We start from the raw sequence: 57671 nt of genomic DNA on the forward strand, positions 1-57671 counted from the left end.
GTTTCTGCGTAAAAGCCCAATGGTACCAGCGCTAAATATCCGGGTGCCTTCGCTGGTTTTCTGATGTATTTCGCCAGATATGATGTACCCGAAAGCATGTTCGGGTACAAATGATTCGTTAGCACGTTGTTTTTTATCAACGCAGGAGTAGAGCAGGTTGTTGAACAATATGTGGCTTTTGTCTTCCATCGTCAATTTAAATATACAATTACTTCAGCTGGCTCAACAGCATTTTATCAAAAGTACGGTCAGACAGTATTTTTCGCATGAATAATGCGGGGCCAGCCATATAGCCACCGTGATAGCGTGTTTTAGGTTGTTTGGCCGCTATGGCTTTTCTCACCAGATCAACAATAACTATCGGCTCAGCATTCTTTTCATTAGCTTTTACTGCTATAGCAGCAAATTGTTCGGCTAAAGTACGATAAGCTGTATCTCCCGAAATTTTACGCAGATTATCCATCGCTATACTGCTCCATTCAGATTTTACACCACCGGGTTCAATCACTACCACATCAATACCAAATTGCTTTACTTCATTGCGCAGGCTATCGCTCAGGGCCTCTAAAGCAAACTTGCTGGCGTGGTACCAGCCGCCAAGGGCCGCCGCGAACTTGCCGCCAATAGATGATATGTTTATGATTGTGCCCGAATGCTGCCTGCGCATGTGTGGTAATACCAGCTGTGTTAAATGAGCCGCGCCAAAAACATTTACTTCCATTTGATAACGCGCATCGGCAATGGGTACATCCTCAATAGCTCCGTACGAACCAAATCCGGCATTATTGATTAGTACATCAATACCGCCTTCGGCTTTTACTATAGTTTCAATACCAGCAATCATGGAAGCCTCGTCAGTTACATCCATAGCTAATATCCTTACGCCTAATTGTTTAAGGTCGGCCATTTTCTCCACACGACGTGCCGCACCATAAACTATATGCCCATCCTGTGCCAGGTGCCTGGCCATTTCTTTACCCATACCGGCAGATGCGCCGGTTATTAATATGATCTTTTTCATTTTTCTTTGCTCTGTTAATTACAAAACAAAGATGGGTGTAAAAGCAGGGGCTCAGGTTTGCTGTGCAGCTCAACTTTACTTTGGTGAGAAGCTCAAAGACAATTGCCCATGATATGACAGAGGAAAGAATCAAATGCGCGCTATCGACTCACCCCGACATCGCTGCGCTCGTCACCCCTCTATGCGCGAAGCGGAGAGAGGGGATTTGCATTTCTTTTTTTTCAACCCTCTTTCCGCCACAGGCGAAGAGAGGGTGGTCCAGCGAAGCGTAGACCGGGTGAGTCGGCTCTGCATTATGATATTTCTGAACAAAGCTTGTTCTGCCAATCATGGGCTATTACTCTCAAAAAAAGGCTCGCTTTGTCGTAAAACAGAATGCAGGAATTATAAAAAAAGACGTTTATATTTAAATCATACAATAACCACAAATCAAATAATGTATAAAGGCGTGTATAAATTGACATTGAAAAGCCTGCTAATTATAATACTAATCGGATTCTTTTGTGGAACAAGCTATGCTCAAGTGAAGTTTGGCGGGCAAGTATTTGAGAACAATACCAAAATACCTCTTTCGGGAATAAGCATAGAAAACTTAAACGCTCACCTAAAACAAATTTCAGCTTCGGACGGAAGCTTTGCCATTAGCGCCAAGATGGGTGACCTGCTGTCTTTTTCGTCGCCTTATTATCAGCCAGATACTGTTTATATTACAAATTTAAGTTATCTGAAGATCTACCTTAGTTTAAAGACTAAGGTACTCAAAGAAGTTCAAGTAACTTCATCTGAACTAAAGACAGGGTCGCTAAAGGCGGCTCCATCAAAAGGCCCATTTAACAGTGAAACAGTGCTGTACCAAACCGATGCTGCTGGTCGTCCCATAGGTGGCATCAAAATTATGGTACATGATTGGAACAAAGATGAAAACAGAAAAATAAGGGAGCAGCAATTTCTTCTTGATGAGGAGAAAAAGGCACAGATTTCAAAAGTTTTCAGTCCCGAAAACCTTCAGGGCTATTTGCCTATAAAAGATCAAGAGTTAAAAAATTTCATTACACTTTATATTCCCGATATTAAGACATATAGCAGCCATGAATTTAATCTGGCGGCTTATTTAAACTCTTGCTATCAGGAGTTTCTCAAAATTCCGGCTGGGCAACGACAGTCGGAAGAGTTCTTAAAAATCAACAAATAGCATAGCTTTTTCACAATACAAATTGATTAATCGTCTGTAAAAGTCGATCAGTAAATGTATATGGCAGGGATCTTAAAGTAGCAGGAACGGGATCGGCTAGAAATCGCAATCGGCATGTTCTACGTCATTGCCGGCTTTGAGGAAACAAGTTTTGATGGTATCCGTTATATCGGAAAGATTAAAAGGTTTGGCTATAAAGGCATCGGAACCATAATTACCCAGGGACTCGAGTACCCGGGGATAGGCCGATACCATGATCACGGGAATATGGCAGGTCTCGGGTGTGGTTTTGAGCATGTGGCAAAGCTCGCCACCGTTTATCCCGAATAGTATATAGTCCAGGATAACCATGTCGGCATTGAAACTGATAGTCGCCTTACATATATCATCGGTAAAGTTGATTCCCTGAACTTCGTAGCCCTCCATCTCGAGCGCTTCTTTCATCACGTCAAGTACATCCTCGCTATCATCAAGGATTAAGATTTTTTTAGGCATATTGTTAAATTGGTACTCTTTATAACGTTGAGTTAACAACTTTTGTTTTTAGCCCCCCAATTATTATTGCTGTAATAATTAGGTTACACGCTTGTTTTAAGCTGCGTGATGATAGCATCTACTGTTTTTAATACCTTATCCAGGCTGGCCGGGGTGTTGGTTACCTTGGCTATCATGATACCCCCCTCGATCAGGGCGATAATGGACAGGGCAGTTTGGGCAATGTCGATACCTGATTTAAATTCTCCCGCTGCTATGCCTCCCTGTATCAGGTCTTCAATTCTTTTCTTCCAGTTAATAACCACCTGGGCGGCTTTTTCCTTTAAAACCGGGTTGGTATCATCGGCATCAACAGCCGTATTCAAGATGGGGCAGCCGCCTTCCGGAAAACTGATGGCGTTAAATCTATGGTAAACCTGGGCATATACCATCAACTTATCATGATAGGTAGATGCCTGATCAATAAGCTGCCTGGTTTGCTTGCGTACTTTTGCGGTGTTGTACTCAAATGCAGCTACGGCAACTTCTTCTTTGTTTTTAAAATTACCGTATATACTACCCTTGGTAAGCCCCGTTGCTTCGGTAAGGTCCGATAACGAAGTACCCGCATATCCTTTTTTATTAAAGATACCCGCAGTTTTTTCTACAATGAACTGGCGTGTTCTTGCAGCTTTTGATAATTCCGTTTCCATTACACAAATGTACCAATTGGTATTTTAATATTATAATTTGATGAATGATGATCAGGTAAAGGGCTTTATTAGGGTTTTAAAAGAGGAACGAAGCAGAAGATCCGCCTCGTTCCCCGTAAAAATGACTCGCGTTTTAGTTTTATAAATTAACTGGCGCGACCATGTAATACTTTTAACGCTTCGGCAGGTGATGACAGATATAGTTGGTAAAATTGCTCGGTGCCGGCTACCCTGATCTCATAGTTGTCGGTTTCCAGCCCGGCTAAAAACTCATCAGCAACCTGCGATGGTTTGATGCCCAGATGACCGTTAATTTCTGTAGAAAATTCCGTATCAACTAATGGCGGCATCAATTCAAACACCTTAACGCTTGTGTCTTCTAATGCAACCCTTAAGGCCTGGGTATAAGAGTGCAACGCGGCTTTACTGGCAGAATAAGTAGCGGTTACCTTACCTGGTAAAAAAGCTACTATTGATGATACGTTTACGATAGCTGCCTCTGTTTGTTTTTTAAGCAATGGCAATAATTTTTCGTTAAGCCTGATAATAGACAGGTAGTTGGTATGCATTTCAATACTTGCTCTTTCAAAAGTATCAGTGTTGTTAAGCAGATCACTTAATCCTGCCGCGGCACCCGCATTATTGATCACGATATTAAGTTTAGGAAAGTCGCTGATTAATTTGGTAACAAGCGATTCCACATCTGCAGCGTTTGATATATCAGCGCTAATAGCGGTAACATTTTGTAATTGAGCTGCGGCTTTTTGCAAACGCTCGGAGTTACGGCCAATAATAATAACGTGATTGTTTTTGGCTGATAGTTGTTTGGCTATTTCAAATCCTATGCCAGCGCTTCCGCCGGTTATGAGTACAGTGTTCTGTGAGGTTTTGATTTTGTTTTAATGTTGATGATTAATTTCAACAAGACAAAAATATACCAATTGGTATATTTTTACAATAGGCAAAACTCATCCTTGTGTCATCATTGTAATGACATCCATTTTTAAGGTGGTGACAACAAAAATAAGGCCTGTTATTTACTCATAACAGGCCGGTATATAATGTATTAAGAAGGGGCTATGTAAGGATGAACACCGACAAACTCCGGGGCCCATGTGCACCAATAACCAACGATTGTTCAATATCCGCAGTTTTTGATGGGCCCGAGATGAAGGCTCCATAACCATAATCGGCGTTGCCTATCTGGGCATAAGCCTGAGCCATGGTTGGCACAAGGGTGTCTTTGCCAATTACAACAGCCAAATGTTGACTAATGAATGGAAGCACCCGTATATTCATCTGGCTTTCTGTAAGCCATAAGGCTCCGTTTTCGGCAACGCCGAGATCTGAGCGCAATATGGTCAATTCTACATCGGCAAAGCTGTGTGATGGTTCGCCGCTCACATCGCCCGCATAGGTATAATTGCCCAATTCCGGAATGCCCGATATGATCTTTACGCCGGGCTTAAACTCCTTTTGCAAGATAGTTTTTATAGCTTCAAGATCAGCCACTTCATAAACAAAACTCCCACCGGCGCTGGCTATACTGGTATACTGCTGTGTTAAATAACCTTCGGTTACGGTTAAGGTATTCAATATTTCCAGATCAGGCAGCGGGGCATGGGTAAACTGATTTTTTTTAACCGCTGCTAATATTTTTTCCCTGCTCATTTCTTTTCTTCCTTTCTTTTGCTGTACCATTCGCCAAATGATTCTTCCGGGGCTTTGGGCATTTCACGGTGTTTGTACCAGGGATTTAATCCATTGTTAACTGCAAACGGAGCATATTTAAATACCAGGCGACCTACCTTGCCGCCCGACCTGTACAACGCAGGTGAGGATAGGGTAAAGGCCATCGCTTTCATGGCCATGGTTTTTGCTTTAGGGCTGTAGCCTTCTTTTACAATAACCTGTCGCCATTTATAAAGCTGGTCATGGATGTCAATTTTAACCGGGCATACGTTACTGCAGGAGCCGCAAAGGGTGGAGGCAAAGGGCAGGTCGGCATATTTTTTCATGTCGAGATTCGGCGCCAGTATAGAGCCTATAGGACCTGCAACGGCAGTATGATAACTATGCCCGCCACTTTTACGATATACCGGGCAGGTGTTCATACAGGCCCCGCAACGGATACATTTTAATGAATTGCGAAAATCCTCGCGACCCAATTGTATGCTCCGGCCATTATCTACTATAACAATATGAATTTCGGTACCCTGTTGTGGTTTTTTGAAGTGACTGGAATAGGTGGTAATAGGCTGACCAGTGGCGCTGCGGGTGAGCAACCTTAAAAAAACGCCCAAATGTTTTCTTTCGGGAATGATCTTCTCTATACCCATCGAGGCAATATGGATCTCGGCCAGGTGGGCGCCCATATCGGCATTGCCCTCGTTGGTACATATTACAAATTCTCCGGTTTCGGCAATAGCGAAGTTAACGCCGGTAAGCGCCGCGCGGCGTGTCAGAAATACTTCGCGCAAATGTTGCCGGGCGGTTTCGGTCAGGATCTTAGGGTCTGATTCACCTTTAGCCGAGCCTAAATGCTCATGAAAAATATCGCCTATCTCTTCTTTCTTTTTATGGATACAAGGGAGTACGATGTGACTTGGTGGCTCACCGGCCAGCTGTACAATGCGTTCGCCCAGATCGGAGTCGATTACATCAATACCTTGTTCTTTGAGATATTCATTCAAATGGCACTCTTCGGTCAACATGGATTTGCTTTTGACCATGCGGTTGATGCCACGTTCCTGTAATAAGCGGTGTACGATTTGATTATGTTCTTTGGCATCAGCGGCCCAATGCACTATGATGCCGTTGTTGATCGCGTTAGCCTCAAACTGCTCCAAGTATTCACTCAGATTTGATAATACATTATTCTTGATCTGTGATGCGGTTTCCCTTAATAATTCCCACTCGGGTAGTTTATGAGCCTGTATATCGCGCTTTTGGCGTACCCACCATAAGGTTTCGTCGTGCCAGTCAACGCGTGGTTCATCCTGGTTAAAGATGCTGGCTAACTCGGAGTGGCTTTTTGCTGTAACATTACTCATGGCTGTAGTGATTTAAGATTTCGGCCACATGAATTACTTTAACATCGCTTTTTTGCCGGCGTAAAATGCCTTCCATATGCATGAGGCATGAAAGATCGGCCGAGGTAATGTATTGGGCGCCGTGTTCGATATGGTCGTCTACACGGTCTTTCCCCATTTTGGAGGATACCGCTTCTTCGGCAACACAAAAAGTTCCGCCAAAACCGCAGCAATCATCCTGTCGGGTTAAAGGTACCAGCTCCAGACCCTGTACCATATCCAGCAGTTGTGCCGGTTTGCTAAAAGCAGGAGCAACCAGCTCGCTCATTTGCGATATCCGCAGACCGCGCAAACCGTGACAGCTTTGGTGTAAACCTACTTTATAAGGGAAACGGGCTTTTAGTTCCGTAACGTTTAATACATCAACTAAAAACTCGGTAAGCTCATACACCCTTTTGCGGATATCAATAGCCTGTTCTTCTTTCTCGGGTGAATGTAAATGCTCTTTGATGTGCAGGGTACAACTGCCCGATGGGCATACGATATAATCATATCCCGAAAAGTTATCAATAAACAAATTATTGCAGCCGGTAGTGAGATGTTCATATCCGGAATTGGCCATGGGCTGCCCGCAACAGGTCTGATTTTTAGGATAGTGTACCTCAACGCCTAATTTTTCGAGCAATTCCAGCGTGGCAATAGCTGCTTTAGGATAAAATTGATCAACATAGCAGGGCACAAATAAAGCTACCTTCATTTTATAGTGTTTACTTTAATTGGTTAAAGCAATATTAGCGGTAATAAATTATAAAACTGTCATCAGGCATCTGAAAGTACCACGGTAACAGCATAGACAATTACAGCTAAGCAACGAAATTACGCTTATAGCAGGCAACTGTTATCAGCTTTTTTTGCAAATGATTAATGGTAATTAGCGTAATGGAGATAGAATGCCGCTATGCCGTTTCAATAACCCGTATGATCAATCGGTAATATAAGGCAGCTTGATATTTTTATAGGTAGGTTTCTGCAATTGTATCTTAAGCTTTTTGAAGCTTTCTGTGGGACCCTGCGTAATAAACATATTAAGCAACCAGGCAGGTACGCTACCGCCGGCATCCAAATGCAGGGTGTATTCAATTTTTACATGATCGCTGTCTATCGGGGTAATTATCCATTTACCTACTGAATGTTCAATACGAACTATACCATCTTTACGTGGCACCATATCTGCCAAACAGGGGGCATCAACCGTAACCACTTTGGTTTTAGGGTCCTGGGTAACTTTTATATGGGCAATAAAATCGCGGTTATGCAAAGGCCAGGGTATAGATACTTCGGAATAGTAATATAGTTCTGAAGGTGATACCTGTTTGATCATGTTAACAGATTTGGTATGATAAACCCAGTCTATACTGCCTTTGATGTCCAGTAATACGGCAACCAATTGAGCGGCCGAGGCATTAAATTCACATTCCACCTTAATGGCTTTTATTTTGGAATCAGGCACATGCCTGGTGTAAACCTTAACACCTTCTTTGTTAGTACTTAAGGCCCAGGGCTCCTCGGCATGGGCTATGTTGATCAACGAAAATGCAAGCAGCAGTAGTAGTAAAGTGACTTTTTTGTACATGATATAGAGCCGATATAATGTAACAAAAGTATATACAAAACAAGCCGGTTAGTGAACCGGCTTGTCAGTAAAAGGTCATTTGGTGTTAAGCGAATGTAAATATGAAATATCTATGGCAATTGAAGTGACAATTATTTCACCTCAAAAACATAACTTCCTGCAACGGCCTGGTAAGGTCCTGAACCATTGAGCAGTTTGCCGCCCAGGTAAGTTTTACCTGCGGGTAAGGTAATGGTAGCTGTTGAATTGGCCGGTACAGTAACCCTGTAAGTTATACCATGATCTGTACGTTGCCACGAGGATACTATTTTGCCGTAAGGGCCATCATGAGTGGCCGTAAATTCATTAAGTCCGGTTACAAAGTGCGGCTGCAGCAGGATATGTTTAAAACCAGGATGATCCTGATCGGTATGGATCCCCGCTATACCTTTGTACAACCAGGCGCCTATCTCCCCAAACATGATATGATTTAGCGAGATATCAGATTTAGCATCGATCTTCCAGTTTTCATACAGCGTAGTGGCACCATTCACCATCCACCAACCCCAGGAAGGAAAAGTTTCCTGCGATGCTATTTTATAAGCCACATCCGGGTAGCCATTATCACTCAATGCACTCAAAATGGCTTTGGCTCCTAAAATTCCCACATCCAGGTGGTAATTATCGGCAGCCACACGCTGCGCCAGGTTGGCCGCCACTTTGCTTTTTAGACTTTGCGGTACCACATCCCAGTAAAGAGGTACGCTCAACTCGGTTTGCAGGCCTTTGCCATACATACCGGTTTCGGTGTTCAGGTATTTGGCGTTGATGGCATTTTTAATCTTATTGGCCAGTGCCGAGTATTTTACAAAATCGGCTTGTTTACCCAATATTTTTGCGGCCTTAGCCAGGATGCTGGCATCGGTATAATAATAAACTGAGGAAGTAAGCTCAACCGGCGATACGGACTTTACCGGTACCCAATCGCCCAGGCCCCAGGTGGTTAGTCCCGTTGGATAGAGTTCATCAATATGATTTACGTACTTTTCGATGCTGGTATAACTATCCGCCAGTAGTTTGCTATCGCCATAAAACAAATAAATGTTCCAGGGGATAATGGCGATGGTGCTTGTCCAGTCGGGTCCGTTGCCCCATTCGTAGCCCCAGCCGCCAGTCGGGATAATGGATGGGAGCACACCATTGGGTTGCTGTTCGTCGCGATGGTCGGCCAGCCATTTTTCATAAATGGTGATGGCGTCAAAATTATATAAGCCTGTTTCACTGGCTATGTGAGCATCGCCCGTCCAACCGTTTTTTTCGCGTTGCGGGCAATCGGTAGGGTAACCAAACAGGTTGCTGAGGTAGGAGTTATTGGTAGCGCTCCAGATTTGGTTGATGGTTTTGTTTGATGATGTTACAGTACCGATAGGAGCCACATCGCTATGCATAAAATAAGCTTTCAGGCTTTCCTTTTTTAATTCCACGGGTTTGCTGCTGCTTACCTCTATGTACTGAAAACCCTTATAGTTAAATTTAGGCATAAAGGTTTCTTCGCCTTTGCCGCTCAAAATAAAAATGTCGGTTTGAAAAGGGTCTTTATCATCAGTAGGGCGGTAGTGCAGGTCGATGTTGGATTGATCTACATGACCATTCTTATTCAGCCGCTCGGCATGTTTTAAACGGATTACAGTGCCCGAATCTCCTTTAACGGTGATCTTGCTCACGCCGGATATATTTCGCCCAATATCAAACACCCAAAGGTTATTATCAATTTTGGTGATGCTTTTAGCAGGTATCTCTTCTACATTGCGGATAGGTTGTAGACTTTGAGCCACGATGTTTTGCGACGGCGCCGAACGGTTAATAACCTGTTTCCAGGCAGTATCTATAAAATTGGGCGTATTCCAACCAGCTTGTTCTTTGCGGGCATCGTAGTGTTCGGCAGTGTAAATGCTGTTAAAAACGATAGGACTTAGTGACGTTTTCCATTGTGTGTTGGAGCTTACGGTTTCCTCAGAACCATCGGTATAAGTAATCCGCAGATCCATACAAAACGTGGGGCGACCGCGCCATGGCGCCTGGTGAAAATACCACACCGCCGTACTCTGATGGTTATACCATCCATTGCCCAGCAATACTCCAATAGCGTTTTTGCCGCTTTGCAGCTGCGCGGTAACATCGTAGGCTACATACAGGGTGCGCCTGTCAAACCGGGTATACATGGGGTCGAGGCGATGATTGCCGATCTTTTGCCCGTTAATATACAATTCATAAAGACCTGCTACGGCGATATAAGCTCTTGCCGAGCGGATCTGCCGGGCTACCTTAAAGGTATGCCTAAAGTAGGGGGCGGGATTTACAGCGATACCTTTATTGTCACTTATCCAGGAGCCTTTCCAGTTACGCATATCCATCATCCCGGTTTCAAAACTGGCTATGGCAGATGGTACGAGTTTTTTACCTGCCTGACCCCATAGCTGCACGCGCCAATAGTATTTGGTAAATGGCTGTAATGGCTTACCCTGGTAACTGACCAGGTTTGATGAGGACACCACCTTGCTGGTTTGCCAGCTATCGCTTTTACCATTGCTTACGCCTGTAGAATCGGTACCAACAATAAGTTGATAAGCAGTTTGGGTCGCGCCTTGTCTTTCATCGGCCATTAACCAACTTAAACGAGGGTGCCGGGAATCGATACCAATAGGATTAACGAGGTGTTCGGATTGTAAGCCCACTGCTTTACCGGGTGTATCGGCAAAGCCTGTGTTGATGATGAAAAAATTAAATAATAAAGCGATGTAAAGCGTAGGCTCACATAAGAGTCGTTTCATATAATGCAATAAAGCGGTTTATAAAGGTAAGCAAGATAATTCAAGGGGCTTAAGCAATGTTAAGCTGATATTTTTGCTTACGCAACCCTAACTGTCCTGAGGGGTTGGGTGGGTATAGCGAAGCTGCCCCTCAGCCCGTCTGCGCTTCGCTGGAAAGAGGGGAGTATAAAAAATAACGTCTTTGCGAGCGTAGCGTGGACTCCCTCCGGTCGGTTGTCCACGTCGTTCCTCCTCGCAATGACGCGCGGAGGAGGTGCATTATTCCCTTCTTTCCATATAGGCCATAACCTGCCGTAAGGCTATCGCCAAAAAAAAGAATATTCTGCATAATAATGCAACGGCTATTTTAGAACCTGTTGTTATCTCTGAAGTTTTGAGCGCGAACAGCTATTTGATCTAAAGTGAGTTCGCCGTATCTTTTTGCACGATCCATCCATTCAGGCCCGTTTTCGGTCAGGTCGTCAATGATCGACTTGCCATTTGGCCCCTTTTTGGTCACATAGTTTATGCCGTAAGCAACTGCTGCACCAACGACAAGAAGTTTTAGTAAGCCCATAATTTTATTTTTATTGTTTGTATGACAATGATGATGCCAGTTTGTTACATATACGGGTTAAGAGTCAGGATGTTAGATTCAGAAATTAAGAAATAGTTTAATTATCCGATCAGGGAAAATACCTCTGAATTTATTTGGGGCGCTTTTGCCCACTCAGGGTCTCTCGCAGAGGACCCTGAGTTATAGACTGGTCTTAGGCAACCTCCGGGTCTCCTGAAAGGGACCCGGAGGGGACAAAATGCTTTATTTATGGTTTACACTGTAAACCCACTTTATGATGAGTTTTTTATTTAATTATTTGATTATGAATTAATTATATATGTGTAAACCATAAAAAGTGTAAACCATGTAAACCCACTTTTTATGTACTAATTTAAACAAATGCTCCCCTGTTTTTTCTTGACCCCCGATTCTACTATCTTGACTGTAAATTTTAATTACTTTTACGGCTAAAGTATACCGGTATATGTTTTTTATCCTGTCGAAAGTATTAGCGTTTTTGCTTTTTCCGCTGCTGTATGTATTTGTTTTACTGCTGATAGCGCTTTTTGCAAAAAACGTAAAACGTAAACGCAGATACCTGCTTTGGGGCATTGGTGTGCTTTATTTTTTTTCCAACTCATTTCTGATCAACAGGGTGGCTGCGGCCTGGGATGTAGCGCCTGCTCAACTGGAAAAAAACAAAACATATAGTGCGGCTATTGTATTAGGAGGCTTCGCTTCGGACAATAAGGAAGGCCAGGGCATGTTCGGTCCTGCGGCCGATAGGTTTATACAAGGTGTTCTTTTACAAAAGACCGGCAAGGTAAAATATGTTTTAATTTCGGGCGGTAACGGCAATTTAAATCCATCTGCTTTCAGGGAAGGTGCCTGGGTCAAATATCAATTGCAAGCCGCGCAGGTGCCGGATAGCTGCATCCTGATAGAAGATCAATCGCGCAATACTTTGGAAAATGCATCCTTAACAAAAGCTTTGCTGCAAAAACACGGGCAGCGCGGGCCATACTTATTGGTCACCTCCGCGTTCCATATGCGCCGGTCGGTACGGATCTTTAAAAAAATGGGTGTTGATGTAATTCCATATCCTTGTAATTATATTGCCGGAACCGGAAATATTGGCATAGGCGAGCTGGTACCTAATGCCGAATCAATGACCAAATGGAACGTTTATATAAAAGAAATGATCGGCCTTGCCGTTAACTATGTTTCGGGGCGCGGTTAATGGGTTATAGCGCTCGTAATTAAAAATTATACAAGTAATACTATGGGGATATTGTTGGTTGAGGATGAACCTAACGTGGTATCGGTAATAAAACGCGGACTTGCAGAATTTGGCTACGAAGTGAGTGTAGCGGCTAACGGAGCAACTGGTCTGCAAATGGCGCTTGATCATGATTTTGACCTGGTGATACTGGATGTAATGCTACCCGTAATGGATGGTATACAAGTATGTAAACTCATCAGGCAGCACAAACAAACCATGCCTGTTATTATGCTTACCGCGCTTGATTCAACCGAAAATATCGTGAACGGTTTGGATAGCGGCGCTGACGATTACCTGGTAAAACCCTTTAAAATTGCCGAACTGGCTGCCCGCCTGCGTACTCTGCTGCGCCGTAAAAGCGGGGAGCAACAGCCTAAAAATAATACATTTACCATTAACGACCTGGAACTTAATGTCGAATCAAAAATAGCTTACCGTAATCAGGAGCCCTTAAAACTTACGGCTACAGAGTACAGGTTGCTGGAATATTTTGTTAAGAATCAGAAAAAAGTACTGTCACGGATCCAAATACTGGAAAGTGTGTGGGATATTGATTTTAACATGGGGACTAACGTGGTTGATGTATACGTAAACTATCTGCGCAAAAAACTGGAAAAGGGTGGTGGTTCCAAACTCATCCACACGGTTTTTGGTATGGGATATATCATGAAAGAGGAAGCGCCCGATGAAAATACAAAGTAAAATAACCCTGCTGTTCCTGTTACTGTCTGGTGTAATATTGTTATTGCTCAATATCACCATCTTTTACCTGGTATACCGGTTTGGCTTCGACGATTTTTTTAAACGGCTGGAAGCCCGTGTCAATATATCTGCGCAGGTGCACCTGTTCCCCGGGGCCAAAAGTCGGGCTTATCAGGAAGTAAGGAACCGCTATCTGGAGAAGCTGGAATCGGAAAAAGAATATTTTTTTAATACAGATACGGTTAACAAGATTAATATAAGAGGCGGAATAAATGCGAAGGGCAGCTTTATTAAAAGCATCTTAAAAGATAGTACAGCACGCTATAAGGTGGATAATATCTTTTATGCAGGCAAGGTATTTACCAAGGACAACAGTAAATATATTGTTATCGTTTCAGCGTCAGATCCATCTGGTTTCCAGGAGTTAAAGGATCTGCAGAGAATATTGATCTATGGCTTCCTGGCAGCCATGATACTGGTTTATTTTGTAGGTAAAATATTCTCCTTTTATACCTTTCAACCTATACGTCGTATCATTAATAATGTTAAAAATATAACAGCCAATAACCTGCATTTCAGGCTGGATGAGCTCAGTGGCAAGGATGAGGTAGCCGAACTATCCTATACTTTCAATGATATGCTTAACCGCCTGGAAACAGCTTTTGAAACACAGAATAACTTTGTAAGCAATGCCTCGCACGAGCTGCGTACACCCCTAACCATTATTAGTACCGAAGCCGAGCTGGCCCTGAGCAAAACCGATGCAAGCCCCGGGCAGCGCGAGGTATTTGGCACCATTTATTCGGAAGCTGAAAAGTTGGGCCAGATACTGAATAGCTTATTAACCTTGGCTCAATCGGGTTTTGATGGTAAAAAACAGCGATGGGAAAGCATCCGGATAGATGAGCTCCTGATGACAGCTTCGGAATCCATTAAAAAGATCAATACCGAGAGCAATATCCAAATCGATCTGGAAGATATGCCGACCGACGAACGCCTGCTTTACGTAAGCGGTAACAGCAATTTACTGCGTCTGGCCATTACCAACATCATCAGCAATGCCTGTAAATATTCAGACAACCGTTTGGTAAAAATAAGGCTGCTGGCCGAAAACAATAAAGTGATCATCTCCATTGCCGATCAGGGCATCGGCATACCCGAAACCGAACTACAGCACATTTTTGAACCTTTTTTCAGGGCCTCCAATACGCATAGCTACGAGGGGCATGGGGTAGGTCTACCTTTAACACTCAATATTATACGCCTGCACAGGGGCAGCATAGGTATCCGCTCAGATGTTGGTAAAGGCACCGAGATCAAGGTTTTTTTGCCTGTGGATGCATCGGCGTAAAACTCTAATCAAATTCTAATAACTTTCTTAGATCATCCTAATTATTGGGGGCTACACTTGTATCAAACAAAATTATACAAGTTAAACCATTAATAATTACGACTATGAAAACGCTGTTCATCCCCACCGATTTTACCTACCAATCACTTCAAAGCATCCCCAATATAGCCCAGCAATACTATCCGCAAAAAGTGGATATCAGGCTGGTGCACATGCTGAAAATTACTGACAATATAGGCGAACTGCTGATGCTTTCGCGCCGTTCGACAGAGTTCAGGCAAATCCCGGATAATTTTTATATCCGCTGCCGCGACATGGAGAAAGATTTCAGCCACCTGATCAATCGTATCCATATCGATATTTTTTACGGCAGTACAGTAGCAGTTTTTAATAACTACCTGGATGCCCATGAGGTGGATGCCATTGTGCCACCGCATGATAATTACAAATTGCTTTTTAAAAACAGTATCGACCCTGAAGTGCTGATCGAAAAATGCGGGAAACGGGTACTAGCCCTGACCGAAACACCCGGCGCTATGGCTGATATGATTACCGAGGAACCGGAATTAATTGAACAACAGTAATTAACCCCTTAATTATTAAAACATCATGCTGCTAAAAGAAAACATCCCGGTTACTTACGTATTCGGTAAAATAAAAAAAGAACTCATCCTGGTGGCCATTTATTCGTCGGCTATTTATTTGATGCACCAGTACTATAATTTTAAGGAGGTGTCTATCCCCTTAACGGTGCCTACTATATTAGGTACTATTATATCCTTGTTGCTGGCTTTCCGGTCAAACCAGGCATATGACCGCTGGTGGGAGGCCCGTATTTTATGGGGAGCCATAGTCAACGATTGCCGCACTTTTACCCGCCAGGTACTCACCTTTGTCGATAGTAGTTACGATGGCGAAGAAAAATGGGCCCTCAAAGAACGGATAGTAAAACGGCAGATAGCCTGGTGCTACAGCTTGAGCCGCCACTTGCGTAAACAGGACGCTAAACAGCACCTGGAAGCTTTTTTGAGCGATGACGATATCAGGAACATTCGCGATATGGATCATGTGCCGCTGGCGCTGAATGAGTTACAGGGACATGATCTGCGCACCCTGTACAAATTAGGCTGGATCAACGAGTACCAGCAGGTAGCTATGGACGGCACCCTCACTGGTTTTACCAACTCTATGGGCGGTTGCGAGCGTATCAAAAATACGGTGTTCCCGGCTACGTACAGTGTGTATATACATTGGCTGGTACTGTTTTTTGTACTGCTGCTGCCATTTAGCCTGATCGAGTTTTTTGGCATACTGCAGGTACCCCTGGTGATCGCTATTTCGTCGGCATTTTTCCTGATCGAGAAAATGGCCATCCATTTGCAGGACCCATTTGAGAACATGCCAACCGATACACCAACCACCGCCATCAGCCGGAAAATTGAGCAGGACCTGAAGCAAATGCTGAAAGACGAAATGCCCCAGGTGACCGACATGGTAACCAACAACCAGCAACAAAAACAGGCAGTGTTCTATATTTTATAAACTCGGTTTAAAAACTTTTTAAACCTTAAATTTTAACACTTTTCGGCCCGAAAATGGGGCAAAAACGACTCAAAAACCGTCGAAAAAACCTGATTTTAACAAATTTTAACACGGTTTTGATGAGTTTTGAAAGGTTTAAAAAGTATTAAATTATTGATATATAGTTGATTGTATATTTAACGGGTGGTTTTTGGCTCTCCTGTTGCCTTAACCAAACAGCCCGGCACCCTTGAGAAAGGGGCCGGGCTGTCGTTTGATATAAATATACGAAAAATTACGGAGAGGGTCAATATTTACCCTTGTTTCCTTTTGCTTGTCAGATATCTGCGTACCGGGATATCATAGATCACCATTACCAGGTAAGCTATTCCAATCAGCAGGATCGCCGATATCGAAATAATAAGCCCCAATTGGCCTGGGCCAGGTTTGTGGGCAGCGTAGTAGTTGCCAAACATCCACATGACCGCGTAATGGGTCATGTACAGCGGGTATGATATTTTTCCGGAGAATACGCAAAGTTTCTTTATGCCTTGCGTTAGCACGGCTCCGGCACCTAAGGCTATCAGTAGCGGGAAGTAAAAGATCACGACCAGCGTTTCGGTAAGCCAGTTCCATTTATTGGAGAAAGGCATCAGGAAAGCTAAAGCCAGCAATACCGCCAGACCTAAAAAGCCCAGTTTGTTTTTGATGATCCAGTTAAAGCGGTATACCAGCAAACCGGCTAAAAATGAATAACTGATGCGGGCGCCGCCATCCCAAAAGTTGCCCTTACCCCAGCCACCCATCAGGTTGCCGGAGTGCTGCGCCACAAAACAAATGCCCAGTGCCGCCAATATAGTGAGCGCAAGAAGCACACGCTTATGAACACGGCAAAGCACAAGAGCATAAACAATATTGGCTATATACTCCCAAAACAGCGACCATGCGGGTGCGTTAAAACCGAACTGATTAAAATAGCGGTCACTCATAACCGGGAAGGGAATAAGCAGTACAGACATTAAAAATAACAGTATCAGCCTGCCTGTGCTGTACAGTTCCGGGTGGCCGCCAAAGGGATCGAAAAGAAAGGCTAACAAACCCAGCACCGAACCGAAAATAACCAGGGGATGCAGTCTGATGATCCTGGATTTAAAAAACTCCATGATCCCCATTTTGCCAATACGGTCGTCATAAGCATATCCGATCACAAAACCCGACAGGCAAAAGAAAAAATCGACCGCCAGGAAACCATGCCCGATAAAGTTTTGACTGTAATCGGAATAAGCTATTTCCATAAAATGGAAGGTCACCACGGCGAAAGCTGCTACTCCCCGCAGTCCGTCCAGAATTTCAAAGTGTTGTTTGGTTTTTAGTACCTCAGGATTAAGTTTGTGTTCGGTCATTGATGTTTGTTTTATTCAGGTAAAGCAGGTGCGCTGGGGTTATGCGCAAAAGTTCAAGAATACCGAATAATAACGATTTAGCCAACAAAAATTTAAATTGAATAGGATCGCATGCAGAATGCTCTGCGGAGAATTTAGGCTAAAGCCATTTTGTGTACTTGAATTTAAACCGTTGGCTGAAGCTGAAAGAAGAATTTAAAAAGCGGACGTCATGCCGAATTTATTTCGGCATCCCACTCGCAGGTAAGCACAGGATAAGTCTGCAACAGGCAAATCCCAGATCTGGCAAGAGTGAATATCCTGTGGGATGCCGAAATAAATTCGGCATGACAAGATGCATTTTTTTAAACGCGATTTCCAAAACCAATTTGCTCATTCTACACATAATCTCCCTTTATTTAAGTACTTTGGTGGTTTCGGAATTTTTAACGCGTTACGTTTTTTTAAGATGACCTATTGTCTGGGAATTAAAGTTAAAGAAGGGTTGCTGGCTATTGCCGATACCCGCATTACTACAGGAACCGATACTACTGTAAAAAAGAAGATCACGATAGCACAAAAAGATCATTTTTCGCTTTTTATCATGACCAGCGGTTTGCGCTCGGTACGGGATAAGGCCATTACTTACTTTACCGAACAGCTGGAAACCAGGGAGTTTAATAAGCTGTACAAAGCCGTAAATGCCTTTGGTGAGAAGGTAAAGCTGGCGGCCGTGGAAGACAAGGTGGCGTTGGAGCAGGCCGGTTTTAAGTTTGATCTGAATACTATTATTGGCGGGCAGCTTCAGGATGATGATGAACACAAGTTGTTTTTGCTTTATCCCGAAGGTAACTGGGTAGAGTTAGGCGAGGGTTCGCCCTATGTGGTTATCGGGAACGCCGCGCATGGCAAGGCTATTTTAAACCGTACCCTTACCGAAAATTCGAGCCTGAAACTGGCCCTTAAAACCGGTTTTCTGTCCTTTGATTCGACCCGGGTAAGCGCCAATAACGTGGATTTTCCGATTGATGTGGTATTGTATAAAAAGGACAGCTTTGAGGTGGTGGAGCAGCGGTATGAGAAAAAGGACCTTGAGTTTATATCGGCACAATGGGCAGAAGAGCTGAAGAACGCCCTTAACCACGTTTCGGAAGCCTGGATGGATCCGGCATTTGAAAAACTAAACGAAATTACAACCAAGAATGGATGAAAAGATTTTTGGAGTAAGGATTTCTGAAGTAATATCATTAACTTAAGCAAACACCGTAGGTGTTAAAGGTCGGTAGTAGAAGATTGAAAGAGGGTATCCCGCGTACCGTTAGGTCCGCTACATCTTCCTCTGATATATAACGCGGTGGTATCGTACCTAAGGGCACGAGACTTTTGTTCCATTGTTTGCTACCGACCTTTGACCCCGATGGAGCCAGCTTCTTAAGTTAATGGCACCGGAGCAAGAAAAAAGTCACTAACTCAATAAATCAATAATTATGAAGTTCAATGTGTTTACCCAAATGGAGTATGTGGTACAGTCGCCCGGCACATTGATATTAAATATACATGCCCTGCGCACGCCCCATCAGGCCGTGCTGAACGAGGAGTTTACGGTTGAACCTTATATTAAGGTAGAAGAGCTGGTATCAGCACAGGCCGAAAACCGGCTGATCCGTTTTGAAGTGGCGGAACCAGGAACCATTAAAGTTACCTATAATGCCCTGGTTGATAATTACTACGAGGTAATTGATTACAGCCGGCAGGAAGAAACCCTGGTTGCCCAGCTGGATGTAAGAGTGCTGCCTTATCTGAACCCGAGCCGCTATTGCCAGTCGGACAAGTTATACCGCCTGGCGCATAACCTGTTTGGGCATATCGATAATCCGTTTGAGCAGGTGGTTACCCTTACCGACTGGATCCATAACAATGTGCAATACTTGAGCGGTTATAGCAATGCGCAAACATCGGCCTTTGATACTGTGACCGAGCAGGTAGGGGTATGCCGTGATTTTGCCCACCTGGGTATAGCCCTGTGCCGGGCGCTCACTATACCGGCGCGCTATTTTACCGGCTATGCTTATCATCTGAAACCTGCCGATTTTCATGCCTGCTTTGAGGCCTACCTGGGTGGCAACTGGGTGCTTTTTGATGCTACTAAACTGGTACCGCTCAACGGCCTGATCAAAATAGCCACCGGCCGGGATGCTGCCGATACCGCCATAGCCAATATTTTTGGCGATGTAACTTTTACCACCATGCAGGTAAGCTGCGAACTGGCTGAGGCCGAAAACTTTGCCCCATTTTATTATGAAACGGGTGGGTTTAAAGGGCTGATGTATTTGTAAGCATAGCTATTTCAATCCCATTTTTTAGGCCAGGCCAACGCATCCGCTTAATAGTTTGCCTGCCTGTTAATCCAAAGTTAAATTTTAGTAAATTTAATTAAGGTAGATCAAAAACAATTGTCCCGCTTATTTTCTTCTGAGTTATAGTTTATACAACTCTTTGACATCAACAAGATGCTGATATATCAGTCCTGATAACGATTTGTGGGTACGGCCGGAGGGATACATCGTCGTCATAACCTGTTTTTAGATGATGCATACCCATACCTGTTTCACTCAATTAAGGCGGCTGCTACTGCTTTTTATCTTCATTATAAATACCGGAGGGCTTTTGGCACAGGTGCCTTTTCACAGGCTTCCCGTTGTCCGGCATTCGGCTCAGGATAACTTTAGGGATACACTGATCAAGAAAAAATTTGGCCGTGCTGTAGGCGAACTCCTGATAGCTGAACTGACACCCTGGATCTTTGACCGCTACGTGGCCCAAAAAGACTACGCCCGGATCTCCTGGAAAACGGTTGGTCATAACCTGAATCCCGGCAGCTGGACCTGGGATAATGATCCTTTCCAAACCAATCAGTTTGGTCACCCTTACCACGGCAGTTTGTTTTACAGCGCGTTTCGCAGCAATGGATATACGTTTTGGCAATCGGCCCCGGCAGCTGTGGCGGGCAGCTACCTATGGGAAACCTTTGCCGAAAACCAGGCCCCGGCACCAAATGATCTTATCAATACCAGCTTCGGGGGTATTGTATTGGGCGAAATGACCTACCGCTTCTCCAACAAGATCGTGAACAACAGGCAACGCGGTTTTAAAAGACAGGCGAGAGAGGTGCTTGGGTTTATAGTAAATCCCATGAACGGGCTTAATCGCCTGTTGGATGGTAAATGGGGTAAGGTGTACGGAAGCCCAAAGGATCGCGACTCAACCCGCATCAGCGCAGAGCTGGATTTGGGGCTGCGTAATGTAAATGAAAGCGGCAAAGGTTTACGCGCGGGCGGGCATTTTGGCTGGTACGGCCGGGCACGGATGTTGTATGGCGACCCTTCCGAAGATTTAAAAACGCCTTTCAGCAATATAGCTGTTACCGCCGAATTTGGGCAGGATGACAGTACCAATGTTAATGTGATCAGTGTGTACGGATCACTTGCCGGCTGGGATATTTCCATTAAGGATAATATCAGGAACCTGCTGATCCTATCGGCCAATTACGATTATATCCATAACCGGGCATTTTTTTATGGCGGGCAAAGTGTTAAGTTTAATATGTTGTCGGAGTACAGGTTTAATAAAAACCTCAAGATCAATACCTCATTTGGTGCAGGCCCCATATTGCTGGCCGCTATACCTGATCCTTATCTTTTTAAAGGTCGTAATTATGACTACGGGCCAGGCTTTGCCATTAATGCTGGGGGAACCATCAGCATTTTTAATAAAATATTTTACGGAATTAATTACCGGGGTGGATGGATGATAACGGTTAACGGCAACAATTCGCATTACTTTTTACATGCGGTTTCGAGCGAGCTGAGCTATATGTTCATTAAGGGGTTTTCTATTTGCGCGGAGTCGGGCTATTTCAGGTTGGAGGGTAATTACAAGGATCATCCGGATGTAGACAAAACCTATCCCTATCTCAGGGTTTCGACCAGGTATAGTGTAAACTTTTAAGGAATACCAGCGTAAAGTATGGCAGATTACTAATCCTGAGAGATCCTGAAACAAGTTCAGGATGACAAACAGTAGAAGGAAAATTTGACGTCGCGGGCAGATTCGAACTGCCGTAGAAGGTTTTGCAGACCTTAACCTATCCTCTCGGTCACGCGACTTTTTAAAAAAAACTATAAATCACTTATGGAAGATGGAAGGGTAAGATCTTTGTTTATCTTTCTCCTATACGGAGCAGGAATTAGCACCTTTTACATTATGCGGATGTACAGGTTGCTAAGACGTCTTTGGGCCTTTCCCTCAGTCTTTCTTGATAAGCGTCATAAAGAACTATTTGTCGTTGTTGACCCTGCAAATATAAAAACTATTTATATAATTCCTATAGATTTAGTAGAATATTTTAAATAAATTAATTTAACCTCAATATAGGTCATCCCGAACTTGTTTCGGGATCCCACAGGACAGGTAACCTTGCATAGTACACATTGCTGGTGAGATGCCGAAACAAGTTCGGCATGACGTAGCAAAGTAGCTTTGCTAATTCCAACAAACCAAATAGTAATTACACAATAATTCACATATTTGCACCATGAGTAAGTTATGGCAAAAAACTACCAACGTAAATGAACTGGTAGAGAGCTTTACTGTTGGCCGCGACAGGGAATTTGACGAGCAAATGGCAGCCTTTGATGTGTTAGGATCATTGGCCCACACCCGTATGCTGCAAAGCATAGGATTGATGGATATTGCCGATCTTGACCTGGTGCAGCGCGAGTTAAAAGCCATATACGCCGATATTGAAAAAGGCGGTTTTACCATTGAGGATGGGGTAGAGGATGTACACTCGCAGGTAGAGATGCTGCTTACCCAACGTATAGGTGATGCCGGCAAAAAAATTCACAGCGGCCGCTCCCGTAACGACCAGGTGCTGGTTGACCTGAAACTGTTTTTCCGCTACCAGCTACAGCAGGTGGTTGAAGAAACAGAAACGCTGTTTCGCCAGTTAATTACCCTCAGCGAAAAGCATAAGGATGTTTTACTGCCTGGCTATACGCATTTGCAGGTAGCCATGCCATCGTCATTTGGCTTGTGGTTTGGCGCTTATGCCGAAAGCCTGGCCGATGACCTGGAGCTAGTTTTGGCGGCCTATCGTATCACTAATAAGAACCCATTGGGTTCGGCTGCAGGTTATGGTTCGTCGTTTCCGTTAAACCGTACTTTAACCACCCAGTTGCTGGGTTTTGATAGTTTAAATTATAACGTAGTATATGCGCAGATGGGGCGCGGTAAAACTGAGCGGATCATCGCACAGGCTTTGTCGTCCATCGCGGCTACGCTGGCTAAAATGGCGATGGATCAGGCTTTATACCTGAGTCAGAACTTTGCCTTTGTAAGTTATCCGGATACACTGACCACGGGCAGCAGCATTATGCCGCATAAAAAGAATCCCGATGTTTGGGAAATTATGCGTGGCAAATGTAACCGCCTGCAGGCATTGCCGACCGATGTAGCCATGATGACCACCAACCTGCCATCGGGTTATCACCGTGAGCTTCAATTACTGAAAGAATTACTGTTCCCGGCTTTTGCCGACCTGAAAAGCTGCCTGCATATGGCTACCTTTATGCTGCAAAACATCAGCGTAAACGCCGATATTTTAAAAGACCCCAAATACGCTTACCTCTTCAGCGTGGAAGAAGTGAACCGCATGGTATTAAACGGCACACCTTTCCGTGATGCCTACAAACAAATAGGACTGGCCATTGAACAGGGCGATTTTAACCCCGACAAAACCGTGAACCATACCCACGAAGGCAGCATAGGCAACCTCGGCAACGAGCAAATTACAGCTGCTTTTGATAAATTACTGACCAATTTTGATTTTGAAAAGGTTGATAAGGCGATAAAAGAACTGGTGAAATAATTTAACCCATATGAACGGACAAAACAGAAGCGATATATACCCAGGCCTGGAGGTTGACATAATCCTGAAAAAAGATCAGCGTACGGGTACCCTTACACGTGGTTTTGTAAAAAGACTGTTGACCAGCTCCGCTTATCATTCCCGGGGTATCAAAGTTCAGTTAGATGATGGGCAGGTTGGCCGTGTTGCCTGGATAGTGGAGGAAGAGGATTAAAGCTTAAAGCCGAAGGCCTAAAGCTAAAAGCTACTTTTGTCTTTGATCCCTAAATCTTTGATCTTTAATCCAATTAATTCATTAATTCTACACAATTGATCACCATATTTACGGTATAAACTTTCTTATGCCTGCAAATAAAATAAAATCAAAGGTTTGGTTTCGGTTGGATGCTCATTACCGGGTGCTTATTTCATTAGTAATAAGTGGCATCGTTTTGCTTTTGTCCCTAGGGCACTGTAGTACGCCTGCGGTAATACTGGTCACCTGGATTGCCTTTGCCTTTGCTATTATCATTATGGATTGGGTGATCATCCTGTCTTCGCACCCATTAGAAGTGCGTAAGATAGCCCGGATCCAGGATTCCAGCCGTACGTTGATATTCCTGTTTGTGATCGTAGCTTCCATAGTGAGCACACTGGCCATATTTTTTCTGCTTAAATCATCCAAACACCTATCGCCAGAAGCGGTAACCGAGCATGTTTTGCTGGGGATGGCATCAGTTATTGTTTCCTGGATTTTGGTGCATACTATATTTACACTACGCTATGCGCATATGTATTATACCACTGATGTGGATGACGACGGTAAAAAGAAAACACTGGGTGGTCTTGAATTTCCGGGTGATGAAAAACAGCCTGATTACCTCGACTTTGTTTATTTCTCCTTTGTTATCGGCATGACCTTCCAGGTATCGGACGTGGAGATCTCTTCCCGGCAGATCCGTCGCCTGGCCTGGATCCATGGAATGATCTCATTTGCTTTTAATACTGCTATAGTAGCCTTAAGTATCAACGTGATATCGGGCCTGGTATCTAACTAAAACAAGGTACTTTGTGCTTCGATGAATTTAGGACGAAGCAGTTGCGTGCCTAATGCTTTGTTCAATTCGTCAGTTACATAGTCGGCCAGGATAGGCGAATAGCGTTCATCATGCTGGTGCATAAAAAACCATACCGATCTTAAGCCCTGTTGCTGCCATTGTTTAATACGGGCAACCCACTCATCTAAACGGGCCTTGTCCGAATCAAAATTATCCCCCACCAGTCCATTACCCACAAAACGGATAAAAGCATGTGGTGTAGGCAGGTTCATGTGTACCACATCGCGCCTGCCGGTAGCATCGGTGATGACCGCGCCGATGTTGAGGTCATGAAATAGCTTGAAAACCTTTTCACTATTCTCGGGCACAGCAAACCATTCCTTATGCCTTAGCTCTACAAAAACAGGTACATCTTTGGGCAATTGCTCCAGGTACGCTTTTAGTTCCGGGAAGCTTTTTGGGGTGTAATTATCGCTCAGTTGCAAAAACATGGGTCCCAGTTTATCGCCAAAAGCCATAACCCCTTCATAATAGCTGGTAGTGATATCTTCGGCATTTTTTAGTCTGCGGATATGACTGATGCTTTGCGAAAATTTTGGGCAAAACTTAAAATCGGGATTGCTGTCGGCTTTGGCTTTCCATTTGGTAATGGTATCGGGCCCGTAAACATTGTAGAATGTAGCATTGAGCTCAATACAGTCGAAGTGTTTTACGTATTCATCCAAAAAATTAGCTTCTTTGGTTTTAAGCGGATAGATCTGGCCCACCCATTCTTTACGGCCCCATTTTGCGCAACCCACACGAACCTGTAATGGTTCACTACTTTTTGCAGCCTCCAGGGTGCTTAAAGTAAGCGCTGTATCGGGCGGCAGGGTAAAATCTACAGTAGCTAATTCTTGCGGGGTAACACGGCCAAATTCCATATCATCAGGTTGATTAAGTTTTATAAAAGTATGATTTATTTAAAAAGCCCGACGGATTATTTAATGTCAGCCCCCCGATTTCTATTAAATAAATAGCGTAAAAGTACTACCGCTAAACAGTAAAACTACTGGGTTTATTCCTTTTTTATGTCTTTAGATTTACTAATAACAATTTGAAAAAGAGTTATTTATAAATAAAGCATCATCAATTAAAAGGAATAAAGCCGAAAATCCTGATAAAAGAGTAAGCGCCCGGTAAGCCGAAAACGGGATAAAAAGAATAGGCAAAAAATATACATCAATGAAAAAGGTGATTATAATGATGTCTGCAATTGTAATGATCGCAGCTTACAATTCAAAAGGGGCTGATAGAATGGAAGGCGGGTACGCCGGAACCAAAGATCAGGGCCATGATGAAGTAGTGTACAATTTTTTAAAGCACTTCAGTTATGAACAATATTACTGGGCCTATGATTTTCAATTTACCAGTAGTAACAACAGCCGGGTTGATGCTATGGACTTTGCCATATTTGCCGGACATGGCAATCAATGGTTTGTCAGCACAACTTCGGGCGGTGTAAACCTGGCAACTGCCGGCAATACCTCTAATAAAGGTTATGGCGACTGGAATTGTGAGTTTATTGCTTTTGAATCATGCGATGTGGTACCAAGTCCCTTGGAAAAAGCCGACTGGTGGAGCAATTGGGTTAAGGATGGGGCCGTATTTGACGGTCTGCACCAGGCCTGCGGTTTCAGGACCCTGTCATGGCAATCAACTGATCAGGATATTACGGATTATTATGGAAGTGCCATACATTCTGGTTACGGAGTTTGGCAATCGTGGTTTGATGCCATTAACAACGAAGGCAGGGGCGATGAGTTGGGTGCATGCGTCATGAACCCAACATGTCAGTTTGATACCCATGCTTCATTCGTTGTAGATCCGGCACCCGGCGATCAAAGATTGCATATCTGGTATCAGTACTAATAGTTAAATATTAAATTTTATGGAACTATCATGAGCCTTTATCACATGATTGCCCGGAATAGTTTCATCACCTTAAAACAAATCAGATCGATGAAAAAGTCAAATACTTCAAAAATGCTCCTGTTGGCTATACTTATTATAGCAGCAACAGCCTGCCACAGAAAAGACAGGCCGGGCACCGAAAAAAACAAGATCACTTATGATCAGGCTGCCGTTTTTCCGGATTATGAAAAAGTAACTTTAAATACCTATCAAATTAGTGAAACAAAGTTGGACCTGGAGGCCGCGCAAAAAATTATAACACAATCACTTGCTTATGCAGGCGCTGCCGACAAGTTTAATTTGAAAGAACCGGTAAGAGAAAATGGCATGCTTTGGTACAAGAGCCCCACCGATCCATCAGCAGTGCTGAATATTAATTTAGAAAATGGCGACATCAGCTTAAATACTGGCATGAAAGCTTATGCGGGAAATGAATCTACCCGGGATCTTTTAACTAAAGATTCAGCCTCAACCATGGCATTAACCCATATAAGAAAGCTGGGGCTTTTGGGCAGTAGTCCTAATGACTACGTGGTATCGCACGTTGGCGGATTAAACGTAGGTGTTCATGATGAAAAGGGTAATACCAGCGTTTATAAAAAATTCACCACCGTAAGGCTTGATCGCAAATTTGGTGACATCCCGGTTGAAGGACATTCACGCATTGTGATTCAAATGGCCGAAAAAGGCAGGCTCACCGGGCTTACCAAACACTGGGCCTCGTTTAAGGGTGAACCGGTATCCGCCACCGCTATCGTAGCAACAGACGCCTTGAAAGCAGCCATTGAACAGCATATTTTAAGCGAAAACACAGGCGCTACCAGTATCCTGGTTAAAAAGATCACCCTGGTTTATTATGAGCAGGGACATGGCTTAATAGAGCCGGCTATCCGTGCGGAATGCGAAACACGTTACCCCACAAGTAAAACAGATAGCACCGAAAGAGTTTATCCTTATGATATTATTGAGCCTCTGCTTAAAGAGCCACGCCAAACTTACTCATTTATGCACGACAGATTTAAAGGGCCCAAAACCCGCAATGATGATAGCAAAGATCAGAAAGCGATACCAAGAGGACAGGACGAACAAAGAAGAGATACCTCCCGGAAACTTTAAAAAAGATTCGGAAACAGGATAAGATAAAAAAGGAGCCGTTTGGTTTATCATAAACCAAATGGCTCCTTTTTGTAATGTCTTTATTAATTACAAGAACATACCGCCCGAAGCTTCAATACGCTGCGCGTTGATCCAGCGGGCTTCTTCGGTACATAAAAAGGCCACAATACCGCCAATATCATCCGGCATGCCCGGGCGACCTAAAGCAGTGATGCTGGATATCCTATCATGCATGCCTTCATGCGAAAAGGCCTCTTTGGTAAAGTCGGTTTCAATAATGCCCGGTGCAACCACATTAGCCGCGATGCCACGTGGCCCCAGCTCTTTGGCCAGGTATTTGGTCAGTACCTCAATAGCGCCCTTCATAGAAGCATAAGCCGCGTAACCCGGGGTAGAAAAGCGGGCTAAACCGGTTGAGAAATTGATGATACGGCCACCATCGGCAATAACCGGCAGGCTTTTTTGGGTTAAAAAGTAAACGCCTTTAAAATGAATGTTCACGAGATTATCAAAATCCTCTTCGGTGGTTTCGGCAAACTTCGAAGGTGCGTCGATACCTGCATTATTGATCAGGAAATCAAAAGTATTACGGCCCCATTTTTCCTGCAGCACCGCGGTAAGCTGACCGATAAAACCATCAAATGATTTAACAATGCTGGTATCCAATTGCAGTGCGGCCGCTTTTTGACCCAGTTTTCCAATGGAGGCAACAACTTCTTCTGCTTCCTCTTTTTTACTGCGATAGGTAAGTATTACATCAATTCCTTTTTTGGCCAGGTGCTGGGCCGCGTTTTTGCCTAAGCCGCGGCTGCCGCCGGTAACAAGAGCTATTTTATTTGTACTCATTTTATTTTTGTTTATTATTTATGATACAAAGTTGCAGCTAAATAGTGTTGTAATTATGGTGACTACTTCAGTTTAAATGGTAACTGTTTCAGATTAAATGGTACTTATTTCGTGGTTTAGCTGTGTTGTCATACTAAGGTATAAAGAATATATAAAAAAGGCCTGTCAGTCTGAGCTTGTCGAAGACTCGCGGGTAGAGGCCTGCCCACCATGGTTCGACGGGCTCACCATGACACCCTGTTTTGTCTTTAAGAAAGATATTTCTCCTTCAGATTGCGGCGAAACCGTACTACTCAGGATGACGCATTGATGTTTTCAATTTACCTGCTCATATTGTTTGATCAAAACGCCCTCACGGTATTGTTTTGGTGTAACTCCCTCAAAGCGCTTAAAAAACTTAGTAAAGTTAGAAGGATCAAAGGTAAGCTGGGCAGCGATTTCTGCAACGGATACAGCGCTGTTTCGGAGCATTTCTTTAGCTATCCGCATAATCTTTTCTTCAAAAAAGTAGCAGGGGGCATGGCCTGTGGTTAACTTGATGGTATTACTTAAATGTGTAGGGTGGATGTGCAGTTGATCGGCAAAATCGCGGATTTCCATCATATCCATAACCTTGTGTTGCAACAGGTCGTCCAGGTGCTGATCAACGGCTTTCAAAAAGTCGCCGGTTATTTCATGCTGCCTGGCCAGTATCTTTTTAGGTATAGGGGTTGTTGCCATAATAACAAAGCTACGCAAACAGGTCTGGCTTAAAAACAGGCTCGGCCCTTTTTTTCGAGGCCTGTTCGTAGGCATAGGCCAGGGTGATGATGTCGGCTTCTTTATAAGCGGTGCTAAAAAACGAAAGGCCCACCGGCAACTCATGTACTTTACCCATAGGTACGGTGATATGCGGATAGCCGGCCTTAGCCGCCGGTCCTGAAAATGAAAAACCATTGTCATAATCGCCGTTGACCAGGTCGATACAGATAGCTGGTCCGTTGGTTGGGCCGATGATGGCATCCAGTTTATTGTCGGTCAGTATTTTATCAATGGCTTTGCGGGTGCCTTCGCTGGTTTGTTTCAGGGCTTCCAGATATTCTTTGCTGTTGAGGTCGCCTTTGCTTTGAGCCAGTTCCAGCGTTTCCTGTTTAAAAAAGGGCATTGCTTTAGCTTCGTTCTGCTTGTTAAAAGCTATCACATCGGCCAGGGTTTTTACTTTGCTGTTGGCCGTGCTCAGGTATTTATTGACACCATCTTTGAACTCATAGAGCAGTACGGTAAACTCACCCCTGCTAATGTCTTTCAGTGCTTTGTTCAGTTCTACTTCCACAATGGTTGCACCTTTGGCTTTCAGCGTGTTGATGGCATCCTTCAACAAAGCAACCATCGCCGGATTTCCCTCCAGTGCCGATTTCTCCACTCCAAGGCGTTTGCCTTTCAACCCATTCGCATCTAAAAATTTAGTATAATCTGCAGCAGCTTTTCCTTTACTGGTAAGGGTATAACTGTCCTGCGCGTCGATACCGGCCAGTACACCTAAAACAATGGCAGCATCCTGAACGGTGCGGGCCATGGGGCCGGCGGTATCCTGTGTTTTAGATATGGGGATGATGCCTGTACGGCTCCACAAGCCTACGGTAGGTTTAATGCCCACCAAGCCATTTACTGATGATGGGGATACGATAGATCCATCCGTCTCGGTGCCGATAGCTACGGCGCACAAATTAGCCGCTGCTGCCGATCCTGAACCGGCGCTTGAACCACTCGGGTTACGATCCAATATATAAGGGCATTTGGTTTGCCCGCCACGGCTGCTCCAGGCACTGGTGGAGTGTGTTGAGCGGAAATTGGCCCATTCGCTTAAATTAGTTTTGCCCAGGATTACCGCGCCGGCTTCACGCAGTTTGTGTACAATGAAAGCGTCCTGTTTGGCAAAGTTATCAGCCAGTGCCAGCGCGCCGGCGGTAGTGTGCATATTGTCGGCGGTATTGATATTGTCTTTGATCAGTACAGGTATGCCATGCAAAGGGCCGCGGACCTTGCCTTGTGCACGTTCTTTATCCATGGCGTCGGCCATGTTGAGGGCATCCTTATTGAGTTCGATGACGGAGTTAAGCTTTGGCCCGTTCTTGTCTATTTTGTCAATACGCTTCAGGTAAAGTTCGGTGATCAGGCGCGAGGTATACTCTTTAGCCTGCATTTTTTGTTGCAGATAAGAGATGGTAACTTCCGATAGTTCAAACAGGTCGTCTTTGTTGTCGGCAGCATCATCGGTCTTTTTTTCTGCCGATGGCTGGCTGCATGACGCGGCCACTAAAGTTGATAAAGTTAAACCTGCTAATGAGCCTGTTTTCAGGAAGTTTCTTCTGTGCATAACCGGTGGGATTTTTAAAGCTATTACAAATAACAAAATATTTGGCTAATTAAAAATAGCAAGCCCCATTATTACCCATATGTATGTACAACGTTACATCCACCCGAAAATGCAGGGCGGCGTCGACTCACCCTGTCATCGCTATGCTCGGCGGGGTGAGTCGATACCACGTTAGCCCGTCCATACACCTTATCTTTTATAATATACCACTAATGATGCTTTGCCTATCACATTTTGATTAAGCATAAAACCAGTTAATGCTGCCGAAACTTTATTATCAACCCCAAGTTTTGCTGCTTTTAAGGCATAAACCGTGATCACATAGCCATGAGGCGCGTCATTTTCTGGCGGGCATGGGCCGCCATAGCCGGTAACGCCAAAATCGGTAATTCCCTGTATACTGCCTGCCGGCGCTATTCCTGCTGATGGATTGCCCGCACCCTGGTTTAACTCATGTACATTGGTGGGGATATCAAAAATAACCCAGTGCCACCAGCCGCTGCCGGTAGGTGCCTGCGGATCATAAATAGTAACCGCGAAGCTTTGTGTGCCTGCCGGCGCATTCTGCCATTCCAGCTGGGGAGATTTGTTGCTGCCGCTACAGCCAAAAGTATTAGCGATAAATTCATTGGTGAATTGGCCGCCCAGATCTTTGCTTTTAAGGGTAAAGGTTTGCGCATTTACGATGGAGCCAAGGCTTATGGCCAGCACAAATAAGAAGAATGTTTTCATGATCTTTTGGATAATATTTATTTATCCAAAATTGCGCCCGTTTAATACTTTGAAGCTATTGTTGCAGGCTCAAAAACTATTGAAAACGGCTCATATCAATACCCCCCTGGTCATGCTGAACTTGTTTCAGCATCTCACACGTAGGATAGGTGCTCTGCATATCGACTAACACAGTATGTGGAATCCCGAAATAAATTCGGATGACGTATTGGGGTGGAGTATTTATTGTGCGCCGAGCTGGTATTGCTTAGGACTTACCCCGAATTTCTTTTTAAAGGCCGATGAAAAGTTCGAGAGGTTATCATAACCCAGATCAAGGTATAACGACGTAGCGTTTTTTCCCTGCGATAACTCCTGCCGGGCTATTTCCAGTTTGCGTTCGCGGATGTATTTGCCGGGAGCAATGTGGTAAGCCTTTTCAAAATCGCGCTTAAATGATGCCAGGCTTTTATGGGCCAGGAAAGCCAGTTCTTCGAGGGTAAGGTTATTGAAAAGATTGTTCTCCACTACATTTTTTAATAGCAGGGCAGGTGAGGGGGCGTTACTTTGCAACAAAGCAATCAATTGCGACCGGTGACTTTGCAGTAAAACCAGCAACAGCTCTTCCACCTTATTCACCGCCAGTTCATAAGGTAAATTTTGCCCTTCGTGTATCAAAGTCTGCAAGCTTTTAATATAGCCGGCCAGGTAATTGGTCTGTCTGAACTTGATATAATCCGGAGTGGCCGCGGTTTTGGTGTTCAGCCGGTGTTTATTTAAAAAAGCAATAGCCACACTTGCCGGGAAAAACACCAGGATGCTGCTGTACTGATGGTCGTTAAAGGTATGCTCGGCCATAATGGAGTTACCTTCGGGTAACACAATGCCTTCGCCAGTATGTACCACCGTATTATCAGCCGGACGATAGACAGCCTTTTCGCCGTTGATCACAAAGCTGATGGCATAACAGTTAAATACCACCCGGATATTTTTAAAGCTATCCTGTTCCTGGTAATGCACAAACGAAATATTACCCGCAGTGATCTTGCTTTGGTTTTCGGTAGCTTCGGGTATATAAATATTGGTCATGCCTAACAGGTGATATTTTTACTTCTTTTTAATCAGGATGGTATGTGCCAGCTTATCTGTACCATCAACCTTGCCGGTATATTTTAGTCCTAATATACTTTTTACCAGGTTAAAAACCGCTACGTTCTCGAACGATGGGATAGTTATATGCTTTTTAAAGGCAGGGCCCCAGGCCAGGAAGGTAGCGTGCATATCCTTAACCAGAGTTGGATCATATCCATGCCAGCCTTTGTTTATTTTCTTGTTATATAAGTTAAACACTTTAGGATAATGGGGTATCAGTAGTATGTCGCCAATGCGGTTATGCCAGTCATCGGTTTGGCCATAATGTAACCTGGCCGGGATATTGGTTTTAAGATACACATCGTAATCAGCCGCTTCCTGTTTTAATTGCTTATAAGCGGCGTCGATATCTATTTTGTTTTTCGCGTAAAGCTCTACCAGGATGCCATCGCCGGAAACAATAAATTTAGAGGTATCAATAGCCGCAGGAATACCTATGGGATGTTCTTTGTCGACATTGGTCATGCCGTGGTCTGATACAAAAATGAAGTTTGCTTTAATTCCGGTGGTTTTTACAGCTTTGTTCAGCTCATTAACCGCTGAATCTACAAAATGCACTGCATGGGCCGTTTCGGGCGCATCGGGGCCAAAAGTATGCCCGGCATGATCAACCTGCGGAAAGTAGAAGGTGATCAAATGCGGACGTTCGGCCGGGGGTAGTTTTAACCATTTAACCACCGCATCGATGCGATCATGGATGTCTATCTTTTCGTTATAGGTATAATAGTAAGTAGGGCGAACGTTTTGTATAGCCGCTTCTGATGCCACCCAGTAAAAACTGGCCGAAAGCATACGCTGCTGCTCGGCCAATACCCATAGTGGTGAACCATAATACCAGGAACCATCAGCTACTTTGGCTTTCGCGCCCATATAATAGGAATCATGCCGGTCACGATCATAAAAAGCATTATTGACCAGGCCTGAATGCGAGGGATATAAACCGCTAACCAAAGCATAATGGTTAGGGAAAGTGACCGAAGGGTATGAAGGAACCATAGAGGCCGCGCTAATGCCTCCTTTGCTTAAAGCAAGCAGGTGTGTGGCCTGGTATTTTTTAGCGTAATCATATCTAAAACCATCGGCAGAAATAAGGATGACGTAAGGCTTATTTTGTTGTTTTATGCTGTTTTTGCGGTCAGGTGTAATTTTTTGAACCGTGTCTGTCTGGCCAAATGCAATTATAGCTTGCGAAAAGACTGCAATAAAAAGAATGAATTTTTTCATAGGTAACGATATGCGCAAATTTATATAAATAGCATTATCGTTTTGATATGATTGGGTTAATTTACCTCCCTCATAGTCAGGAGGGAGGTAGATTAATTCCTCTTATTTGCGTTTTAAAGCCTCGGCAATCGCTTTTTCGGCCAGTGGTTCCATGGCTTTGTAACCGGCCAGGTTGGGGTGTACGCCATCTCCCGATAATGATTTGGGCAAACCCTTACGTTCATCAGCCATAGCCGAGAAGTAATCGAGATATACGATATGGTTTTTGTCGGCAAAGTCTTTGATCATGGCATTCAGGCGCACTACTTTTTCGGCAGGCTGCATTCCCGGGCGCCATGGGAAATCAAATGCTGGCAATACCGACGATAAGACTACTTTAATACCAGCTGCTTTAGCCAACAGGGCCATGGATTGTATATTACCAAAAACATCTTCCAGCTTGATAGGGCCATTGTTTTCGGCAATATCATTAATGCCTGCCAGTATCACTACCACCCCAGGTTTTAGGTTGATCACATCATCACGGAAACGTACCAGCATCTGGGTAGTAGTTTGTCCGCTGATACCACGGTCATACCAAGACTTACCTGCAAAAAATGTCGGGTCGTTATTGATCCAGAAATCAGTAATCGAATCGCCCATGTAAACCACACTTTTAGGGTTAGCTTCTTGTGCCTTTACTTTGTCGTTATCGGCGGCATAGCGTTTAATGTTGGCCCAGTCTTTATGCAACTGGTCATCATATTTTTTATGATTGGCCTCTGCCTGTTCTTGTTTTTCCTGTAGTGATTTGGCTTTTGGATCTATCGGTTTTAAAAAGCCTTTCAAACCCAGCCAGTCGTTAAAACGTTCTATCCAGGTATCTGTGGGGATATTTTGCTTACGCATACCAAAGCCATGGCTACCCTTGGCATACAAATGGATCTCGGCGCTATGTTTGGAGACAAGCCATTTGGAATACAGATCAACACTATGCGGGGCGAGGTTCAGATCATCGTCGGTAGCCGCGGTTAGGAACAGGGGTGGTGCATCTTCCGGAATGGCGGATTGCAATGCCGGAGGAAAATAAGGATAGATCGGCGCTACAAAATCAGGCCGGTTGGCCGGTGTATATTTATATGCTGTTGCCGCGGCCAAAGTGCCTCCCGCCGAGAAACCCATAATGCCAATATGTGATGTCGATAAGCCATATTCGGCAGCATGTTCACGTACATAGCTTATGGCTTGCCTGGCATCAGCAATACATAAAGGGATTATTTTACTTATTTTTTGTTCAAAATCTTTTTTAGCCATGTTTGTGGCGAGCTCTTTCATCGGGTCGTCAGTGAGGCTTTGTGTCAATCTGTATTTTAATACAAAGGCGGCTACGCCATGCTGGTTAAGCCATTTGGCTACCTCATTACCCTCGCTGTTGATAGAGAGTACCTCGAAACCACCACCGGGACAGATAACAACGGCCGTGCCTGTGGCAATTGCCGGATCGGGTAAAAATACTTCCATCGATGGATGCACTACATTATACACTAACTTTACGTTAAACAGCTTATTTTCGGCTACACCTTCGGTCCAGTTCCATTTTTCGGAACCCGGAGCCGCACCCGGGTACAATTGGATAATTTTTTGCTGCGCCTTTGCTGCTGTCACAAAAAGCAACAGGCCCATAAACATTAATTTCAGTTTCATATAATTGGTATGATTGATAGCTAAATGTAGCGCTTAATTATAATATTATAAAAGCATTTAGCACAGATTGTCCATATCCCCATCAAATCATATTTATTGTGTAATAATCAGGCTACTTAGCAGATATTGCTACTATACTGAAGATCTTTTCGTTATATTCATAAAACTGATTTTTTTTGATGTTATGGTATCCGGTAAAATAAGCAAGTTGTTCTTTCCTGCCATAATTCCGTTATTGTTATTGTCATGCAGCAAACAGCCCAAGGTTTTTGAAAGTAATTGTAATGATGGGATAGCTTTTAAAAAAATTGAATTTACAGAATTGGTAAATCACCTTAAGAGTTACAATGGTCAGTATGTGGAGGTTACCGGAAAGTATGTAGAAGGGGTTGAGCAATCGGCTTTGTTGAATGATAGTCTTTTTGCCGATCATTCAACAAAAAAAGCCTTATGGGTTGATTTTAGCCAGGAGTGCCCACTGTATTTAACCGGGACCCGGGTAGGGCTGTTTCAATATAACAATGGCACATTTACCCAGATCAATAAGAGATTTATTACTATAAAAGGTAAAATTAATGTTCGTAATACCGGGCATTTAAATAAATATAAAGGCGCAATTGAAAAGGTGAGCTTTATTAAATTATGATTTCGCAGTAAATTTTATTAATTCTTGATAAATTAAATAACTAATTATAAATTTGCATGCAGAGTTTGTTAAATTATAATTAAAATAAAACACCAATTTAATAAAACATTAGCTAATAGTTATTGTTTTATCACTTGTAGTACATCATAAAGGGGGCTTTATGTATATATAAAAGTGGAGGTTAAAAGGAAATATATAATTTATGGCTATCAACAAAGGTTTTAAGCATATTCACAGTGATATGTTCAGAATTGCGGGTTAAGTTTAAATCGGGAGAACTGAGAAATCCTTCAATTTCCTGCAGGGTTTCTGAATTTACAGAGGCAAAACCCATTGACCAGTCCGGAAAGTTTCTCTTTTCAATAGTTCCGGAAGCCAGTTTAATGATGTTTTTGTGCCTGGTATCCAATTCAATAGCTTTGTAAATTAGTTCAACAGAACTTTTTTCGCCTTCCAGAACCTGCATAAATGTACCCTGGCAATATAGCAGCATGCCTGTAACGCTATGCTTTTTATTTTTGGTGCGCGCAGTAGTCAATAAATCTAAAAGCTCGTCTTCAGTCAACAGCCTTTTGGCCGTGCTTACGTAAACAATATATTCCATCTAATAGGGGCTTGCTATCCGAATAAGTACATATTATGTACCCAAACGGATGCCTACAAATATTGTTTTTTTTTGTGCGAAAATTATCTTATTTTCTACTTATTTTATTGCAAAATGTTAAACACCAGTGTTGTTGTTAGCCTGGGTCAAATGATGAGTTTCAGACCGTCATAAGCCAGTTCAATATTTACTGGTAATTCTTTTGATACCTCAAAGTGAGTACCTAAACGATGGCTGATATGGGTAAGATAGGTTTTCTCGGCGCCTACTTCATTCGCAAAATCAATAGCTTCATCAAGGGTAAAATGCGATATGTGACTTTGTTTTTGTAGCGCATTGATCACCAAAGTTTTTGTTCCTTTTATCTTTTCTTTTTCCGTTTTCGGTATTGTTTTAGCATCGGTGATATAAGTAAAATCCTTTATCCTAAAACCTAATATGGGTAGTTTATAATGTAAAACCTCGATCGGAGTAAAAATGGTATCGCCAATTGGAAAAGGGTGCAAGTCAATAGGATGTATCATCACCTGCGGAATGCCGGGATATCCCGTCCCGTCAAAAACATACGGAAATTCACGTACCAGGGCTTTTTGTACTCTTAGATCCGCGTAAATATCAATAGGGCTGTTTTGCTTATAGTTAAACGCCCTGATATCATCCATCCCGGCAATATGGTCTTTATGTTCGTGGGTAAATACAATGGCATCCAGGTGTTTTACGCCGGCGCGCAGCATTTGATACCTGAAATCGGGTCCGGAATCAACCACTATAGTTTTATCTTCGGCCTCTATTAAAATGGAGGTACGCAATCGGTTATCACGGGCATCGGTTGATGTACATACCTCGCAGCCGCAGGCAATAACAGGCACACCCTGTGAAGTTCCGGTTCCTAAAAATGTTATGGTCACAGCTGCAGTTTAGTTTGTTTGATCTCCTGCAAAAACGCAACCTGTTTTTCGTCAAGCAGTTTGTAATCTACCTCAAGCTCTCGCAACAATTCAACAATGGCCAATATTTTGCTTTCCAGGTTCGAGAAGCGGTTAACAATCACCATACGACTGTTGAGCAATAAACAGGATCCTGTTTTAAAATTACCTTTTTCATACCGCACCCTGTATCCGGCCGATTTAAGCAGCAGTTCCAGTTTTTCAAGCGTATGATTGGTAGCGGGTAGCATTAATTCCAAAATTAACAAAAGTAAGTGTAAATGCACTTTGAATTTAGGGAATTTTGAAAAGCTGACTTTAGGATTGCCGTGGATCGACGCGGTGTATTTCAGTACTTTTGCACAGAAGGTTATGTAATGCAGGATAAAAGCCGGTAATACCGAATAAATCAACATTGCTATTCAATAATCTGCACATCTGTAATTTGCACATCCGCACATTGATCTAATCGTGGCTGGTTGAAGGTTGCTGCACCATGCGGTACTTACCCGATTTGATAAGCCTTTGTTGCTCTGGAGAAAATGACTCGCGCCCTCCAAAATCCTGTACCCAGTAATTTCGGTACATAGCAACACCTACTTCTTTAAAATCAGGGTTCATCAGGTTTTTGCAATGGCCCTCGCTTTTAAACCAGCCGTCCATTACTTCGGCAATACTCTGCTGCCCGGCTGCTATATTTTCGCCAATGGCAAAGCTTTTATAGCCTTTAAATTTGTAGCCGGCAGAAATGATGCGGTCTTGCATACTGCGGCCGTCTTTGCTGGTATGGTCAAAATAATTTTGTCGGGCCATATCTTTTGCGTGCTCTTCGGCAGCATCCTGCAGCTTATCATTCCAGGTTAAAGGTGGGGCAGGGGCGTAATATTTTATACCACAATTACAGCCTTTTTGCCTGGTTAAGTTTATCCGGTATAAAAACTCATTTTTAAATTGCCTGCTTTGCCCATAAACTGTGCAAAACGAAAGTAGAGCGGCAACAGTAAAAATGGTTTTAACGATCAATTTCCTCATATCTTACAGTATGACAATTTTCCCGGCAAAGGTTTAATTAAAGTAGCCGGGCGATATAAGCAACGTTTATGATCGTGGTTTTCTTATGCGTAACCGCCATTTACCGTGCCTGCGACACCTGTAATAAATGATCACAGCTATGGAGATCAGCGCAAGCGATACAATAAGTACTACAATGAGGCTATGCGTTTGACTGAGCTTGTTTTGGAGGGCTTTTTCTTGTTGGAGGTAGGTGCTTTTTTTTTGACGATGACTAAATCCCGTTTTTTGATCTGGACAGAGTCCTGGGTATTGATACGTGCTAAACGGTCAATTTCGGTCTGATGGAGGCTGTCATCAATCTCCTCGTGCCGTTTTATGGCCAGCGAGGCTTTATCAAAATCCTTCATTTGCCGGTATAAGCCAGCGAAGCCAACCTGAACAGCCGATTCGTTTTTTGGGTCTTTGTTTTTTATTGAAAGTGTCAGGGCTTCATTCAGATCGCGCATGGCCCATTTATAATCTTTCATATCAGCTTTGATAGCTGAAAGCTCAATTAAAGAAGTAATGATATTGGGCACATCCTTCTTTTGTCGGGATATGGCGTTTGATTGCAGAATGAACCATTTGGCCTGGATATATTTATACTGCTGGCGATAAATTTTTGATAAGTTATTATAGCAGGCACGTAAACCCAAGGTGTCAGAAATATTAGAGAAGTTATGCAGGGCCAGCATGGTATAGTTTAATGCTTCTACCTGGTTGTAATATCTGAATCGCCGGCTGCTGATGGTATCATTCTTTAATAGATACTGGTTAGCTATCTCAACATATATAGGGCCTTTTAACGAATCTTTAGTGATCTGTAATTTTTGTTTAAGACTATCCAGGTCACCCGCTTGCGCTGATAATCGCAATCCGGCAAAAAGGATGAAAAGGCACGTAATCAGTTTCTTCATGTACAGGGTTATCGTATCAACAGTTAATTTGAGTATATACTGTCAAATAGTGTGCCTGTTTCCAACATATCAACCTAAATATTAGTGATATTGAGCGATTTGTAATTTTTTATACTGAGAAGATATTTCTGTAATACAGTTAGGGCCCAAATATTTGCGGGAAGAAGAGATTGTCTTTTCGTAAAACAGGGATGGTATAGTAAATAGTACAATAATTGTATTGATCAAATTGCTTTTTTGCCCAAAGTTTGGTCTGATACGGTACACCGGTGAAGATTGAAGTATATTCACAATAGCAATAAATAATGAGTTTACGTACTGTCACATACCTAATATACTTTTATTGAATATCGTTTACAAGGGCACTATATAGTGTGGTTGCAGTTCCGTTTGTGTTAACTGTCAATACATAACCTTTTGAACCAAGGCCGAAAGAGCTCCTTGTTGATATATAACTTCCGAAACCAACCTGTGGTTTTTGTGTCCAGGTATCAGTTATTGGATTATATTGAAAACAGTTATTGCTATAATTATCGGTAGTTACCCCGCAAACATAGCCCATATTATTAAGTGTAAAGCAACTAGCGGTACCGAAGGCATTTACTAAGGGAGTCTTTGCTGTCCAGGTATCGGTTTGAGGGTCGTATTGTTCCAGCCAATTACCGTTGTAGGTTTTATAAACAATATAGCCCTTAGCGCCAATAACAAAGCTGCCGGCAACACCATCAAAATAAGGACTGTTGAATCCGCTTATCTTTTTCCAGGAGTTTGTTTGGGTATTATAGGCAAAAAAATCGTTAAAGGCACCCACATCAACACCAAAGCCCATATAAACTGTAGTTCCTACCGAAAAAAGCGTGGGAACATTTCTGGCTGCCCCGGGAAATTGTGTTTTGGCGGTTAGCTGTTTGGACGCCGGATCATATTGCCAGAAGGTGCCATTGGCTGCAGCTGAATAAATGTATGCCTTTGAGCTTACTACGGTTACTCCCTGAATATTACCATTGAGTGCAGCTAATTCCTGATACTGCGACCATGTATTTGATTTCGCATCGAATTTAAATACATAGATACTGCCAATGCCCCCAAGCGGTGCCAGGGTATAGGCTTCGTTATTTATCACAAAAGTACTGTTAACAGGACTCGCGAAAGGTAGATTATTTGCCATCATGAGCCATTTATCAGTAATATTTACGCTACCACTATAATTTATTGTTTGTCCTAATACATTTACAGATATAGAGGCTGTCCGGGTTGGATAAGGTGCTTCGGGTATTCTGATTTTAATGCTATTACGCGTTGCTGTAAAGATATTGGCTTTTACCCCGTTTACAAATACCTTATTGTAATCATATTGTGCAGATGGGAAGAAATTATTACCGTTGATGACCAGATAATCTAAGGTATTAGCGCTTGCCGGTACTTGTGAAATTGCAGGACTGGCTAATGAAAATAGTGATGTGCTGGTAACGCTTTGAAATTGAGCAACTACTGTAATGGGTACAGGGGTATTATAAATAGTAGGAACAATCACCGTCATTTTATTTTTACTGGTTCCTATAATTTGTGCCTTAACTGTGCCAAAATCAACCTCTGTGGTAAAGTTACCAACCCGGTCAAAATGATTGCCGATGATTTCCACTGTATCACCTATAAATTTTTTATTGGTAAAAGAGGTGATAATGGGTGTGGATAATTGGTAATTATGATAAGTAGACCTGGTACTATCGCCATCTTTTAGCGTTAAATTGTTACTATAGCGCTGATTCATATAAGGAATTATGCAAGTAATCACAGAATCTGTAATACTTATTCCTGAAGCTTTATATGCATCAAAATAAACGGCTGTTTTTTTAATATCAAAGTATTTGCCATGTATTGTTATGGTATCCCCCATGTCGGCCGTTGCAGGTGTTATACGAGTGATCAGAATTGGCTTACTCCCTTGTGATATGAATGACAATACAGCTCCTTGTTTTTCGGCTCCGTTTAAGCTTTCAAATGCTCTGAAAAAATATTTGTGCCCGCTTTTAAGTCCTTGTAAAATGTCAGTGTAAAAGTTTGCAGTTACCTTTATGCCAAGTGAAATTTTTGTACTCTTTACAAATAAACTGTCCTCGCCGTATTCAAATCCGTAGTCGGTAATCTGGGCATCAGGTATCAATGAACCAAATAACCTTACACCTCCCCCCTCCATTAAACTGTCCTTTAAGGTAACAATGGTCGGCTTGGGGATTGGATCAACCTTTTGCTCTTTTTTGCATGATAACACGGTAACTGAAATAACAAACGAGATTAAAAGAAAGTGAAAGGTAAATTTATGTAACATTTAATAAGCCTTGGTTTTATAAAGGTATAAGATAATTAAGATCATCGTAAATTATGTAGCCCGCGCTCAATGTACTTTGCATAAGTAGGCAGTTTTTACCTATCACTTATAAAATAACCTGCTCGTATTTATCAATGGAGGTTTGCATCCATTTTACTTTGGCCATCAACAGGTTAAACAGGGATATGCCCAATACAGCTGTAGTAATACCCGCCAAAACATCCAATACATAATGATGACTTGCATATACAGCGGTAAACCAAATACCCAACATCACAATGGCAAAGAATACACTGGCAACCTTATACCGATTCTTTATACCGTAATACAAAACAATAACCGGGTAAGAGGAGTGAAGCGATGGCACAGCCGCGAATACATTAGAGCCTTTGGTATAGATGGATTTAAATATACCTGCATGAAAATACGCGTCGAACTTGGCCAGGCCAGCTACGTTACCCGCTGTTAATGGCGTAAAATGAAAGCCATAATACTGAACATACCATGGCGGTGCAGCCGGAAATGTATAATAAATAACAAAGCCCAGCAGGTTCACCAGTACAAAGGTGAACGAGAAATATAAAAATTGCCGTTTGTTTTTAAAGAATAAAAAGGCGGCAAAACCTAAAGGCACAGGTATCCAACATAGGTAAAATAAACCTGTTACCACATCCATAAAGGTTGTGCCATGAATGCGCCAGTATTCGTTAGGGGTTAATAATTTACCATTGTTATGTATCCCGAAGATGTGCTTTTCAAAATTGTACAGATCGGCTATATGAACGGCTGTGTAATGGTAGTTTGGGAAAGCCTTCATATAGTCAAATATGATCCAGTACACGATGAATATACTGAAGCCCAATATGAACTTACGCGTAACTCCTGATAGGTAAAATAGCGAATTAAATATGGCTACGAGTATCAACTCTGATGAGTTATAGCCAATAAGGAAATAGGAGATCAGTAAATAACCTATTGAAAGAAGTGAAACAGTTAATATACTTTTTGTATTAACCGTTACGCTATGATGCCCGGTACTATCCACCCTTATTTTTTTAGAAAACCTGAACGGAATATTTTGTCCCACAGCGGAGAGCTCACACCGTAACCTTTTTCAGGATCCTGGTAATGATGCAGCATGTGGTGTTGTTTGATTCTTTTGAAAAGGCCACTTTTAAAGTTAAAATGATGCATGGCATAGTGCGATATATCATAAAACAGGTAGCCTAATATAAAACCCGGGAAAAAACCGAATATGTAGTTTACCGGCAGCAAGGCTTTAAACAAAAAGTAAAACCCCGTAGCCAGTGGAATGCTTAATGACGGTGGCAATACCAAACGTTTGGCATCGCTTGGGTAGTCATGATGAACGCCATGCATTATAAAATGCAGCCTTTGTGCCCACTTCCAATTTTCGTTTGGTTGATAGTGGAAAATAAAACGGTGCATAATGTACTCAACAATGGTCCAGATGAATAAACCGGCTATAAACAAACCGGCATATAGCAAAAAGCTCATTCCCGCTTCAAAAAAAGCTTCGTAAGTACATACTAAAATAACAGGTACAAAAATATACAAGGGTACGGTATAATGTACCTTTGATAAAAGTTCTAAAAAGTCGCTTTTAAACATTCTCACAGACTCCTGAGAATTGGAGACATAATTCTTTTTCATAGCATATCAGGTTTTAAAACTTTGATGATTTCTCTGCCTGTTATTGTCTTTTTAATAATATATAAGTCAGTAAAACCTAACTGGGTTCAATTTTAATAAAGATTTACTCATGTGTAAATACCTTTATTAAATTGTTACGAAGATATGATATTTAGCTTGGTTTTGAGTACCGAGTTTTGAGTTTTGGATTTTGAGAGCTCATCACTCAAAACTTCACCACTTAAAACTAATTATCTTTTCTCTGCTTCAATTAAAGCTCTTTTGGCTTCTCTTAACCTGTTAAACGCGGTAATATTAGTAAGCACGGCCAGTATCACCAATGGAATGGTGAATATAGATATGGTTTCAAACACATGAAACTTAATACCGGGTATAAATAATTTATAATTACCGCCAATGTACTGGGCCACTATACCACTTAAAGCGGCACATAAGCCAATGGTTACTACACGCTCGGGTCTTTGCATTAATCCACCTTTAACCTCAACACCTAAACCCTCGGCACGGGCCCTTACGTAACTTACCATCATAGAACCTATCAGCGCAATGAAAGCAGCTATTGAGCTTACAAAATAATGGTGGGCAACCAGGTAATAACAGATCCCCAGAAACATGATCAACTCGCTGTAACGGTCAAGCACCGAATCATACAAAGCGCCAAAGGTTGATTTCATGTTACCTAAACGAGCTACCTGTCCGTCGAGCATATCAAATAAACCGGCAAACAAAATTAAACCGCCGGCCCAGCCCACATAGCTCAGGTCGCCACGGTTACCTTCTTCGGCGCCTAATATAAATATGGCGGCTACGCCTACATTTAACACAAAACCAATTGAAGTAACTGCATTTGGGGTTAACCCAACTTTGATAAGAATTTTTACAAAGGGATCAATAACCTTGTAAATACCTAGCTGTAGGTTTGTTCTTATTGATGTTTGCTGTTCCATTTTTTTGTAATTATTTCGCTATACAAAATTAAAAATCAAATTTGACACGTACACGGATACCTGAACTCGGAACATCCGGGTGATCTAAATAATTAAATCGTCTCACGTAATCAATCCGTATAAATTTAAATATATTTTCGACACCAACACTACCTTCAACATAAGGTGTTTTGCCCAGTGCATAAGTGATCGGCAACCCATTAGCATCAATCGGTAACTGATATAATGAGGGATGAATGTTTGGGTTATTTTTATCACTTAAACCACCATACAATACTTTTGCCGAAAAAGTCTCGCGCCATTTTAATCTTTTCAACAAAGGTATTTTATTGAAAAAGAAACCGCCGAAGTGATGGTCTATCCTGAAGCTCGCATACTTATCGCTGGCAAACTCCAAAAAGTTCATCAAGTTATAAGAATCAATATCATAAGCATACGTTTGGTTAGCCTGGTGTATGGTTAACAACGGGAACGGTACCTGCCCGAATATTTTTCCAGCTGAGATATTCAGGTCTGAATATCCCAATTGCGACAGGTATAAACGTTTGTCGATCCTGAAATCAAGTTTCTGGTAGTTATACTCGCCATTAAACAAACCTTTAACGCCTGAAGCATAATCAAGCTCCAATGTCGGATATTTATTAGGAATAGGTATACGATAGATCTTACCCTGATAAAATTCTTCATGAGGCGACCAGCGGATGCTTCCGGTAAGTTCGGTAGTGGTTAAAGAGTGAATAACATTAGGCTGTCCGTCCACCACATTATTAAAATATAGCGACCCGGCAGGCATTTGTTTCCAATTTTTAAACCCTGCTCCAAAGGATAAATGGCTCTCCAGCTCATGTACATAATCCAGGCGATAAAAATCATTGTACAGGTATTTATCATTGGTACCACGTTTAAATGATAACAAAAAGTTATCCTCCTGCACAAACTGAAGGTTTGCTCCCGGTATTTTAGTGTCTTTCTGGTAGCTTGCCCTGATATAATTTTGCGGGAATTTGTAGATGGATTTTTTGTTAAGCGAATAGGTAGCACTTAAAAAGTATTTCCACTTTTCGTCTTTAAAGCCATAAGCGGCATACGTTTCAAAATAGTAGCGTTTGCTTAACTCCGGTGTGGTACGCCCACCAAGCCTCAAACGTAAGCCTTCAACCGGGTTAAAGCTATAGAATGTGTTGGCAGGGCCTATTTCAAATTTACCGAAACCTTTATAACCAGCAAGAAGCAGTGTGGCAATATCCACAGTACGCTTGTATGATGGCATGTTGCGGAGGCTATCCACATTTTTGTAAACTTTGGATTCGGCGGTTGTTAAGGTATCCAGGCGGTTATGCGCCCAAAAATCGGCAGTCCTGGTTTTGGCCTCATCTGTTGATTCTTCCGATTGTTTGGTATAAGCAGTATCCGCAAGTGGGTGATTCACCACGTAGTTTTTATACGTAATAGTGCGCATACCCAGCAGCCCGCTTTTACCTTCCTTTTTGGTAGCCCCAAACTCGGCTATAGTATTACTGCGGCTCAGGTGATAACGATTATCCGGGTTTTGTTCAAAATCCAGATCAACCTCCATCGAGCGTATAAAGTTGATGTTAATGTGTTTATTGATCTTCAGTACCGCTTTTTGTACAGCATAATTACCATCAAGGGTAATGTATATCATCCCCTCAAAAAGCACATCGTTACTATTACGGGGTGTAAAGCTTAACTCAACCAATTTTTGATTCTTGGCATCGGTAATGGTATCGGTTATGAAGAATTTATAATAGTTAGGTGAATTGTTGGATATCGGGCTTAAAAACTGACTGGTGATCAAAAATATATCATTGTCATAAATATCCACATTGTTGTACAGGTGTTTGAAATACTGTTTAACACCTTCATTGTCAACTGCCGGTCCGAAGTTTACACCACGCTGGCCCAAAACAATCTCGCGTTTCTTTTCGGGGTTTTTGCGGTAATAATTTTGTGATAATTTTTCGTCCAGGTAAACCGGTAATATCGATTTTCCGGGTAAAATGGTACTGTCGCGATTATCGATGATGAACTTATACTTTTTGAAGAATTTTCTGTCTGAAAACGCGGCTGATACGTTGATAAACCCGAACATCATTTTATCATATTCACGGTATTCTACATAATCATAAGCTTCAGGACGATTTTTAGGTTTGTTTTCGATAACCTGGCGTATCAGCTCAACAGCGGGATTGTCCTTATTGCGATATTTAGGTTTTTTACCCGACTTTACCACTACCTCGTTCAATTGCTTGGCCGAAGGAAAAAGCTTTACGTTTATAACCTGCTCTTTACCGGGCTCTACAGCTAAAAAAGCATCTTTGTAACCTAAAAAAGAAATTTTTATTTGTTTAAGTGTAGCGTTTGTGGTCGAAAGTCGGTATTTACCATTATTATCGGTAGCAACACCAGTAGAAGTACCCGGAAACGATACAACAACATAAGGAAGGGTTTGTCTGTTGCTGGCATCTGTAACTGTACCGGTTATGACAGTAGTTTGCGCAAATAATGATGAAGCAGAAAAAAAGAGTATTAAAAAAAATAAACTTTTATAAAAATTTTTAAAATCCATGTACTTTATGCAATTATGCAAATACAAACTCTTTGTTTTATCTCCAATCCCTTATCATCTGTGGCAAACTATCTGTATCATTCATCATGATCACCTGACAGCTAATTATTATTTAAAGCACAAATCTTTGTAACTAGTATCAATCAAATCAATATTAATCACCTCCTGTGTAACGGCAGGAATAGTTTACCAAACGCTTATTTTGCATTGGCGTAGCTATCCCATTAGCTTGTAATTGCGCTTCAAAGGTAGAAAAATTTATTACAGACTAATGTGGTCAAAAAGTCAAATATTCCCTATGGAAAGCGTTTAAACCACGTTTATCTGCTAAATATTACCGTTAAATTATATTACACTGAAAACGGCGCTATGCCTTATATATTATGAGCTGTTGATGAGCTGTATTGTTTTATAATTTACGTAAAGTGTTGAATCTTAGATTGCTTTGAAACAGGCAAGTAATAGTTGTTGTCAGATTTAACAAAGTTTAACAACCTGAAAACAAATATTTTACACAATCAATAAATCAGGGCTTTACGTATTAGAGATAAGCGATCAGCTAACCGGGAGCAATTATAAGCAAAAAAATAACCAGTTGTATACCGCTTTGGCTGTAAAACAACTGGTTATATGAAATTAGTTCAGGGTATTTTATGCTTCGGCGTAAGCCTCTTCATAATAGTCTAAGCCCAGGTGGGTTATCAGATCTTCACCCATCATGTAACGTAAGGTATTTTCTAACTTGATGAGTTGTTTAAATATATCATTCTCCGGGCGAAGGCCTTCGGCTGTTTGAGGCGATTTCAGGTAAAATGACAACCATTCCTGTATACCGCTCATGTTAGCCCTTTTGGCCAGATCGCAAAATAAAGCCAGGTCAAGAGCGATAGGGGCAGCCAGGATAGAATCGCGGCAAAGGAAATTGATCTTGATCTGCATTTTGTAACCCAACCAGCCAAAAATATCAATGTTATCCCAGCTTTCTTTGTTATCGCCGTGAGGAGGGTAGTAGTTGATCCGGATCTTGTGATAGATCTCGCCGTAAAGCTCCTGGTTTTCTTCGGGCTTAAAAATATCTTCCAGCACTCCTAATTTGGATACCTCTTTGGTTTTAAAATTGTCTGGATCATCCAGTACCAAACCATCGCGGTTACCTAATATATTGGTCGAGAACCAACCGTGTACACCTAATGAACGTGCAGCCAGGCCCGGAGCCAAGATGGTTTTCATTAAAGTTTGACCTGTTTTGAAATCTTTACCGGCAATTGGACTTTGGGTTTCTTTTGAAAGCTCAATCAAGGCCGGGATATCAACAGTTAGGTTAGGGGCACCATTAGCAAAAGGTACGCCTAGTTTTAAAGCCGCGTAAGCGTAGATCATACTCGGCGCTATTAGTTTATCATCGTCAAGCAAAGCCTGCTCAAAAGCGGCCAGTGTTTGGTGTATGGCTGATGCCTCATAATAGATCTCGGTTGAACCGCACCAAACTAAAACAACCCTGTCGAGCCCGTTTTGCTCTTTGAAGTTTTTGATGTCTTCCATCACCTGCTGGGCAAGCTCATAACGTGTACCTTGTTTTACGTGTGTACCGTTCAGGTTTTTGGCGTAATTTTTATCAAAGGCGGCCTTCATTGGTTTGATGGATTCCAGCTCAGCCTTAACCGAGTTTAATAATGCAGGCTCTAAAACTTTTGCATTGGCTGCTGCTTCATATACGTTATCTTCATAAACATCCCATCCGCCAAAAACTATATCTCCCAGATGAGCAAGTGGCACAAAATCTTGAATCTTAGGATTGCGGTTCTCCGTTCTTTTACCTAAACGGATATGACCCATTTGGGTAAGTGAACCTATGGGTTGTGAGATGCCTTTTTTTACTGCTTCAACACCGGCAATCAGTGTAGTGGCCACAGCTCCTAAACCTGGGATAAGGATACCCAGTTTGCCTTCGGCGGGGGAAATTTTCATTTTCATTGACTTATTTATTGTTGATTATTGGAGAAAGGTGTTATTTGTCTTCCTCCGTGGTTTTTACTCTATTTTGTTTATTTATTCCTCTTTTTAGCATTACTTAAACGTTTAAGTAATGCTAAAAAGAGCTGTTTTGTATTTTGTTCATTCCGTGTTTAAAAATAACTTAAACGTTTAAGTTATGAAATAAAACAACGGAATTTTTAATTTCATTATTAATAAATTATTTAATTGTTGATATCAGAGCCATTTATTGGCCTTGTACCATGTTAGTGTTTCGGCTAAACCTGATTTGAGGTTATAAGCCGGATAAAAGCCCAGATCTGATTTTGCGCTTTCGTTGTCGCAATACCAGTTTACGGCCATGAGCTCATCTATCTTTTCAATATTCACTACGGCCGCTTTATTTCTCAAAGAACTTACTTTTTCTGATACAGCGGCTATTATTTTTACAAAATTTACAGGCAAATGAAATTTGAAGGTAGTTATACCCAATATTTCTTTGGTCAGATCGCCTAACTCGTACTTGCTGTAAAAGTTTCCATCGCTCAGGTTATAGGTTTGATGATTGCCACCGTATAAGGCCTTTATAGCTGCTTTGGCCACATCTTTTACATATATAAAGCTTAATTTTTGTGAAGCCCTACCAATATATGGTTCAAGACCCTTTACCACTTGCTTAAAAAATATAAATATGCCGGTATCTCTTGGTCCATAAACGGCAGTAGGCCGTAGTATAGTATAGTTTAAGTTTTCAACCGTTCTTAACTGCTCCTCGGCCAGGAGTTTGCTGCGGCCATAAGCAGTTACCGGGGCAGGAGGGGTGGCTTCGGTTATAATACCGGTTAACGTTTTAAGCGGACCTATTGCAGCTAAACTTCCTATCAACACAAACTTTTGCAAATTTGGACAGGCATTGGCTGCTGCTGTTGCCAGGTTGTGTGTGTAGGTAGCATTGATGTGATTGTATTCGGCTTGCGAGCGGGCAGAAGTAACGCCAGCCGCATGAATAATGTAATCGGGCTTAATATCGGCAAGCTGTTGTTTTAACGTAGGCAGATCTTTATAATCAAGTTGCACATAATTGATATCAAAGTGTTTGAGATGTTCAATATTGCTGCTTTTGCGTACTGCAGCATAAACTTCCAGATCATTTTGTAATGCTTCCTCAATTAAATGATACCCAACAAAACCACTTGCACCGGTTATTAAAACCCGTTGTTTCATATGGCCTTTTCGTATAGCCTGTATTTTTTGTAGGGATCGCCATTGATGGCCTCTATGGCACGGTTTACCATATCGTTGTGTTCCAGGGTCCAGCCGGCTTCAGCTTGTTTCATGCCTTTGCGCCTATATTCTTTAATAATGGTACCATACAAACAGGCTTCGATACCCATTTTACGATAGCCATCAATAACACCCAAGGCATATATACGCAGGCTTTGTATTTTTTTTCGACCGAAAAGCAATTTAAAAATGCCGGTCGGCAATAAGCGACCACGTTTAATTTTCTTAAATATCTCGTTATAGTTGGGCAGAGCCAATCCAAAAGCCACTATTTTACCTTCCTGTTCGGCAACCAGTACAAAATCTTTATCAAGTATTAACTTAAGATCTTTGGCCAGGTAATCAAATTCATCATCTGTTAAAGGAACAAATCCTTCGTTATGATCCCAGGCCGAGTTATAAACTTCGCGGAGTTTAATGGATTCTTCTTTAAATTTTTTGAGGTTGATGGTACGGATAACAATATTATTGCGTTTTAAGCGCTCTTCCAATGCTGTTAATAAGCGTACTGATTTATCGTCGTAACTTTTATCGTCCCAATGCCAGGCAATCAGATCGGCGTTCTTAATAAAGCCAAACCCGTCTATCAGGTCGGCGTAATAAGGGGCGTTATAAGTTTGCATTAAAAACGGAGGACTGTCAAAGCCTTCTATTAATAGGCCGCAAGGTTCGTTGGTTGAAAAGTTAACCGGGCCGATCAGTTTTTTATTTACGCCCTTTTGCTTAAGCCAATCGGTAACCGTGTTGAAAAGCGTTGTTGCTACCTCTTTATCATTAATGCAATCAAAAAAGCCAAAAAAACCATCGTTGGTATTGTTGAATTTGTTGTGTGCATTATTGAGTATTGCTGCAATGCGACCAACAATCTTATCACCATCATATGCTAAAAAAGTTTGCACGGTATTGTGCTTATGAAATGGGTGTATGGTTAAGAGGTCTCTTTGAGCTATGAACAATTCCGGGACGTAGTTTGGATCGTCCTGATACAAATCATGTGGAAAATCAATAAATGAAGCTAATTCTTTTTTCGAATTAACAGTTACAACTTTTATCATGAGTGGTATTTATAAAATTGTTGTGGTATGGCGTAAAAATATGAAACGCCCGTGTGCAAGAGCTTATTTTTAATAAAATATAGCTATGAGCACACGGACGTTTTTGTTTATTTAGATATTTTCTTTAACAGAAGCTGTAGATACACCAACTTCTTTAAACGCTTTTGAAAGTTTTTCAACAGCTTCGTCAATTTGAGCAAAGGTGTGGGTAGCCATTAATGAAAAACGCAGCAATGATGAATCTGAAGGTACGGCTGGCGAAACCACTGGGTTAACAAATACACCTGCAGCTTGCAGATATTTGGTTACCAGGAAGGTTTTTTCGTTATCACGTACATAAATAGGTAATATCGGACTTTCTGTTGGGCCAAGGTCAAAACCTTCATCCAACAGCAGTTTTTGCGCGTAGTTGGTATTATCCCAAAGTTTCTGGATACGCTCTGGCTCAGATTCAATAATATCCAATGCTGCAATTACACTCGCAACCGAACCAGGAGGCATACTTGCACTAAACATTAATGAACGTGCACGATGCTTAATATAATCAATAGTATCCTTATCAGCAGCAATAAAACCACCTAATGATGCCAATGATTTACTGAATGTGCCCATGATCAGGTCAACATCATCAGTAAGGTTAAAGTGCGATGCGGTACCTGCACCTTTATGGCCAATAACACCTAAACTGTGCGCGTCGTCAACCATAATGTTGGCACCAAACTCGTCGGCCAGTTTAACTATCTCCGGCAATTTAACAATATCACCCTCCATGCTGAATATACCATCAACAGCAATAACCTTCACAGCCTCTTCAGGCAGTATACTCAGTTTACGCTGAAGATCGGCCATGTCATTATGGGCGTATTTAATCACTTTCGAAAATGAAAGTCTGCTGCCGTCAATGATAGAAGCATGATCATATTCATCTAATATAAGATAATCATTACGGCCTGTAATGCATGAAAGCACACCCAGGTTAACCTGGTAACCGGTGCTGAGCAAAACTGTAGCTTCTTTGCCAACATAGCTGGCAAGCCTGTTCTCTAACTCGATATGAATATCAAGTGTACCATTCAAAAAACGTGAACCGGCACAACCTGTACCGTATTTGTCAATTGCCTTCTTTGAAGCTTCTTTAATCTTTGGGTGATTGGTTAGCCCTAAGTAGGAATTGGAACCAAACATTAACACCCTTTTGTTATCTATTATTACTTCAGTGTCCTGAGCAGACTCAATAGGCCTGAAATAAGGATACAATCCCTTCTCCCGGAGCATATTTGCAACCTGGAACTCGGCGATTTTCCCATGTAGTTTTTTAACCATGTATTAACCCTGCTTAAATTTTGTGTAAAAATACCATGAATAAGCATATAACCTATATGGTAAATGTAATTTTTTTAAAAAATGCTTCTCCTGAACTCAAAAAGGCCAGAAACATTCCATATTCTATCACGGCAAATTAATTAAATTTTTTATTTATTTCGCACCACAATTTTTCATTTTTTTGTAAAAAGCCCAAAAACATATGATTTTGGCATGTTTTTATAAATTTTACGTAAAATTTTTGTTCTTGATTTTAATTTAGTAATATTAATCACATATTCGCACTTCCCCTGTGCAAATCAACAAAAACTATAAGATTAACTTTTTGTTCTTTTTGCGGACAATGAACGTCACCTATAGCCACCCTATGAAAAAAAATAAGTATTTAGTATTTTTCATTTCCATCGCCTTAACATTAACTTTACATTCAACAACCTGGTCACAAACGGTTGCCGACAGCGTTAACGGCCCTGTTTCATTAAAACAGTGTGTTGAGTTTGCACTGCGCAACCAACCGGCGGTACGCCAGGCCTCTATTGATGAGCAGATCAATGAAAAGGATATCCGGATAGGGCTTTCTGCATGGCTGCCTCAGATCACCGGATCAGGTATATATAATTACTATTTTAAGGGTACTCCACAAGCCGGGGCGTCCGGAGCTAACTTTCCGGCCAGTTCAGGGATACGCAACCTTTCCACACTTGGCTTGCAGGCCAGCCAGGTTATTTATAATAATGATGTGTTACTGGCAGCCAAAACAGCTAAATACTCCCGCCAGTACTATAAACAAAACACGCTTAGCAGCCAGATCAACGTGGTATCTGATGTGAGCAAGGCATTTTTTGACGTATTGCTTTCTCAAAAACAACTTAACATCACCAATGAAGACATCATCCGTTTGCAAAGAAGCCTGAAGGATGCGTATAACAGGTATCAGGCTGGGGTGTCAGACAAAACAGACTATAAACAAGCAACCATATCGCTCAACAATTCACTGGCCACACGTAAACAAACCGAAGAAGCCATTAAAAGTAAGACAGCTTATTTAAAACAGATCATGGGAATCAGTGCATCAAAAGACTTGTCGCTGGCTTATGATTCAACACGTTATGAACAGGCCGCCGTTATTGATACCAATCAGCAGTTGGATGTAAACAACCGTATTGAATACCGTTTGCTGCAAACCAGTAAAGTATTGCAAAACGTTAATGTGAATTATTACAGATATGGGTTTTTACCCTCTTTATCAGCAGTAGGCAGCTATAACCGGGCTTATTTCAGTCATGATTTTTCTGATCTGTATAACCAGGCTTATCCAACCGGTTATGCGGGGCTTACTTTAAGCCTTCCTATTTTCCAGGGCACAAAACGCTTGCAAAACTTAAGCAAAGCCAAGTTACAGGTTGAACGTACCGATCTTGACCTGGAAAATAGCAAAAACACCATCAATACCGAATATGTGCAGGCGCTGGCCAATTACAAAAGCAATTACACCAGTTACCAGCTGATCAGGCAGAATGTTGACCTAGCTAAGGACGTATATAAAGTAGTAAGCCTGCAATACCGGGAAGGTGTTAAAACTTATTTAGATGTTATAGTTTCCCAATCAGACCTGCGAACCGCAGAGTTGAACTATTATAATGCATTGTTCCAATTGTTATCAAGCAAAATAGATCTGCAAAAAGCATTGGGAACGCTTGGCGTAGATACTAATCAATAATTTAAATAGCAAAGCACCTGAACTCGCTTAAATAAACGAATAACTGCGCAGCACTCATGAGTACCGCTAAAGAAACAAACAACCAACAAATAATTGCGGAGCACTCATGAGTACCACTAAAAAAACTAAGAACCAACGAATAATCACTACGATGAAAAACAGATATATATACTGGTTAGCCCCTGCGGCCTTATTGGCATTAGCTTCTTGCAAAGGTAAAAGTGCACAAAATGCGCCCTTGCCGCCAACTCCTGTAAACTTAGTCGAAGCTAAAAAAGCCGAGGCTATCTATTACGATCAGTACCAGGGTACGGTTGTATCTATTAATACTACCGAGCTCAGGAGCCAGGTGCCCGGCTTTGTAACAGGCATATTTTTTAAAGAGGGGGAAGTTGTGCAAAAGGGTAAAGTATTATATGAAATTGATAAACGTAAATACGTGGCTGCTTATCAACAGGCAGAAGCCAACGTATTGAGCGCTCAAGCAAACCTGGTTAAAGCTCAAAAAGACATCGACCGTTATAATATGCTGTTGAAGAATGACGCGATCGCACGTCAGACTGTTGACCAGGCTGCAGCAGCTTACGAAACCGGCAAAGCCAACGTAGCTGTAGCTAAGGCGGCATTGGCATCAGCCCATACCGATCTTTCTTACGCTACTATTACTGCTCCGTTTACCGGTCGTATCGGTATATCACAAGTAAGGCTGGGTACGCAGGTAACAGCAGGCACTACCTTATTAAATACCATATCGGCCGAACATCCGATGGGGGTTGACGTGGTAGTGAATGAGCAGGACATTCAACGTTTTTATAAATTACAACAGGCAAGCAGCGATACCACTTTTAAGCTGCAGATGTCTGACGGGATAACCACTTATAATAAACCCGGTAAAGTTTTAGCCATTGACAGAGGGGTAAATAACCAAACCGGTACCATTAAAGTAAGGATCCAGTTTCCGAATGAGGATGGTGTATTAAAAGATGGTATGAGCTGCGTGCTCAAAGTTCTTAATAACCAATCTGGCGATAGGGTACAGATCCCTTATAAAGCCATTACCGAGCAAATGGGTGAGTTCTTTGTGTTTGTGAGCAAGGATACCACATTTGTTGATACCACTAAAAATAACGAAAAGGTAGAGGCGCTCATTGCCAAACAGCATAAAGTTGTTTTAGGTCCGCGGGTGGGTTTCGATGTAGTGATCATGAGTGGTGTTGAACCAGGTGATAAAGTAGTTACCGAAGGTTTCCAGCGTTTACGTGATGGTGGCAAAATTGTACTGGGCGATCCGTCTAAAACACCTGCTCCGGGGCAGGGAGCACCAGCACAGGGAAAACAACAAGGAAGCAAGTAACCGGTATTTTTATAAAACACAACCAGAATGATAGCAGATACCTTTATACGAAGACCAGTTACCGCTATAGTTATATCCTTAGTGATAGTAATTGTTGGTATCCTGGCAATAGGTAGCCTGGCCATAGGTCAGTATCCGGAAATTACACCGCCAACGGTAAACATCACCGGTACCTATACCGGTGCCGATGCGCTTACAGTTGAACAAACAGTGGCAACCCCTGTTGAAGTGCAGGTGAATGGTACACCAGGCATGACCTACCTGCAAAGTAACAGTACCAGCAATGGTGCCATGAGCATGACCGTTAACTTTGAAGTAGGTACCGATATTAATATAGCCGCTCTTGACGTGCAGAACCGTGTGGGTATTGCCACACCAACATTGCCGCAAGAGGTACAGCGCCTGGGTTTAACCGTGCGTAAACGTAACCCAAGTATTTTGATGCTGGTAGCCATGTTTGCTCCAAAGGGCTCACATAATGTTACTTTTTTAGATAACTATACCAACGTTTTTGTGCGTGACGCGCTTTTACGCGCCAAAGGTGTGGGCGACGTGTTTACACGTGCCGATGACTTTAGTATGCGTATATGGCTTAAGCCTGATAAGATGGCCGCTTTAGGAATGACGGCGGGCGATGTAACCGCAGCCCTGGCCGAGCAAAACGCGCAGGTAGCCGCAGGTTCGGTGGGTTCAACCCCGCAAGAGAATGGGCAGCCATTTGAATATACGGTTTTGGTTAAAGGACGTTTAAGCAGCCAGGCCGAGTTTGAAAATATTATTGTACGTACACAACCAAATAACGGTGCTATTGTGCATCTGAAAGATGTGGCTCGTGTAGAACTAGGTAAGTTTAACTATGCCGGTAACTCCTTTGTTGATGGCAAGCGCGCTTCCTATTTGCTGGTTTATCAGGCACCGGGCAGTAATGCCATTGAGACTGCAAATAATGTGTACTCCACCATGGAGCAGCTCAAAAAATCATTCCCTGCTGATGTGGATTATGTAGTACCTTTTGAATCGGTAACGGTGGTAAAGGTATCCGTGAGCGAGGTAATTGAAACACTGGTCATAGCACTGGTGCTGGTTATTGTGGTGGTATTCCTGTTTTTACAAAGCTGGCGTACCACGCTTATCCCGGTATTGGCTATCCCGGTATCTATCATTGGTACATTCATCTTCTTTATCCCGCTGGGTTTCACCATTAATACACTTACACTGTTCGGTTTCGTACTGGCCATCGGTATTGTGGTGGATGATGCCATTGTGGTGGTAGAATCGGTGCAGCACTATATGGACGAGGAGGGGATGTCGCCCAAAGAAGCTACGATACATGCCATGCGCGATATATCCGCGCCGGTTATAGCCATCGCATTGATATTGGCGGCTGTGTTTGTGCCGGTAGGTTTTGTGCCAGGCATTGTAGGGCGTTTGTATCAACAGTTTGCTATTACTATCGCCATATCGGTATTGATATCGGCCTTTGTGGCACTTTCATTAACACCCGCACTTTGTACGCTGATATTGCGACCCCGTAAATTGGACGAGCAGTCGAAAGGACTTGATAAGTTCTTCTTTAAATTCAATGCATGGTTTGAGCGGGTAACCGGCAGATATCGT

At 42.4% G+C, this 57671-nt stretch carries 52 protein-coding genes and 1 riboswitch (2 of these 53 only partly in view); of the genes, 18 read left to right on the forward strand and 34 right to left on the reverse strand.

Going from position 1 to position 57671, the window contains the following annotated elements; genetic code table 11:
* On the reverse strand, positions 1–189 hold the 5' portion of the coding sequence (locus AC57BQ_RS02900) for a helix-turn-helix domain-containing protein (RefSeq protein WP_496404841.1). The gene continues 615 nt to the left of window position 1, outside the view; only the first 189 of its 804 coding nucleotides appear in the window; the start codon lies at positions 187–189; its stop codon lies beyond the left edge, outside the window.
* 19 nt (positions 190–208) lie between these two features.
* Entirely contained in the window at positions 209–1021 is an 813-nt protein-coding gene (locus AC57BQ_RS02905) for an oxidoreductase (protein ID WP_496404842.1), read from the reverse strand.
* Between the two features lie 181 nt (positions 1022–1202).
* Here AC57BQ_RS02905 and AC57BQ_RS02910 point away from each other — a divergent pair, with 181 nt between their 5' ends.
* Positions 1203–2213: a hypothetical protein gene (locus AC57BQ_RS02910; protein WP_496404843.1), complete on the forward strand. Its 1011-nt coding sequence runs from the start codon at positions 1203–1205 to the stop codon at positions 2211–2213.
* A 96-nt stretch (positions 2214–2309) separates the two neighbouring features.
* On the opposite strand, the gene AC57BQ_RS02915 is transcribed toward AC57BQ_RS02910, so the two are convergent.
* From AC57BQ_RS02915 to AC57BQ_RS02955, 9 genes are all read right to left on the reverse strand, one after another.
* Complete coding sequence (locus AC57BQ_RS02915) at positions 2310–2708, reverse strand: response regulator (RefSeq protein WP_496404844.1); 399 nt, start codon at positions 2706–2708, stop codon at positions 2310–2312.
* Positions 2709–2791: 83 nt separating this feature from the next.
* Positions 2792–3400: a TetR/AcrR family transcriptional regulator gene (locus tag AC57BQ_RS02920; protein WP_496404845.1), complete on the reverse strand. Its 609-nt coding sequence runs from the start codon at positions 3398–3400 to the stop codon at positions 2792–2794.
* Between the two features lie 146 nt (positions 3401–3546).
* On the reverse strand, positions 3547–4293 hold the full coding sequence (locus AC57BQ_RS02925; RefSeq protein ID WP_496409453.1) for an SDR family oxidoreductase: 747 nt from the start codon (positions 4291–4293) through the stop codon (positions 3547–3549).
* Between the two features lie 184 nt (positions 4294–4477).
* Positions 4478–5071 carry a LutC/YkgG family protein gene (locus AC57BQ_RS02930; RefSeq protein ID WP_496404846.1) on the reverse strand — a complete coding sequence of 198 codons (594 nt, stop codon included), beginning with the start codon at positions 5069–5071 and terminating at the stop codon, positions 4478–4480.
* On the reverse strand, positions 5068–6453 hold the full coding sequence (locus AC57BQ_RS02935) for a lactate utilization protein B (protein WP_496404847.1): 1386 nt from the start codon (positions 6451–6453) through the stop codon (positions 5068–5070). The genes AC57BQ_RS02930 and AC57BQ_RS02935 overlap by 4 nt, the downstream gene beginning before the upstream one ends.
* A complete protein-coding gene (locus tag AC57BQ_RS02940) occupies positions 6446–7189 on the reverse strand; it encodes a (Fe-S)-binding protein (RefSeq protein WP_496404848.1) in 744 nt (247 codons plus the stop codon). The genes AC57BQ_RS02935 and AC57BQ_RS02940 overlap by 8 nt, the downstream gene beginning before the upstream one ends.
* 225 nt (positions 7190–7414) lie before the next feature.
* Entirely contained in the window at positions 7415–8065 is a 651-nt protein-coding gene (locus tag AC57BQ_RS02945) for an START domain-containing protein (protein ID WP_496404849.1), read from the reverse strand.
* A gap of 131 nt (positions 8066–8196) precedes the next feature.
* On the reverse strand, positions 8197–10875 hold the full coding sequence (locus AC57BQ_RS02950) for an alpha-L-rhamnosidase (RefSeq protein ID WP_496404850.1): 2679 nt from the start codon (positions 10873–10875) through the stop codon (positions 8197–8199).
* 346 nt (positions 10876–11221) lie between these two features.
* Positions 11222–11431: a hypothetical protein gene (locus AC57BQ_RS02955; RefSeq protein WP_090464568.1), complete on the reverse strand. Its 210-nt coding sequence runs from the start codon at positions 11429–11431 to the stop codon at positions 11222–11224.
* A gap of 466 nt (positions 11432–11897) precedes the next feature.
* Here AC57BQ_RS02955 and AC57BQ_RS02960 point away from each other — a divergent pair, with 466 nt between their 5' ends.
* The 5 genes from AC57BQ_RS02960 to AC57BQ_RS02980 all read left to right on the forward strand — a co-directional run bounded on the left by AC57BQ_RS02960 (position 11898) and on the right by AC57BQ_RS02980 (position 16290).
* Positions 11898–12653, forward strand: a complete 756-nt coding sequence (locus AC57BQ_RS02960; RefSeq protein WP_496404851.1) for a YdcF family protein — start codon at positions 11898–11900, stop codon at positions 12651–12653.
* A 42-nt stretch (positions 12654–12695) separates the two neighbouring features.
* Positions 12696–13397, forward strand: coding sequence for a response regulator transcription factor (locus AC57BQ_RS02965; RefSeq protein WP_496404852.1), 702 nt, complete (start codon positions 12696–12698; stop codon positions 13395–13397).
* Positions 13381–14748, forward strand: coding sequence for a HAMP domain-containing sensor histidine kinase (locus AC57BQ_RS02970; protein WP_496404853.1), 1368 nt, complete (start codon positions 13381–13383; stop codon positions 14746–14748). The genes AC57BQ_RS02965 and AC57BQ_RS02970 overlap by 17 nt, the downstream gene beginning before the upstream one ends.
* Positions 14749–14852: 104 nt before the next feature.
* A complete protein-coding gene (locus tag AC57BQ_RS02975) occupies positions 14853–15332 on the forward strand; it encodes a hypothetical protein (RefSeq protein WP_496404854.1) in 480 nt (159 codons plus the stop codon).
* A gap of 25 nt (positions 15333–15357) precedes the next feature.
* A complete protein-coding gene (locus tag AC57BQ_RS02980; protein ID WP_496404855.1) occupies positions 15358–16290 on the forward strand; it encodes a bestrophin family protein in 933 nt (310 codons plus the stop codon).
* A 293-nt stretch (positions 16291–16583) separates the two neighbouring features.
* On the opposite strand, the gene AC57BQ_RS02985 is transcribed toward AC57BQ_RS02980, so the two are convergent.
* Positions 16584–17672, reverse strand: a complete 1089-nt coding sequence (locus tag AC57BQ_RS02985; RefSeq protein WP_496404856.1) for an acyltransferase family protein — start codon at positions 17670–17672, stop codon at positions 16584–16586.
* A gap of 448 nt (positions 17673–18120) precedes the next feature.
* Between AC57BQ_RS02985 and AC57BQ_RS02990 the strand changes: the two genes are divergently transcribed.
* The 6 genes from AC57BQ_RS02990 to AC57BQ_RS03015 all read left to right on the forward strand — a co-directional run bounded on the left by AC57BQ_RS02990 (position 18121) and on the right by AC57BQ_RS03015 (position 24617).
* Complete coding sequence (locus AC57BQ_RS02990) at positions 18121–18861, forward strand: proteasome-type protease (RefSeq protein ID WP_496404857.1); 741 nt, start codon at positions 18121–18123, stop codon at positions 18859–18861.
* Between the two features lie 277 nt (positions 18862–19138).
* A complete protein-coding gene (locus tag AC57BQ_RS02995) occupies positions 19139–19987 on the forward strand; it encodes a transglutaminase-like domain-containing protein (protein ID WP_496404858.1) in 849 nt (282 codons plus the stop codon).
* 250 nt (positions 19988–20237) lie between these two features.
* Positions 20238–21659, forward strand: a complete 1422-nt coding sequence (locus AC57BQ_RS03000) for a DUF3943 domain-containing protein (protein WP_496404859.1) — start codon at positions 20238–20240, stop codon at positions 21657–21659.
* Positions 21660–21867: 208 nt separating this feature from the next.
* A riboswitch (SAM riboswitch) is annotated at positions 21868–21976 on the reverse strand.
* A 269-nt stretch (positions 21977–22245) separates the two neighbouring features.
* On the forward strand, positions 22246–23580 hold the full coding sequence (gene argH, locus AC57BQ_RS03005) for an argininosuccinate lyase (RefSeq protein WP_496404860.1): 1335 nt from the start codon (positions 22246–22248) through the stop codon (positions 23578–23580).
* Positions 23581–23590: 10 nt separating this feature from the next.
* Positions 23591–23794 (forward strand): YwbE family protein, encoded by a 204-nt coding sequence (locus AC57BQ_RS03010; protein WP_321561795.1) that lies wholly within the window; start codon positions 23591–23593, stop codon positions 23792–23794.
* Positions 23795–23921: 127 nt separating this feature from the next.
* Positions 23922–24617, forward strand: a complete 696-nt coding sequence (locus AC57BQ_RS03015; RefSeq protein ID WP_496404861.1) for a DUF1345 domain-containing protein — start codon at positions 23922–23924, stop codon at positions 24615–24617.
* On the opposite strand, the gene AC57BQ_RS03020 is transcribed toward AC57BQ_RS03015, so the two are convergent.
* Complete coding sequence (locus tag AC57BQ_RS03020; protein ID WP_496404862.1) at positions 24614–25540, reverse strand: DUF72 domain-containing protein; 927 nt, start codon at positions 25538–25540, stop codon at positions 24614–24616. The genes AC57BQ_RS03015 and AC57BQ_RS03020 overlap by 4 nt on opposite strands.
* A 301-nt stretch (positions 25541–25841) precedes the next feature.
* Between AC57BQ_RS03020 and AC57BQ_RS03025 the strand changes: the two genes are divergently transcribed.
* The gene (locus AC57BQ_RS03025) at positions 25842–26528 is read left to right on the forward strand and encodes a DUF6345 domain-containing protein (protein ID WP_496404863.1); all 687 of its coding nucleotides are present in this window, start codon (positions 25842–25844) and stop codon (positions 26526–26528) included.
* 90 nt (positions 26529–26618) lie between these two features.
* The gene (locus tag AC57BQ_RS03030; RefSeq protein ID WP_496404864.1) at positions 26619–27686 is read left to right on the forward strand and encodes a hypothetical protein; all 1068 of its coding nucleotides are present in this window, start codon (positions 26619–26621) and stop codon (positions 27684–27686) included.
* Between the two features lie 87 nt (positions 27687–27773).
* Here AC57BQ_RS03030 and AC57BQ_RS03035 read toward each other — a convergent pair whose 3' ends face one another.
* The 7 genes from AC57BQ_RS03035 to AC57BQ_RS03065 all read right to left on the reverse strand — a co-directional run bounded on the left by AC57BQ_RS03035 (position 27774) and on the right by AC57BQ_RS03065 (position 35658).
* Positions 27774–28532: an SDR family NAD(P)-dependent oxidoreductase gene (locus tag AC57BQ_RS03035; RefSeq protein WP_496404865.1), complete on the reverse strand. Its 759-nt coding sequence runs from the start codon at positions 28530–28532 to the stop codon at positions 27774–27776.
* A 315-nt stretch (positions 28533–28847) separates the two neighbouring features.
* On the reverse strand, positions 28848–29252 hold the full coding sequence (locus tag AC57BQ_RS03040) for a helix-turn-helix domain-containing protein (RefSeq protein ID WP_496404866.1): 405 nt from the start codon (positions 29250–29252) through the stop codon (positions 28848–28850).
* 10 nt (positions 29253–29262) lie between these two features.
* Complete coding sequence (locus AC57BQ_RS03045; RefSeq protein ID WP_496404867.1) at positions 29263–30888, reverse strand: amidase; 1626 nt, start codon at positions 30886–30888, stop codon at positions 29263–29265.
* Positions 30889–31077: 189 nt separating this feature from the next.
* Positions 31078–31620 carry a YbhB/YbcL family Raf kinase inhibitor-like protein gene (locus AC57BQ_RS03050; RefSeq protein WP_496404868.1) on the reverse strand — a complete coding sequence of 181 codons (543 nt, stop codon included), beginning with the start codon at positions 31618–31620 and terminating at the stop codon, positions 31078–31080.
* A gap of 222 nt (positions 31621–31842) precedes the next feature.
* Positions 31843–32688 (reverse strand): helix-turn-helix domain-containing protein, encoded by an 846-nt coding sequence (locus tag AC57BQ_RS03055; RefSeq protein WP_496404869.1) that lies wholly within the window; start codon positions 32686–32688, stop codon positions 31843–31845.
* Positions 32689–32706: 18 nt separating this feature from the next.
* On the reverse strand, positions 32707–33975 hold the full coding sequence (locus AC57BQ_RS03060; protein ID WP_496404870.1) for an alkaline phosphatase family protein: 1269 nt from the start codon (positions 33973–33975) through the stop codon (positions 32707–32709).
* Positions 33976–34077: 102 nt separating this feature from the next.
* The gene (locus AC57BQ_RS03065; protein ID WP_496404871.1) at positions 34078–35658 is read right to left on the reverse strand and encodes a GDSL-type esterase/lipase family protein; all 1581 of its coding nucleotides are present in this window, start codon (positions 35656–35658) and stop codon (positions 34078–34080) included.
* 322 nt (positions 35659–35980) lie between these two features.
* Here AC57BQ_RS03065 and AC57BQ_RS03070 point away from each other — a divergent pair, with 322 nt between their 5' ends.
* The gene (locus AC57BQ_RS03070; protein ID WP_496404872.1) at positions 35981–36304 is read left to right on the forward strand and encodes a hypothetical protein; all 324 of its coding nucleotides are present in this window, start codon (positions 35981–35983) and stop codon (positions 36302–36304) included.
* A 181-nt stretch (positions 36305–36485) separates the two neighbouring features.
* Here AC57BQ_RS03070 and AC57BQ_RS03075 read toward each other — a convergent pair whose 3' ends face one another.
* The 14 genes from AC57BQ_RS03075 to spt form a co-directional block, all read right to left on the reverse strand.
* Positions 36486–36908 carry a BLUF domain-containing protein gene (locus AC57BQ_RS03075; RefSeq protein ID WP_496404873.1) on the reverse strand — a complete coding sequence of 141 codons (423 nt, stop codon included), beginning with the start codon at positions 36906–36908 and terminating at the stop codon, positions 36486–36488.
* Between the two features lie 146 nt (positions 36909–37054).
* Entirely contained in the window at positions 37055–37816 is a 762-nt protein-coding gene (locus tag AC57BQ_RS03080; protein WP_496404874.1) for an MBL fold metallo-hydrolase, read from the reverse strand.
* The gene (locus AC57BQ_RS03085; RefSeq protein ID WP_496404875.1) at positions 37813–38250 is read right to left on the reverse strand and encodes a hypothetical protein; all 438 of its coding nucleotides are present in this window, start codon (positions 38248–38250) and stop codon (positions 37813–37815) included. Before AC57BQ_RS03085 ends, AC57BQ_RS03080 begins: the two co-directional genes overlap by 4 nt.
* A gap of 49 nt (positions 38251–38299) precedes the next feature.
* Positions 38300–38866 carry a CAP domain-containing protein gene (locus AC57BQ_RS03090; protein WP_496404876.1) on the reverse strand — a complete coding sequence of 189 codons (567 nt, stop codon included), beginning with the start codon at positions 38864–38866 and terminating at the stop codon, positions 38300–38302.
* 170 nt (positions 38867–39036) lie between these two features.
* On the reverse strand, positions 39037–39804 hold the full coding sequence (locus tag AC57BQ_RS03095) for a hypothetical protein (protein ID WP_496404877.1): 768 nt from the start codon (positions 39802–39804) through the stop codon (positions 39037–39039).
* 340 nt (positions 39805–40144) lie between these two features.
* The gene (locus AC57BQ_RS03100) at positions 40145–42133 is read right to left on the reverse strand and encodes an IPT/TIG domain-containing protein (protein WP_496404878.1); all 1989 of its coding nucleotides are present in this window, start codon (positions 42131–42133) and stop codon (positions 40145–40147) included.
* 106 nt (positions 42134–42239) lie between these two features.
* Positions 42240–43178 (reverse strand): phosphatase PAP2 family protein, encoded by a 939-nt coding sequence (locus AC57BQ_RS03105; RefSeq protein WP_496404879.1) that lies wholly within the window; start codon positions 43176–43178, stop codon positions 42240–42242.
* A gap of 2 nt (positions 43179–43180) precedes the next feature.
* On the reverse strand, positions 43181–43807 hold the full coding sequence (locus AC57BQ_RS03110; protein ID WP_090464654.1) for a sterol desaturase family protein: 627 nt from the start codon (positions 43805–43807) through the stop codon (positions 43181–43183).
* A gap of 230 nt (positions 43808–44037) precedes the next feature.
* Entirely contained in the window at positions 44038–44754 is a 717-nt protein-coding gene (locus AC57BQ_RS03115) for a CDP-alcohol phosphatidyltransferase family protein (protein ID WP_076373710.1), read from the reverse strand.
* Between the two features lie 28 nt (positions 44755–44782).
* Positions 44783–47344 carry a DUF5686 and carboxypeptidase-like regulatory domain-containing protein gene (locus AC57BQ_RS03120; RefSeq protein WP_090464657.1) on the reverse strand — a complete coding sequence of 854 codons (2562 nt, stop codon included), beginning with the start codon at positions 47342–47344 and terminating at the stop codon, positions 44783–44785.
* A 651-nt stretch (positions 47345–47995) separates the two neighbouring features.
* Positions 47996–49312 carry an inositol-3-phosphate synthase gene (locus tag AC57BQ_RS03125; RefSeq protein WP_255366848.1) on the reverse strand — a complete coding sequence of 439 codons (1317 nt, stop codon included), beginning with the start codon at positions 49310–49312 and terminating at the stop codon, positions 47996–47998.
* 243 nt (positions 49313–49555) lie between these two features.
* On the reverse strand, positions 49556–50542 hold the full coding sequence (locus AC57BQ_RS03130; RefSeq protein ID WP_496404880.1) for an NAD-dependent epimerase/dehydratase family protein: 987 nt from the start codon (positions 50540–50542) through the stop codon (positions 49556–49558).
* Positions 50539–51657, reverse strand: coding sequence for a hypothetical protein (locus AC57BQ_RS03135; protein WP_496404881.1), 1119 nt, complete (start codon positions 51655–51657; stop codon positions 50539–50541). Before AC57BQ_RS03135 ends, AC57BQ_RS03130 begins: the two co-directional genes overlap by 4 nt.
* Positions 51658–51768: 111 nt before the next feature.
* Complete coding sequence (gene spt, locus AC57BQ_RS03140) at positions 51769–52980, reverse strand: serine palmitoyltransferase (protein WP_090464670.1); 1212 nt, start codon at positions 52978–52980, stop codon at positions 51769–51771.
* A gap of 367 nt (positions 52981–53347) precedes the next feature.
* Between spt and AC57BQ_RS03145 the strand changes: the two genes are divergently transcribed.
* The 3 genes from AC57BQ_RS03145 to AC57BQ_RS03155 form a co-directional block, all read left to right on the forward strand.
* A complete protein-coding gene (locus AC57BQ_RS03145; RefSeq protein ID WP_496404882.1) occupies positions 53348–54700 on the forward strand; it encodes a TolC family protein in 1353 nt (450 codons plus the stop codon).
* Between the two features lie 151 nt (positions 54701–54851).
* Complete coding sequence (locus AC57BQ_RS03150; RefSeq protein WP_496404883.1) at positions 54852–56054, forward strand: efflux RND transporter periplasmic adaptor subunit; 1203 nt, start codon at positions 54852–54854, stop codon at positions 56052–56054.
* 27 nt (positions 56055–56081) lie between these two features.
* Positions 56082–57671 carry the start of an efflux RND transporter permease subunit gene (locus tag AC57BQ_RS03155; RefSeq protein WP_496404884.1) on the forward strand. The gene runs 1590 nt beyond the window's last position, so the window shows 1590 of its 3180 coding nt (coding positions 1–1590); its start codon is at positions 56082–56084; the stop codon falls past the right edge of the window.

The organism is Mucilaginibacter sp. BGA-UO-ETr-C110 (genome assembly GCF_059567985.1).

Bases quoted from the DNA above. Each gene is read 5' to 3' on its own strand.
- AC57BQ_RS03010 (WP_321561795.1), top strand. From the start codon at position 23,591: ATGAACGGACAAAACAGAAGCGATATATACCCAGGCCTGGAGGTTGAC.
- AC57BQ_RS03135 (WP_496404881.1), bottom strand. From the start codon at position 51,657: ATGATAAAAGTTGTAACTGTTAATTCGAAAAAAGAATTAGCTTCATTT.
- AC57BQ_RS03085 (WP_496404875.1), bottom strand. From the start codon at position 38,250: ATGTTGATTTATTCGGTATTACCGGCTTTTATCCTGCATTACATAACC.
- AC57BQ_RS03150 (WP_496404883.1), top strand. From the start codon at position 54,852: ATGAAAAACAGATATATATACTGGTTAGCCCCTGCGGCCTTATTGGCA.
- AC57BQ_RS02990 (WP_496404857.1), top strand. From the start codon at position 18,121: ATGACCTATTGTCTGGGAATTAAAGTTAAAGAAGGGTTGCTGGCTATT.
- AC57BQ_RS03145 (WP_496404882.1), top strand. From the start codon at position 53,348: ATGAAAAAAAATAAGTATTTAGTATTTTTCATTTCCATCGCCTTAACA.
- argH (WP_496404860.1), top strand. From the start codon at position 22,246: ATGAGTAAGTTATGGCAAAAAACTACCAACGTAAATGAACTGGTAGAG.
- AC57BQ_RS02975 (WP_496404854.1), top strand. From the start codon at position 14,853: ATGAAAACGCTGTTCATCCCCACCGATTTTACCTACCAATCACTTCAA.
- spt (WP_090464670.1), bottom strand. From the start codon at position 52,980: ATGGTTAAAAAACTACATGGGAAAATCGCCGAGTTCCAGGTTGCAAAT.
- AC57BQ_RS03095 (WP_496404877.1), bottom strand. From the start codon at position 39,804: ATGAAGAAACTGATTACGTGCCTTTTCATCCTTTTTGCCGGATTGCGA.
- AC57BQ_RS03045 (WP_496404867.1), bottom strand. From the start codon at position 30,888: ATGCACAGAAGAAACTTCCTGAAAACAGGCTCATTAGCAGGTTTAACT.
- AC57BQ_RS02935 (WP_496404847.1), bottom strand. From the start codon at position 6,453: ATGAGTAATGTTACAGCAAAAAGCCACTCCGAGTTAGCCAGCATCTTT.
- AC57BQ_RS03130 (WP_496404880.1), bottom strand. From the start codon at position 50,542: ATGAAACAACGGGTTTTAATAACCGGTGCAAGTGGTTTTGTTGGGTAT.
- AC57BQ_RS03090 (WP_496404876.1), bottom strand. From the start codon at position 38,866: ATGAGGAAATTGATCGTTAAAACCATTTTTACTGTTGCCGCTCTACTT.
- AC57BQ_RS03065 (WP_496404871.1), bottom strand. From the start codon at position 35,658: ATGAAACTGAAATTAATGTTTATGGGCCTGTTGCTTTTTGTGACAGCA.
- AC57BQ_RS02915 (WP_496404844.1), bottom strand. From the start codon at position 2,708: ATGCCTAAAAAAATCTTAATCCTTGATGATAGCGAGGATGTACTTGAC.
- AC57BQ_RS03055 (WP_496404869.1), bottom strand. From the start codon at position 32,688: ATGACCAATATTTATATACCCGAAGCTACCGAAAACCAAAGCAAGATC.
- AC57BQ_RS02920 (WP_496404845.1), bottom strand. From the start codon at position 3,400: ATGGAAACGGAATTATCAAAAGCTGCAAGAACACGCCAGTTCATTGTA.
- AC57BQ_RS03025 (WP_496404863.1), top strand. From the start codon at position 25,842: ATGAAAAAGGTGATTATAATGATGTCTGCAATTGTAATGATCGCAGCT.
- AC57BQ_RS02960 (WP_496404851.1), top strand. From the start codon at position 11,898: ATGTTTTTTATCCTGTCGAAAGTATTAGCGTTTTTGCTTTTTCCGCTG.
- AC57BQ_RS03035 (WP_496404865.1), bottom strand. From the start codon at position 28,532: ATGAGTACAAATAAAATAGCTCTTGTTACCGGCGGCAGCCGCGGCTTA.
- AC57BQ_RS03115 (WP_076373710.1), bottom strand. From the start codon at position 44,754: ATGGAACAGCAAACATCAATAAGAACAAACCTACAGCTAGGTATTTAC.
- AC57BQ_RS03000 (WP_496404859.1), top strand. From the start codon at position 20,238: ATGATGCATACCCATACCTGTTTCACTCAATTAAGGCGGCTGCTACTG.
- AC57BQ_RS02995 (WP_496404858.1), top strand. From the start codon at position 19,139: ATGAAGTTCAATGTGTTTACCCAAATGGAGTATGTGGTACAGTCGCCC.
- AC57BQ_RS03075 (WP_496404873.1), bottom strand. From the start codon at position 36,908: ATGGAATATATTGTTTACGTAAGCACGGCCAAAAGGCTGTTGACTGAA.
- AC57BQ_RS02985 (WP_496404856.1), bottom strand. From the start codon at position 17,672: ATGACCGAACACAAACTTAATCCTGAGGTACTAAAAACCAAACAACAC.
- AC57BQ_RS03100 (WP_496404878.1), bottom strand. From the start codon at position 42,133: ATGTTACATAAATTTACCTTTCACTTTCTTTTAATCTCGTTTGTTATT.
- AC57BQ_RS02980 (WP_496404855.1), top strand. From the start codon at position 15,358: ATGCTGCTAAAAGAAAACATCCCGGTTACTTACGTATTCGGTAAAATA.
- AC57BQ_RS02955 (WP_090464568.1), bottom strand. From the start codon at position 11,431: ATGGGCTTACTAAAACTTCTTGTCGTTGGTGCAGCAGTTGCTTACGGC.
- AC57BQ_RS03040 (WP_496404866.1), bottom strand. From the start codon at position 29,252: ATGGCAACAACCCCTATACCTAAAAAGATACTGGCCAGGCAGCATGAA.
- AC57BQ_RS03060 (WP_496404870.1), bottom strand. From the start codon at position 33,975: ATGAAAAAATTCATTCTTTTTATTGCAGTCTTTTCGCAAGCTATAATT.
- AC57BQ_RS03110 (WP_090464654.1), bottom strand. From the start codon at position 43,807: ATGAAAAAGAATTATGTCTCCAATTCTCAGGAGTCTGTGAGAATGTTT.
- AC57BQ_RS03020 (WP_496404862.1), bottom strand. From the start codon at position 25,540: ATGGAATTTGGCCGTGTTACCCCGCAAGAATTAGCTACTGTAGATTTT.
- AC57BQ_RS02930 (WP_496404846.1), bottom strand. From the start codon at position 5,071: ATGAGCAGGGAAAAAATATTAGCAGCGGTTAAAAAAAATCAGTTTACC.
- AC57BQ_RS02950 (WP_496404850.1), bottom strand. From the start codon at position 10,875: ATGAAACGACTCTTATGTGAGCCTACGCTTTACATCGCTTTATTATTT.
- AC57BQ_RS03125 (WP_255366848.1), bottom strand. From the start codon at position 49,312: ATGAAAATTTCCCCCGCCGAAGGCAAACTGGGTATCCTTATCCCAGGT.
- AC57BQ_RS03050 (WP_496404868.1), bottom strand. From the start codon at position 31,620: ATGAAAACATTCTTCTTATTTGTGCTGGCCATAAGCCTTGGCTCCATC.
- AC57BQ_RS02970 (WP_496404853.1), top strand. From the start codon at position 13,381: ATGAAAATACAAAGTAAAATAACCCTGCTGTTCCTGTTACTGTCTGGT.
- AC57BQ_RS02945 (WP_496404849.1), bottom strand. From the start codon at position 8,065: ATGTACAAAAAAGTCACTTTACTACTACTGCTGCTTGCATTTTCGTTG.
- AC57BQ_RS02910 (WP_496404843.1), top strand. From the start codon at position 1,203: ATGCGCGAAGCGGAGAGAGGGGATTTGCATTTCTTTTTTTTCAACCCT.
- AC57BQ_RS02940 (WP_496404848.1), bottom strand. From the start codon at position 7,189: ATGAAGGTAGCTTTATTTGTGCCCTGCTATGTTGATCAATTTTATCCT.
- AC57BQ_RS03015 (WP_496404861.1), top strand. From the start codon at position 23,922: ATGCCTGCAAATAAAATAAAATCAAAGGTTTGGTTTCGGTTGGATGCT.
- AC57BQ_RS02965 (WP_496404852.1), top strand. From the start codon at position 12,696: ATGGGGATATTGTTGGTTGAGGATGAACCTAACGTGGTATCGGTAATA.
- AC57BQ_RS03120 (WP_090464657.1), bottom strand. From the start codon at position 47,344: ATGGATTTTAAAAATTTTTATAAAAGTTTATTTTTTTTAATACTCTTT.
- AC57BQ_RS03030 (WP_496404864.1), top strand. From the start codon at position 26,619: ATGAAAAAGTCAAATACTTCAAAAATGCTCCTGTTGGCTATACTTATT.
- AC57BQ_RS02905 (WP_496404842.1), bottom strand. From the start codon at position 1,021: ATGAAAAAGATCATATTAATAACCGGCGCATCTGCCGGTATGGGTAAA.